General features: G+C 67.0%; 52 protein-coding genes and 1 other RNA gene (2 of these 53 running past the window's edge). 28 read left to right on the forward strand and 25 right to left on the reverse strand.

Annotated features, from left to right (window positions below; translation table 11 throughout):
* The 5 genes from rdgB to PA6_RS01140 all read left to right on the forward strand — a co-directional run.
* On the forward strand, nucleotides 1–34 hold the 3' portion of the coding sequence (gene rdgB / locus PA6_RS01120) for an RdgB/HAM1 family non-canonical purine NTP pyrophosphatase (protein WP_021699015.1). The gene continues 563 nt to the left of window position 1, outside the view; only the last 34 of its 597 coding nucleotides appear in the window; its start codon lies off the left edge, out of view; the stop codon is at nucleotides 32–34.
* A gap of 92 nt (nucleotides 35–126) precedes the next feature.
* Nucleotides 127–1,272, forward strand: coding sequence for a radical SAM family heme chaperone HemW (gene hemW, locus PA6_RS01125; protein WP_021699016.1), 1,146 nt, complete (start codon nucleotides 127–129; stop codon nucleotides 1,270–1,272).
* Nucleotides 1,273–1,354: 82 nt separating this feature from the next.
* On the forward strand, nucleotides 1,355–1,678 hold the full coding sequence (locus PA6_RS01130) for a DUF3392 domain-containing protein (protein ID WP_021699017.1): 324 nt from the start codon (nucleotides 1,355–1,357) through the stop codon (nucleotides 1,676–1,678).
* A gap of 33 nt (nucleotides 1,679–1,711) precedes the next feature.
* A complete protein-coding gene (locus PA6_RS01135) occupies nucleotides 1,712–1,966 on the forward strand; it encodes a hypothetical protein (RefSeq protein ID WP_021699018.1) in 255 nt (84 codons plus the stop codon).
* Nucleotides 1,967–2,103: 137 nt separating this feature from the next.
* Nucleotides 2,104–2,505, forward strand: coding sequence for a hypothetical protein (locus tag PA6_RS01140; protein WP_021699019.1), 402 nt, complete (start codon nucleotides 2,104–2,106; stop codon nucleotides 2,503–2,505).
* A gap of 62 nt (nucleotides 2,506–2,567) precedes the next feature.
* On the opposite strand, the gene PA6_RS01145 is transcribed toward PA6_RS01140, so the two are convergent.
* The 3 genes from PA6_RS01145 to PA6_RS01155 form a co-directional block, all read right to left on the reverse strand.
* Entirely contained in the window at nucleotides 2,568–4,109 is a 1,542-nt protein-coding gene (locus tag PA6_RS01145) for a phosphoenolpyruvate carboxykinase (RefSeq protein ID WP_021699020.1), read from the reverse strand.
* Between the two features lie 159 nt (nucleotides 4,110–4,268).
* On the reverse strand, nucleotides 4,269–5,162 hold the full coding sequence (gene hslO / locus PA6_RS01150) for an Hsp33 family molecular chaperone HslO (protein WP_021699021.1): 894 nt from the start codon (nucleotides 5,160–5,162) through the stop codon (nucleotides 4,269–4,271).
* Nucleotides 5,163–5,298: 136 nt separating this feature from the next.
* The gene (locus PA6_RS01155; protein WP_043216135.1) at nucleotides 5,299–5,682 is read right to left on the reverse strand and encodes an RNA-binding S4 domain-containing protein; all 384 of its coding nucleotides are present in this window, start codon (nucleotides 5,680–5,682) and stop codon (nucleotides 5,299–5,301) included.
* Between the two features lie 99 nt (nucleotides 5,683–5,781).
* Between PA6_RS01155 and rimB the strand changes: the two genes are divergently transcribed.
* Both rimB and rimK read left to right on the forward strand, forming a co-directional pair.
* Complete coding sequence (gene rimB, locus PA6_RS01160) at nucleotides 5,782–6,252, forward strand: retropepsin-like aspartic endopeptidase RimB (RefSeq protein WP_021699023.1); 471 nt, start codon at nucleotides 5,782–5,784, stop codon at nucleotides 6,250–6,252.
* Entirely contained in the window at nucleotides 6,249–7,154 is a 906-nt protein-coding gene (gene rimK / locus PA6_RS01165; protein ID WP_021699024.1) for a 30S ribosomal protein S6--L-glutamate ligase, read from the forward strand. The genes rimB and rimK overlap by 4 nt, the downstream gene beginning before the upstream one ends.
* A 27-nt stretch (nucleotides 7,155–7,181) precedes the next feature.
* On the opposite strand, the gene PA6_RS01170 is transcribed toward rimK, so the two are convergent.
* Genes PA6_RS01170 through ompR form a run of 3 tightly spaced genes read right to left on the reverse strand, consistent with a single transcriptional unit; the run spans nucleotide 7,182 to nucleotide 9,666 of the window.
* The gene (locus tag PA6_RS01170; RefSeq protein WP_021699025.1) at nucleotides 7,182–8,495 is read right to left on the reverse strand and encodes an ATP-binding protein; all 1,314 of its coding nucleotides are present in this window, start codon (nucleotides 8,493–8,495) and stop codon (nucleotides 7,182–7,184) included.
* On the reverse strand, nucleotides 8,496–8,891 hold the full coding sequence (locus PA6_RS01175; protein ID WP_021699026.1) for a hypothetical protein: 396 nt from the start codon (nucleotides 8,889–8,891) through the stop codon (nucleotides 8,496–8,498).
* A gap of 43 nt (nucleotides 8,892–8,934) precedes the next feature.
* A complete protein-coding gene (ompR, locus tag PA6_RS01180) occupies nucleotides 8,935–9,666 on the reverse strand; it encodes an osmolarity response regulator transcription factor OmpR (RefSeq protein ID WP_021699027.1) in 732 nt (243 codons plus the stop codon).
* Between the two features lie 172 nt (nucleotides 9,667–9,838).
* On the opposite strand from ompR, the gene PA6_RS01185 reads away from it, so the two are divergent.
* From PA6_RS01185 to rmf, 4 genes are all read left to right on the forward strand, one after another.
* Nucleotides 9,839–12,157 (forward strand): Tex family protein, encoded by a 2,319-nt coding sequence (locus PA6_RS01185; RefSeq protein WP_021699028.1) that lies wholly within the window; start codon nucleotides 9,839–9,841, stop codon nucleotides 12,155–12,157.
* Nucleotides 12,158–12,160: 3 nt separating this feature from the next.
* Nucleotides 12,161–12,547 (forward strand): PaaI family thioesterase, encoded by a 387-nt coding sequence (locus PA6_RS01190; RefSeq protein WP_021699029.1) that lies wholly within the window; start codon nucleotides 12,161–12,163, stop codon nucleotides 12,545–12,547.
* A gap of 252 nt (nucleotides 12,548–12,799) precedes the next feature.
* On the forward strand, nucleotides 12,800–14,386 hold the full coding sequence (gene gshA, locus PA6_RS01195; protein WP_021699030.1) for a glutamate--cysteine ligase: 1,587 nt from the start codon (nucleotides 12,800–12,802) through the stop codon (nucleotides 14,384–14,386).
* A 143-nt stretch (nucleotides 14,387–14,529) separates the two neighbouring features.
* Nucleotides 14,530–14,727: a ribosome modulation factor gene (gene rmf, locus PA6_RS01200; protein WP_021699031.1), complete on the forward strand. Its 198-nt coding sequence runs from the start codon at nucleotides 14,530–14,532 to the stop codon at nucleotides 14,725–14,727.
* Between the two features lie 132 nt (nucleotides 14,728–14,859).
* Here the strand turns inward: rmf and argA are convergent, their stop codons facing one another.
* A complete protein-coding gene (gene argA / locus PA6_RS01205) occupies nucleotides 14,860–16,158 on the reverse strand; it encodes an amino-acid N-acetyltransferase (protein ID WP_021699032.1) in 1,299 nt (432 codons plus the stop codon).
* A 173-nt stretch (nucleotides 16,159–16,331) separates the two neighbouring features.
* A complete protein-coding gene (argE, locus tag PA6_RS01210; RefSeq protein ID WP_021699033.1) occupies nucleotides 16,332–17,471 on the reverse strand; it encodes an acetylornithine deacetylase in 1,140 nt (379 codons plus the stop codon).
* Between the two features lie 170 nt (nucleotides 17,472–17,641).
* Here argE and PA6_RS01215 point away from each other — a divergent pair, with 170 nt between their 5' ends.
* The 6 genes from PA6_RS01215 to PA6_RS22360 all read left to right on the forward strand — a co-directional run bounded on the left by PA6_RS01215 (nucleotide 17,642) and on the right by PA6_RS22360 (nucleotide 25,446).
* Entirely contained in the window at nucleotides 17,642–19,114 is a 1,473-nt protein-coding gene (locus PA6_RS01215; protein ID WP_021699034.1) for an inorganic phosphate transporter, read from the forward strand.
* Nucleotides 19,115–19,490: 376 nt separating this feature from the next.
* Nucleotides 19,491–20,855 (forward strand): CYTH domain-containing protein, encoded by a 1,365-nt coding sequence (locus tag PA6_RS01220; RefSeq protein ID WP_021699035.1) that lies wholly within the window; start codon nucleotides 19,491–19,493, stop codon nucleotides 20,853–20,855.
* Nucleotides 20,856–20,946: 91 nt separating this feature from the next.
* Entirely contained in the window at nucleotides 20,947–22,731 is a 1,785-nt protein-coding gene (locus tag PA6_RS01225; RefSeq protein ID WP_021699036.1) for a GspE/PulE family protein, read from the forward strand.
* Between the two features lie 69 nt (nucleotides 22,732–22,800).
* Nucleotides 22,801–23,727, forward strand: a complete 927-nt coding sequence (locus tag PA6_RS01230) for an SPFH domain-containing protein (RefSeq protein ID WP_021699037.1) — start codon at nucleotides 22,801–22,803, stop codon at nucleotides 23,725–23,727.
* Entirely contained in the window at nucleotides 23,724–24,173 is a 450-nt protein-coding gene (locus PA6_RS01235) for an NfeD family protein (RefSeq protein WP_043216123.1), read from the forward strand. Before PA6_RS01230 ends, PA6_RS01235 begins: the two co-directional genes overlap by 4 nt.
* A gap of 1 nt (nucleotide 24,174) precedes the next feature.
* Nucleotides 24,175–25,446, forward strand: coding sequence for a lipase family alpha/beta hydrolase (locus PA6_RS22360; protein ID WP_021699039.1), 1,272 nt, complete (start codon nucleotides 24,175–24,177; stop codon nucleotides 25,444–25,446).
* A 56-nt stretch (nucleotides 25,447–25,502) separates the two neighbouring features.
* Here the strand turns inward: PA6_RS22360 and gcvP are convergent, their stop codons facing one another.
* The 10 genes from gcvP to PA6_RS01290 form a co-directional block, all read right to left on the reverse strand.
* Nucleotides 25,503–28,376, reverse strand: coding sequence for an aminomethyl-transferring glycine dehydrogenase (gene gcvP, locus PA6_RS01245; RefSeq protein ID WP_021699040.1), 2,874 nt, complete (start codon nucleotides 28,374–28,376; stop codon nucleotides 25,503–25,505).
* Between the two features lie 102 nt (nucleotides 28,377–28,478).
* The gene (gene gcvH / locus PA6_RS01250) at nucleotides 28,479–28,868 is read right to left on the reverse strand and encodes a glycine cleavage system protein GcvH (protein ID WP_021699041.1); all 390 of its coding nucleotides are present in this window, start codon (nucleotides 28,866–28,868) and stop codon (nucleotides 28,479–28,481) included.
* 83 nt (nucleotides 28,869–28,951) lie between these two features.
* Nucleotides 28,952–30,034: a glycine cleavage system aminomethyltransferase GcvT gene (gene gcvT, locus PA6_RS01255; RefSeq protein ID WP_021699042.1), complete on the reverse strand. Its 1,083-nt coding sequence runs from the start codon at nucleotides 30,032–30,034 to the stop codon at nucleotides 28,952–28,954.
* Between the two features lie 105 nt (nucleotides 30,035–30,139).
* Entirely contained in the window at nucleotides 30,140–31,759 is a 1,620-nt protein-coding gene (locus tag PA6_RS01260; protein ID WP_021699043.1) for an ABC transporter permease, read from the reverse strand.
* A gap of 119 nt (nucleotides 31,760–31,878) precedes the next feature.
* Entirely contained in the window at nucleotides 31,879–32,880 is a 1,002-nt protein-coding gene (locus tag PA6_RS01265) for an extracellular solute-binding protein (RefSeq protein WP_021699044.1), read from the reverse strand.
* Nucleotides 32,881–32,981: 101 nt separating this feature from the next.
* On the reverse strand, nucleotides 32,982–34,199 hold the full coding sequence (locus PA6_RS01270; protein ID WP_021699045.1) for a 2-octaprenyl-3-methyl-6-methoxy-1,4-benzoquinol hydroxylase: 1,218 nt from the start codon (nucleotides 34,197–34,199) through the stop codon (nucleotides 32,982–32,984).
* Between the two features lie 9 nt (nucleotides 34,200–34,208).
* Entirely contained in the window at nucleotides 34,209–34,691 is a 483-nt protein-coding gene (locus tag PA6_RS01275) for a DUF4442 domain-containing protein (protein WP_021699046.1), read from the reverse strand.
* Nucleotides 34,688–35,872 carry a 2-octaprenyl-6-methoxyphenyl hydroxylase gene (gene ubiH / locus PA6_RS01280; protein ID WP_021699047.1) on the reverse strand — a complete coding sequence of 395 codons (1,185 nt, stop codon included), beginning with the start codon at nucleotides 35,870–35,872 and terminating at the stop codon, nucleotides 34,688–34,690. The genes PA6_RS01275 and ubiH overlap by 4 nt, the downstream gene beginning before the upstream one ends.
* Nucleotides 35,873–35,875: 3 nt before the next feature.
* Entirely contained in the window at nucleotides 35,876–37,210 is a 1,335-nt protein-coding gene (gene pepP, locus PA6_RS01285; protein ID WP_021699048.1) for a Xaa-Pro aminopeptidase, read from the reverse strand.
* Between the two features lie 10 nt (nucleotides 37,211–37,220).
* Nucleotides 37,221–37,775, reverse strand: a complete 555-nt coding sequence (locus PA6_RS01290) for a YecA/YgfB family protein (protein WP_021699049.1) — start codon at nucleotides 37,773–37,775, stop codon at nucleotides 37,221–37,223.
* A gap of 133 nt (nucleotides 37,776–37,908) precedes the next feature.
* Between PA6_RS01290 and PA6_RS01295 the strand changes: the two genes are divergently transcribed.
* The 4 genes from PA6_RS01295 to PA6_RS01305 all read left to right on the forward strand — a co-directional run bounded on the left by PA6_RS01295 (nucleotide 37,909) and on the right by PA6_RS01305 (nucleotide 39,250).
* Complete coding sequence (locus tag PA6_RS01295) at nucleotides 37,909–38,118, forward strand: TIGR02449 family protein (RefSeq protein ID WP_021699050.1); 210 nt, start codon at nucleotides 37,909–37,911, stop codon at nucleotides 38,116–38,118.
* Nucleotides 38,115–38,429, forward strand: coding sequence for a cell division protein ZapA (locus PA6_RS01300; RefSeq protein ID WP_021699051.1), 315 nt, complete (start codon nucleotides 38,115–38,117; stop codon nucleotides 38,427–38,429). The genes PA6_RS01295 and PA6_RS01300 overlap by 4 nt, the downstream gene beginning before the upstream one ends.
* 34 nt (nucleotides 38,430–38,463) lie before the next feature.
* Nucleotides 38,464–38,642, forward strand: a non-coding RNA gene (gene ssrS / locus PA6_RS22620) — 6S RNA.
* Nucleotides 38,643–38,650: 8 nt separating this feature from the next.
* Nucleotides 38,651–39,250 carry a 5-formyltetrahydrofolate cyclo-ligase gene (locus PA6_RS01305; RefSeq protein ID WP_021699052.1) on the forward strand — a complete coding sequence of 200 codons (600 nt, stop codon included), beginning with the start codon at nucleotides 38,651–38,653 and terminating at the stop codon, nucleotides 39,248–39,250.
* A gap of 36 nt (nucleotides 39,251–39,286) precedes the next feature.
* Here PA6_RS01305 and PA6_RS24130 read toward each other — a convergent pair whose 3' ends face one another.
* On the reverse strand, nucleotides 39,287–39,415 hold the full coding sequence (locus PA6_RS24130) for a hypothetical protein (RefSeq protein ID WP_255209901.1): 129 nt from the start codon (nucleotides 39,413–39,415) through the stop codon (nucleotides 39,287–39,289).
* Between the two features lie 200 nt (nucleotides 39,416–39,615).
* Here PA6_RS24130 and PA6_RS01310 point away from each other — a divergent pair, with 200 nt between their 5' ends.
* From PA6_RS01310 to PA6_RS01330, 5 genes are all read left to right on the forward strand, one after another.
* A complete protein-coding gene (locus PA6_RS01310) occupies nucleotides 39,616–40,065 on the forward strand; it encodes an EVE domain-containing protein (protein ID WP_021699053.1) in 450 nt (149 codons plus the stop codon).
* Between the two features lie 50 nt (nucleotides 40,066–40,115).
* Entirely contained in the window at nucleotides 40,116–41,975 is a 1,860-nt protein-coding gene (locus PA6_RS01315; RefSeq protein WP_021699054.1) for a sensor domain-containing diguanylate cyclase, read from the forward strand.
* Between the two features lie 90 nt (nucleotides 41,976–42,065).
* Entirely contained in the window at nucleotides 42,066–43,130 is a 1,065-nt protein-coding gene (locus PA6_RS01320; protein WP_043216140.1) for an HlyD family secretion protein, read from the forward strand.
* Complete coding sequence (gene rbbA / locus PA6_RS01325) at nucleotides 43,127–45,832, forward strand: ribosome-associated ATPase/putative transporter RbbA (protein WP_021699056.1); 2,706 nt, start codon at nucleotides 43,127–43,129, stop codon at nucleotides 45,830–45,832. Before PA6_RS01320 ends, rbbA begins: the two co-directional genes overlap by 4 nt.
* The gene (locus PA6_RS01330; RefSeq protein ID WP_021699057.1) at nucleotides 45,832–46,956 is read left to right on the forward strand and encodes an ABC transporter permease; all 1,125 of its coding nucleotides are present in this window, start codon (nucleotides 45,832–45,834) and stop codon (nucleotides 46,954–46,956) included. Before rbbA ends, PA6_RS01330 begins: the two co-directional genes overlap by 1 nt.
* Nucleotides 46,957–46,980: 24 nt before the next feature.
* Here PA6_RS01330 and PA6_RS01335 read toward each other — a convergent pair whose 3' ends face one another.
* A complete protein-coding gene (locus PA6_RS01335) occupies nucleotides 46,981–47,388 on the reverse strand; it encodes a flagellar basal body-associated protein FliL (RefSeq protein ID WP_021699058.1) in 408 nt (135 codons plus the stop codon).
* A gap of 149 nt (nucleotides 47,389–47,537) precedes the next feature.
* On the opposite strand from PA6_RS01335, the gene PA6_RS01340 reads away from it, so the two are divergent.
* Nucleotides 47,538–48,518: an NADPH:quinone oxidoreductase family protein gene (locus tag PA6_RS01340; protein ID WP_021699059.1), complete on the forward strand. Its 981-nt coding sequence runs from the start codon at nucleotides 47,538–47,540 to the stop codon at nucleotides 48,516–48,518.
* Nucleotides 48,519–48,671: 153 nt separating this feature from the next.
* On the opposite strand, the gene PA6_RS01345 is transcribed toward PA6_RS01340, so the two are convergent.
* From PA6_RS01345 to trxA, 4 genes are all read right to left on the reverse strand, one after another.
* Nucleotides 48,672–49,640 carry a CDP-6-deoxy-delta-3,4-glucoseen reductase gene (locus tag PA6_RS01345; protein ID WP_021699060.1) on the reverse strand — a complete coding sequence of 323 codons (969 nt, stop codon included), beginning with the start codon at nucleotides 49,638–49,640 and terminating at the stop codon, nucleotides 48,672–48,674.
* The gene (ubiD, locus tag PA6_RS01350) at nucleotides 49,640–51,106 is read right to left on the reverse strand and encodes a 4-hydroxy-3-polyprenylbenzoate decarboxylase (protein ID WP_021699061.1); all 1,467 of its coding nucleotides are present in this window, start codon (nucleotides 51,104–51,106) and stop codon (nucleotides 49,640–49,642) included. The genes PA6_RS01345 and ubiD overlap by 1 nt, the downstream gene beginning before the upstream one ends.
* Nucleotides 51,107–51,215: 109 nt before the next feature.
* On the reverse strand, nucleotides 51,216–52,475 hold the full coding sequence (gene rho / locus PA6_RS01355) for a transcription termination factor Rho (protein ID WP_021699062.1): 1,260 nt from the start codon (nucleotides 52,473–52,475) through the stop codon (nucleotides 51,216–51,218).
* A gap of 228 nt (nucleotides 52,476–52,703) precedes the next feature.
* The gene (gene trxA / locus PA6_RS01360; RefSeq protein WP_021699063.1) at nucleotides 52,704–53,030 is read right to left on the reverse strand and encodes a thioredoxin TrxA; all 327 of its coding nucleotides are present in this window, start codon (nucleotides 53,028–53,030) and stop codon (nucleotides 52,704–52,706) included.
* Between the two features lie 214 nt (nucleotides 53,031–53,244).
* On the opposite strand from trxA, the gene ppx reads away from it, so the two are divergent.
* A complete protein-coding gene (gene ppx, locus PA6_RS01365; RefSeq protein WP_021699064.1) occupies nucleotides 53,245–54,744 on the forward strand; it encodes an exopolyphosphatase in 1,500 nt (499 codons plus the stop codon).
* Nucleotides 54,745–54,806: 62 nt separating this feature from the next.
* Here ppx and serA read toward each other — a convergent pair whose 3' ends face one another.
* Nucleotides 54,807–56,028, reverse strand: partial view of a phosphoglycerate dehydrogenase gene (gene serA / locus PA6_RS01370; RefSeq protein WP_021699065.1) — the 3' portion only. It continues 8 nt past the right edge of the window; the window shows 1,222 of its 1,230 coding nt (coding positions 9–1,230); its start codon lies beyond the right edge, outside the window; it ends in the stop codon at nucleotides 54,807–54,809.

Consider the following 56,028-nt stretch of genomic DNA (forward strand, 5'->3'; position numbering starts at 1 on the left):
GGCCCTGCTCAAACAGCGCCTGGGCCTGACGTGAGCCAGACGCCCTCACCCCCTACCCCTCTCCCAGAGGGAGAGGGGAGCACTTACTCCGCACCTGCGGACAGCACTAGCCCCTCTCCCCTCGGGGTGAGGGACTTCCAGCTCCCCCCGCTCGCCCTCTACCTCCACATCCCCTGGTGCGTGCGCAAATGCCCCTACTGCGACTTCAACTCGCATGCTGCCGGGCCTAGCCTGCCGGAAGAGGAATACGTCGACGCCCTGCTGGCCGACCTCGACCAGGACCTGGGCCACGTGCACGGCCGCGAGCTGACCTCGATCTTCTTCGGCGGCGGCACCCCCAGCCTGTTCTCGGCCAAGGCACTCGGCCGGCTACTGCAGGGCGTGCAGCAGCGCGTGCCGTTCGCCAGCGATATCGAGATCACCCTGGAAGCCAATCCGGGCACCTTCGAGCAGGCCAAGTTCCGCGACTACCGCAGCCTGGGCATCAACCGCCTGTCGATCGGCGTGCAGAGCTTCCAGGAAGCCAAGCTCAAGGCCCTGGGGCGTATCCACAACGGCGACGAGGCGATCCGCGCCGCCGATATGGCGCGCGCCGCCGGCTTCGACAACTTCAACCTCGACCTGATGCACGGCCTGCCCGAGCAGAGCATCGAGGACGCCCTGTACGACCTGCGCACCGCCATCGCCCAGGGGCCGACGCACCTGTCCTGGTACCAGCTGACCATGGAACCCAACACGGTGTTCTGGAGCCAGCCGCCGCAGCTGCCGGAAGATGACCTGCTGTGGGACATCCAGGAAGCCGGCCAGGCTCTGCTGGCCGCCGAAGGCTATGCGCAGTACGAGGTCTCCGCCTACGCCCAGGCCGGGCGCCAGGCGCGGCACAACCTCAACTACTGGAGCTTCGGCGACTTCCTCGGCATCGGCGCCGGCGCCCACGCCAAGCTCTCGGCGCCGGACGGGCGCATCGTCCGCAGCTGGAAGACCCGCCTGCCCAAGGACTACCTAGACCCGGCCAAAGCCTTCCAGGCCGGCGAGCGCGTGCTGGATGCCGAGGAGCTGCCTTTCGAGTTCCTCATGAACGTGCTGCGCCTCACCGAAGGCGCGCCCGCCGCCCTGTTCGAGCAACGCACCGGCCTGCCGCTGGCCAGCCTGGAGCAGGCGCGGCGCGAAGCCGAGGCGCGCCAGCTACTGCAGAGCGACCCGCAGCGCCTGGTCGCCACCCCCGAGGGCCAGCTGTTCCTCAACGATTTGCTGCAGCACTTCCTGCCCTGAGCCACGCCGTGCGCCAGCTCTCGGCAGCCCCGTCGACAGACGGTAAACTGCCAGCGCCCGATCATCACAACAAGGACCACCGATGGATCTCGTACTCGACCTGATCGCCACCCTCTCGCGCTGGTGCCGCGGCAACCTGTACGACATCTCCCTGGCGATCATGGCCACCCTGTTTGTGCTGTTCGGGCCCGGCATCAACGCCTGGGTGCAGAAGTCCATCAGCGGCCTCAACTTCGTCCTGCGCACCCTGATCTTCGTGCTGGTCTGCGCCATCGGCTACGGCCTCGCCATCGTCTTCCTAACGCCCTGGCTGGCCAAGGGCCTGGGCTACTTCAACAACTTCACCCTGTCGCCGGTCCTGCTACTAGTCTTCTTCCTGATCGGCGTGCTGGCCGATCGCAGCTAGCGGCGCCCAGCGGGGCGCCCGTCAAGGAGCCCCATGAAGCCACTCAAGCATCTCTATCTGTACTTCCAGGATGGCCAGCGCCTGGCCTTGCGCTTTCCCAAGCAGAGCGAGGACCCGGCCGCCGTCGCCCGCGCCCTGCGCAAGCAGCTGGAATCGCCCTTCCTGAGCATCGAGGTGGATGGCGACCTACTGATGATTCCGCGCGAAAGCATCAAGTACCTGCAGGTCTGCCCGATGCCGGCCGCCCTGCCGGAGCTGACCATCCAGGGCGCCGAGGTCATCGACTAGCCCCCCGCCGCCAGCCAGCCGAGCGGCCCCGGGACTGCGTCACCCTGCAGCCGCTCGACTATCGCCAATCAATCTAATGCTCGGGGCCAAACCGGGATTAAATTGAACCTAGGCAAGTGCAGGGAGAATCGTGACCTATGCAGATCAATGGCTACAGCGGTAACCTGCCTCTCTCGACTCAGGTCATCAACAAGTACGGCCCGGCCAATCCCGAACAGGTGAACAAGGCCGTGGATGCTGCTTCCGACCGAGTCGCCGAGCGCCAGGAGAGCCGCGAACTGAGCCAGGCCGCCACGCGCGGCGCGGCCACCCAGATCTACAGCGCCAACACGCAGCAAAGGCAGATCGAAACCTATCTGGCAGTCGCCAGTGAAGGCCAAGTCGACAGCCAGCCCAGCCCGTTGGAGACCGCCAGCAATCTGAGTGAGGCGCAGCAGCGCAACGACCAGGCGCAGAACATCGCAGACATCGCCAGCCGCCCCGAGCGGCCTGAGAACGATCCGGCCAGGCCGGAGCCCTACGCTGCAACCTATGCCTGAGCCGCCAGGCGGACAGGCACAAAAAAGCCGCCCTCGGGCGGCTTTTTGCTTTGACCTGCAGCTTACAGCTGCGGGCCGGCGTTGCGGATGGCGTCAGACACGTCGAACTTCTTGAAGTTGTCGATGAACAGCTTGGCCAGGCCTTTGGCAGCCTCGTCGTAGGCGTTCTTGTCAGCCCAGGTATTGCGCGGGTTGAGCAGGTTGGTCTCGACGCCCGGAACGGCCTTCGGCACGTCCAGGTTGATGATCGGCAGGTGCTCGGTCTCGGCGCCGATCAGCGCACCGCTCTGGATGGCCGCGATCACGCCACGGGTGGTCGGGATGTTGAAGCGCTTGCCGACACCGTAGCCACCGCCGGTCCAGCCGGTGTTGACCAGGTAAACCTTGGAGCCGAAGCCATTGATGCGCTTGATCAGCAGCTCGGCGTACTCGCCGGCCGGACGCGGGAAGAACGGCGCGCCGAAGCAGGTGGAGAAGGTCGACTTGATACCACTGCCGCTGCCCATCTCGGTGGAGCCGACCAGCGCGGTGTAACCGGACAGGAAGTGGTAGGCCGCCTGCTCGTTGTTGAGGATCGACACAGGCGGCAGCACGCCGGTCAGGTCGCAGGTCAGGAAGATCACGGCATTCGGCTCGCCACCGAGGTTCTTCTCGCTGCGCTTCTCGACATGCTCCAGCGGGTAGGCCGCACGGCTGTTCTGGGTCAGGCTGTCGTCGCTGTAATCCGGCACGCGGCTATCGTCGAGCACCACGTTTTCCAGCACGGTACCGAACTGGATGGCTTTCCAGATCACCGGCTCGTTCTTCTCGGACAGGTCGATGCACTTGGCATAGCAACCGCCCTCGATGTTGAACACCACGCCCTCGCCCCAGCCGTGCTCATCGTCGCCGATCAGGTAGCGGCTTTCGTCGGCGGACAGGGTGGTCTTGCCGGTGCCGGACAGGCCGAAGAACAGGGTCACGTCGCCTTCTTCACCGATGTTGGCAGCACAGTGCATCGGCAGCACGTCCTTTTCCGGCAGCAGGAAGTTCTGCACGGAGAACATGGCCTTCTTCATTTCACCGGCGTAGCGCATGCCGGCCAGCAGGACTTTCTTCTGCGCGAAATTGATGATCACGCAACCATCGGAGTTGGTGCCATCACGCTCCGGCACGCACTCGAAGTTGGACACGTTGAGCACCTTCCACTCGTCCTTGCCGGCCGGGTTGTAGGTCTCCGGCTCGATGAACAGCTGGCGACCGAACAGGTTCTGCCAGGCGGTGGCGGTGGTCATTCTGACCGGCAGGTAGTGCTCGGCGGCGGAGCCGACATGCACGTGAGACACGAAGAAGTCCTGGCCGCGGTTGAATTCCTCGACACGGTCCCACAGGGCATCGAACTTGTCCGCCGGGAACGGGCGGTTGATGTTGCCCCAGGCGATCTTGGCCTCGGTGCTCGGCTCCTGAACGATGTAGCGGTCAGCCGGGGAACGGCCGGTGCGATGTCCGGTACGCACCACCAGCGCGCCATTGGCGGCCAGCTCGCCTTCGCCACGGCGAATGGCCTCTTCGACCAGTTGGGCAACGCTGATATCGGTGTAAACGGCGGTGTTGGCTTGCGTCATTTGGGTCCCCGTCGGCCAGCGGCCGAGTCTTCCGAACGTTGTGTAGTGGACCTAGGCACCCACTACATCGATAAAAAAGTCGCGGGAGTATGCCAGAAAAGCACACTCCTTGGCAGCCTCTTGTCCACTATACCCTTCAATAGAGTGCGGCTATCGCACTCAATGGCGAGTCGCCGAGGGCTCCTGGCTGTCGCCGGTGACGAACAGCTGGGCCACGTCGCTGGCATCGAAGAAGTAGCGCTGGTTGCAGAACTGGCAGTCGATTTCCACCTGACCGCCGCTCTCTTCCAGCAGCGCCTCGGCATCCGCCTGGCCGATGCTGATCAGCGCGCGTGCCGAGCGCTCACGCGAGCAGCTGCAACGGAACTGCAGCGGGCTCGGCTCGAACAGGCGCACGGCTTCCTGGTGATAGAGGCGGTGCAGCACGGTCGGGTTGTCCAGCCCCAGCAGCTCTTCGGCGGTCAGGGTATCGGCCAGGGTCAGCAGGTGGTTCCAGCTTTCCTGGCGCTCCTCGGCCTCGGTCTGGTGGTGCGGCGGCAGCTGCTGCAGGAGCAGGCCGCGCGCGCGCTGGCCGTCGGCACGCAGCCAGAAGCGGGTCGGCAGCTGCTCGGAGGTGGCGAAGTAGGCGGTCAGGCTGTCGGCCAGGCTGTCACCCTCCAGCTCGACGATGCCCTGGTAGCGCTGGCCCTTGGCCGGGTCGATGGTCAGCGCCAGCACGCCGTCCGGCATCAGGTCGCGCAGACCGGCGCCGGCGTCCACCGCCTCGGCGTCGTAGCGGGCGATGCCGCGCACTTCGCGCTCGCTGGAGCATTCGATCATCACCAGCGGCACCGGCCCGGAGGAGCGCGCCTGCAGGATCAGCAGGCCCTCGAACTTCAGGGTTCCGACCAGCAGGGCAGCCGCGGCGAGCATTTCGCCGAGCAGCTGGGCCACCGGCTGCGGGTAGGGGTGCTTGGCCAGCACGTGCTGGTAGCTCTCGGCGAGACTGACCATCTCGCCACGAACATCGTTGTCGTCGAACAGAAAGCGCTGGGTGTGATCGAGGTCGTGCATGGGTACCGCCTGCGGAAAAAGGATGACGGGCCGCCAACGCCTCCAACGGATGCGCCGCGCTCTAAGCCCCAGGGAATGACTCGGATTTTAGGGACAAATGCCCTCACATCCAAGCCGCGCAGGATGGCCGGCGTACTCAGCCGCGCAGACCGAGAATCTGCCGGCGCTGCTTCTTGTTCGGTCGCCCGTCGGTCTGCACCCCCAGCGCACCCGCCTTGCGCAGGGCCGCAGCCTCCTCGCGACGGGCGATGCTGTCGGCGGTTTCCTCATACAGCAGCTGCGCCTCGGGCGCGCCGCGACGCACCATGGACAACGCGCGCACGACCACGGTGCGCTCGTCGAAACCGGCGCGGATCACATACTCGTCGCCGACCTTCGGCTCCTTGCCCGGCTTGCAGCGCTCGCCCCGGCAATGCACCTTGCCACCTTCTATGGCCTCCTTGGCCAGCGAGCGGGTCTTGTAGAAGCGCGCCGCCCACAGCCATTTATCCAGGCGCACCTTGTCGTCTTTGTCGCTCATGCTCATGTCCACATCACTGCATCACAGGTCCGAATCTTGCCTGATGCCGTTGTCACATGGCACAGCTAAACTGCTGCCAATTTCCGGGGAAAGCCTGCATTGAAGACTTTCGACCAACTGTCGGTGATCGGTCTGCGCGAATGGATCAACCTGCCCGAGCTGGGCATGGTCGGCCTGCGCGCCAAGATCGATACCGGCGCCAGCACCTCGACCCTGCATGCCAGCGACATCGTGCCGTTCGAGCGCGACGGCGCTCGCTGGGTGCGCTTCACCGCGCACCTCGGCACCCTGGTGCAGCGCCGCCACGCCAACTGCGAAGCGCCGCTGGTCACGGTGAAGACCATCAAGAGCTCCAACGGCCAGGCGCAGACCCGCTATGTGATCCGCACCCAACTGGCCCTCGGCGATCGCCTGTGGCCGGTGGACTTCACCCTCGCCTGCCGCAAGACCATGCGCTACCGGGTGCTGCTTGGCGCCAAGGCGCTGATCGAAGGCCAACTGGTGGTCAACCCAGCGCTGAGCTACGTACAAGACAAACCCCAGCTTCCTTCACCTACCGGTGCCCAATGAAGATCGCCATCCTGTCGCGCAACCCGCGCCTGTACTCGACCCGTCGCCTGGTGGAAGCCGGCCAGCAACGCGGACACGAGATGCAGGTGATCGATACCCTGCGTGCCTACATGAACATCGCCAGCCATAAACCGCAGATCCACTACCGCGGCCATCCGCTGGAGGGCTTCGACGCGGTGATCCCGCGCATCGGCGCCTCGGTGACCTTTTATGGCTGCGCCGTATTGCGCCAGTTCGAGATGCAGGGCGTGTTCCCGCTCAACGAATCGGTGGCCATCAGCCGCTCGCGCGACAAGCTGCGCTCGCTGCAACTGCTGTCGCGCAAGGGCATCGGCTTGCCGGTGACCGGCTTCGCCCACTCGCCGGACGACATCCCCAACCTGATCCAGATGGTCAATGGCGCGCCGCTGGTGATCAAGGTGCTGGAAGGCACCCAGGGTATCGGCGTGGTGCTGTGCGAGACGGAGAAAGCAGCGGAGTCGGTGATCGAGGCCTTCATGGGCCTGAAGCAGAACATCATGGTGCAGGAATACATCAAGGAAGCCGGCGGTGCCGATATCCGCTGCTTCGTGGTCGGTGACAAGGTGATCGCCGCGATGAAGCGCCAGGCCAAGCCCGGCGAATTCCGCTCCAACCTGCACCGCGGAGGCGTAGCCAGCCTGATCAAGATCACCCCGGAGGAACGCTCCACCGCCATCCGCGCGGCCAAGGTGATGGGCCTGTCGGTAGCCGGGGTGGACATCCTGCGCTCCAACCACGGGCCGCTGGTGATGGAGGTGAACTCCTCGCCCGGCCTGGAAGGTATCGAGACCACCACCGGCAAGGATGTCGCCAGCATCATCATCGACTACCTGGAAAAGAACGCCATTCCCGGCCAGACCCGCACCAAGGGCAGGGGCTAAAGCACCGCCGCCGGCGCGCGGTGCTAATCAGTTGGCGTCGCGCGGCAGCAGCAGCCCCAGCGGCAGGCAGATGCGCGCTTCCAGACCGCCACCGGAGCGGTTGCGCAGCTCCACGCTGCCGCCGTGCAGTGCGGCGATGCGCTTGACGATGGCCAGGCCCAGGCCGGTGCCCTTGCCGCCGCGCGCGCGGTCGCCACGGATGAAGGGGTTGAAGATCTCGCCCATCTCCGCCGGCGCGATACCCGGCCCGCGATCCAGCACGCTGAGCACCACGTAGGGCGCACTGTCGTCACCGGCCAGGCTGGTGACCACCTCGACGTTCTGTCCGCCGTAACGCAGGGCATTGTCCAGCAGGTTGACCAGCAGGCGCTTGAGCGACACCCGGCGCAGCGGGAAGGCCGGCACCCGCTCCAGGCAGAGGCACACGCGCTCCTCCTTCTGGTTGTAGGGCGCCACCGTTTCGCGCACCAGCTCGTCGAGCAGCAGCGGCTCGGGCTTCTCGTCACGCCCGTCGCGAATGAAGGCCAGGAACTGGTCGAGGATGGCGTCCATGTGCTCGATGTCGCGGATCATGTCCTCGCTCATCTCGGCATCGCCGCCCAGCATCTCCAGCGACAGGCGCAGGCGTGTCAGCGGCGTGCGCAGGTCATGCGAGACGCCGGCCAGCATCAGCTCGCGCTCGCGCGCGCCCTGTTCGATGTTCTCGGCCATCTGGTTGAAGGCGCGATACACCTCGGCCATCTCGCTGGGCGTATCACTGACCGGCAGGCGCACGCTGCGCCCCTGGCCGAATTGACGCGCGGCGAACACCAGGCGCTTGAGCGGCGCATTGAGCTGGCGCACGAAGATCCAGGCGGCGGCGGTGGACAGCAGGCCGATGCCAAGGAACCAGCCCAGCACGCTCCAGATCTTCTGCCCGCGCAACGGGTGCGGGTAGAGCGGCACCTTGAGCCAGTCCGGCCCCAGGCTCGGCGCCCTTACCCACAGGGCCGGCGGGCTCTGCACGCGCACTCGCACTTCGGTGTCCGGCCCCAGCTCGGCCTGCATCTGACGCAGGAAGATCTCCGAATAGGGCCAGTGCTGCTCGGTCGCCGGCACCTTGTCCTGCTCCACGCGGCTCAACGTCGCCGCCTCGGCAATGTGCGCACGGTCCTCCGGCTCCGCGGCCCAGTAGGCACGCAGGGTCAGCGCCGCACCGTGACTGTACTGGCGGTCGACCAGCATGTCCTCGTTCATCATCAGGTAGACCAGGGTCAGTGCCTTGGAAAACAGCACGACGATGAGCACCAGCCACAGGGTACGAGCGAAGAAGCTTTGCGGGAACCAGACGGGGGTTTTCATTTAGCTCGCCATGTACCGGTCGCCAGAGCGGCGAGTGTGCCAATGCTGCAAAAGGACCTGACCTGCATAGGACAGCGCGATGCCTGCGGCGGCGCAACACAACAGGTAGGCAGATCGATAGGGGTGACTCCAGTTGCCCCAGGGTGGAGCAAATATCAGCAACGGCAGCGCGAACAGGGCCATGCTCCCGAGTGCCAACTGCAGGCGCCGTAATGGCCATAGCAACGCGCCGGCATTCTGCAGCAGCACTAGCAGCGGGAACCAGCCCAGCTGCAAGGCACTGACCAGGAGGCCCCAGGCCACGCCGCCACGCAGATGGCGACCCTGCTGCAGTGCCAGCTCATGACCGATCCCATAAAAGACCAGCAGCGCCAGACTGCTCAAGCCGCCGAGCAAAACTACCTGCAGGCCATTTCTCAGCAGCACGCGCCGGGATGCCTCACTTGCTGCCATCCGGCACGAACACGTAACCCACGCCCCAGACGGTCTGGATATAGCGCGGCTTGGACGGGTCCGGCTCGATAAGCCGGCGCAGGCGACTGATCTGTACGTCGATGGAACGCTCCAGGGCATCCCACTCGCGGCCACGCGCCAGGTTCATCAGCTTGTCGCGGGTCAGCGGCTCGCGGGCATGCTGGACCAGGGCCTTGAGCACGGCGAACTCACCGGTGGTAAGCATGTGCACTTCGTCGCCCTTCTTCAGCTCGCGAGTGGCCAGCGACAGCTCGTATTCACCGAAGCTCACCGTCTCGTCCTCGCTGGCCGGCGCGCCCGGTACCACCGGCGCCTGGCGGCGCAGCACGGCCTTGATCCGCGCCAGCAGCTCGCGCGGGTTGAACGGCTTGGCCAGGTAGTCGTCGGCGCCGCCTTCCAGGCCCTGGATGCGGCTGGCCTCGTCACCCTTGGCGGTGAGCATGATGATCGGCATCTGGTTGTTCGCCTCGCGCAGGCGACGGCAGGCGGACAGGCCGTCCTCGCCGGGCAGCATGAGGTCGAGCACCAGCAGCTGGAACAGTTCGCGGGCCAGCAGGCGATCCATCTGCTCGACGTTCTCCACCGCGCGCACGCGGTAGCCCTGCTCGCTGAGGAAGCGCTCCAGCAGGCGGCGCAGGCCGGGATCATCATCGACTATCAGGATTTTTTCGCCTTCCGGCGCGGCAGCGGTGCTCATGCAATTTCCCCTTTGACTGTGGCCGCATTATGGCTGAAGGCCGCCCAGGCCCGGCCCCGCCCATTGTTAGCAGATTTTTCCCACGAACGGTTCCCATGCCCTTCCGGGGCGGTGTTTATAATGCGGCGCTTTCGCGTCGGCCTCGGCGTGGTAATTCTGTCAGGTAGGTTTCATGGATAGCATCAACAAGCGTATCGCCGCCGAACTCGGCGTCCTCCCGCAACAGGTCGCCGCCGCCGTGGCCCTGCTTGATGAGGGCTCCACCGTGCCCTTCATCGCCCGCTACCGCAAGGAAGTCACCGGCAGCCTGGACGATACCCAGCTGCGCCACCTGGAAGAACGCCTGCGCTACCTGCGCGAGCTGGACGAGCGCCGCGCGGCGATCCTCGCCAGCATCGAGGAACAGGGCAAGCTGACGCCCGAGCTGACCCGCGAGATCAACGAAGCCGACACCAAGACGCGTCTCGAAGACCTCTATCTGCCATACAAGCAGAAGCGCCGCACCAAGGGCCAGATCGCCCTGGAAGCCGGCCTCGGCGAGCTGGCCGACGGCCTGTTCAATGACCCGACGCTCAACCCGGAAACCGAGGCCGCGCGCTTCGTCGATGCCGAGAAGGGCTTCGCCGATGTGAAGGCCGTGCTCGAAGGCGCCAAGTACATCCTCATGGAGCGCTTCGCCGAAGATGCCAGCCTGCTCGACAAGCTGCGTTCCTTCCTGAAGCACGAAGCCACCCTGAGCGCCCGCGTGGTCGCCGGCAAGGAAACCGAAGGCGCCAAGTTCAGCGACTACTTCGAGCACGACGAGCCGCTGAAAAGCGTGCCGTCGCACCGCGCCCTGGCGATCTTCCGCGGGCGCAACGAGGGCATCCTCGGCGCCAGCCTCAAGGTCGGCGACGAAGCGCCCGGCACCCTGCACCCGTGCGAGCTGATGATCGCCGAGCGCTTCGGCATCGAGCAGCGCGGGCGCGCCGCCGACAAGTGGCTGGGCGAAGTGGTGCGCTGGACCTGGAAGGTCAAGCTCTACACCCACCTGGAAACCGACCTGCTCGGCGAGCTGCGCGAGAAGGCCGAGGACGAGGCGATCACCGTGTTCGCGCGCAACCTGCACGACCTGCTGCTGGCCGCCCCGGCCGGTCCGCGCGCCACCCTGGCGCTGGACCCGGGCCTGCGCACCGGCTGCAAGGTGGCCGTGGTCGACGCCACCGGCAAGGTGCTGGAAACCACCACCGTCTACCCGCACGCGCCGCGCAACGACTGGGACGGCACCCTCGCCATCCTCGCCAAGCTGTGCGCCAAGCACGCGGTGGACCTGATCTCGATCGGCAACGGCACCGCCAGCCGCGAGACCGACAAGCTGGCCGCCGACCTGATCAAGAAGCTGCCGGCGCTCAAGCTGACCAAGGTGATGGTCTCCGAGGCCGGCGCCTCGGTGTACTCCGCCTCCGAGCTGGCCGCCCGCGAATTCCCGGACATGGACGTGTCGCTGCGTGGCGCGGTGTCCATCGCCCGCCGCCTGCAGGACCCGCTGGCCGAGCTGGTGAAGATCGACCCGAAATCCATCGGCGTCGGCCAGTACCAGCACGACGTGTCGCAACTGAAGCTGGCGCGCTCGCTGGACGCGGTGGTCGAGGATTGCGTGAACGCCGTCGGCGTGGACGTCAACACCGCATCCGCCGCACTGCTGGCGCGTATCTCCGGCCTCAACAGCACCCTGGCGCAGAACATCGTGCAGTTCCGCGACGCCAATGGCGCGTTCAAGAGCCGTAGCGAACTGAAGAAGGTGCCGCGCCTGGGCGACAAGACCTTCGAACAGGCCGCCGGCTTCCTCCGCGTGATGAACGGCGACAACCCGCTGGACGCCTCCGCCGTGCACCCGGAAACCTACCCGCTGGTGCAGCGCATCGCCCAGGACACCGGCCGCGACATCCGCTCGCTGATCGGTGACTCCAGCTTCCTGCGCAGCCTCGATCCCAAGCGCTTCACCGACGAGAGCTTCGGCCTGCCGACCGTCACCGACATCCTCAAGGAACTGGACAAGCCGGGCCGCGACCCGCGTCCGGAGTTCAAGACCGCCGAGTTCCAGGACGGCGTCGAGAGCCTCAAGGACCTGCAGCCGGGCATGATCCTCGAAGGCGTGGTGACCAACGTCACCAACTTCGGCGCCTTCGTCGACATCGGCGTGCACCAGGATGGCCTGGTACACATCTCGGCGCTGTCGGAAAAGTTCGTCAAAGACCCCTACGAGGTGGTCAAGGCCGGCGACATCGTCAAAGTGAAAGTCATGGAAGTGGACATCCCGCGCAACCGTGTCGGCCTGTCCATGCGCATGAGCGATACCCCGGGGCAGAAGACCGAGGGCCCGCGTGGTGGCGGGCAGAACCGCGGCGGCAATCAACCGCGCAGCGAGCGCCATTCCAGCCAGGACAAGCCGGCACCGGCCAATGCGGCCATGGCCTCGCTGTTCGCCAACGCCAAGCAGCTGAGGAAATGAGCCATGAGTGACGCATCGCCCGTCGGCAAAGACAGCAACTTCAGCCGCCTGCTCGGCATCCGCATCCTGCGCGCCGAAAACGGCGAGGCCGAACTGCGCATGGCCATGCAGGAGCAGATGCTCAACCTGCACGGGCGCATGCACGGCGGCGCGCTCTATTCGCTGATCGACACCGCCCTCGGCCAGGCCAGCCACAGCCTGTTCGGCGGCGAGGCCGGCAGCATGACCCTGGAGTGCAAGGTCAACTACATCCGCGGCGTCGAGGCCGGCGAGGTGGTCTGCCACGCCCGCGTGCTCAACGCCGGACGCAAGGTGCATGTGCTGGAGGCACGAGTGGAACAGGGCGACAAACTGATCGCCACGGCCCAGGCCACCTTTATCTGCAAATGATCCGACTCCCTCTCCCTCCGGGAGAGGGTTGGGGCGGCCCGCGCAGGGTGAGGGAGGCAGCGCGCTGCTCCAGGCGCCCTCACCCCCGGCCCCTCTCCCAAAGGGAGAGGGGAGTCGCAGGCATTGCGCCTATCCCGGCTATCGGCGCATCCTCCCCTTCCGGTCAGGCGACAGCGCCGGTCCGCATCCGACTTGCAGTGTGGCGGCTCCACCCCCATATAGGGGCGACCGTCGAGTGAAGGAACAAGAATCTTGAGCGATCTCCTCAACCGCCGCCTGGCCCTGCTCGGCGAGGCCGACCACCTGTCCCTGCTGACCCGCTGCCTGCACGGCATCGAGCGCGAGACCCTGCGCGTCACCGCCAACGGCGAGCTGGCGCAGACGCCGCATCCGGTCGCGCTGGGCTCGGCGCTGACCCATGCACAGATCACCACCGACTATTCCGAGGCCCTGCTGGAGTTCATCACCCCGGCCGAGCCAGACCCGGCCGACACCCTGGCCGACCTCGAGCGCATCCACCGTTTCGCCGCCAGCCGCCTGGACGGCGAGTACCTGTGGAGCCCGTCGATGCCCGGCCGGCTGCCAGAGGAAGCGGACATCCCGATCGCCCGCTACGGCAGCTCCAATATCGGCCGCCTCAAGTACGTCTACCGCCAGGGCCTGGCCCTGCGCTACGGCAAGACCATGCAGTGCATCGCCGGCATCCACTACAACTTCAGCCTGGCCGAGGGCCTGTGGCCGTTGCTGCAGCAGCTGGACGGCGACACGCAGAGCGCGCGCGACTACCAGTCCGCCGCCTACATCGCGCTGATCCGCAACTTCCGCCGCTACAGCTGGCTGCTGATGTACCTGTTCGGCGCCTCGCCGGCGCTGGACGCCAGTTTCCTGCGCGGCCGCCCGCACCAGCTGCAGCAGCTCGACGCCGACACCCTCTACCTGCCGTACGCCACCAGCCTGCGCATGAGCGACCTGGGCTACCAGAGCAGCGCCCAGTCGGGCCTGACGCCCTGCTACAACGACCTCGCCAGCTACACCGAGAGCCTGCGCAGCGCCGTGGCCACGCCCTACCCGGCCTATGCCGAGATCGGCACCAAGGACGCCAACGGCGAGTGGCTGCAGCTCAACACCAACATCATCCAGATCGAAAACGAGTACTACTCGAGCATCCGCCCGAAGCGTGTCACCTATTCCGGCGAGCGGCCGATCCAGGCCCTGATGAGCCGTGGCGTGCAGTACGTGGAAGTGCGCTGCCTGGACATCAACCCCTACCTGCCCATGGGCATCGACCTCGACCAGGCGCGCTTCCTGGATGCCTTCATCCTGTTCTGCGCCCTGCAGGACAGCCCGCTGCTGGCCAGCGGCGTGTGCCGCGCCAGCACCGAGAACTTCCTCAAGACGGTCAAGGAGGGCCGCCGCCCGGGCCTGCACCTGCAGCGCGACGGCGTGCCAATCGAACTGCAGACCTGGGCCGGCGAGCTGCTCGACGCCTTCGCGCCCATCGCCGCCCTGCTCGACCGCGCCTACGGTGGCGATGCCTACCGCAACGCCCTGCAGCTGCAGCGGCGCAAGGTCGAGGACGCCAGCCTGACACCGTCGGCACGGGTACTGGCCGAACTGCAGGCACGCGGCGAAAGCTTCCGCGACTTCGCCCTGCGCCAGAGCAAGGCGCATGCCGCCACCTTCCGTAGCCAGCCGCTGACGGCGGGCGAAGAAGCCGCCTTCGAGCGCATGGCGCGCCAATCGCTGGCCGAGCAGGCCGAACTGGAAGCGGCACCGGCCGGCGACTTCGACACCTTCGTCGCCGCCTACCAGGCCAGCATCCTCGGCATTGGCGTTTGAAATCAGGCACCTGGGTGACGGACTGACGCAGCCAGCGGTAGTCCGTCACAAATCCGCCACTTCGACCGCTCGGTTCTGACCAGCGGCACGCCGCGGCCTCCGAGTCAGGCTAGCCTGTGGGGAAACCCGCATTGGCCACCGCCATGACGCCCGCCGAAGACAACCACGACTGGAGCCTGGAGAGCCTCAACAAGGCCTACCAGCAAGGCTACATGGCCGGACTCACCGGCCAGCCGCAACATGCCCAACCCCACCCCGTGGAAGTGCTGGCCGCCGCCTGGGAAGCCGGCTGGGACGATGGCAACGAGCAGTACGCCTTGCACCAGCGCCGCAGCGCCTGAGCCGATACCGATGAAAAAAGGGCCGCATTCGCGGCCCTTTCATTTTGTCCCCGCCCCAGATCGTTTTAGGCGTAGGGCGGGTGAAACCCGCGAGAAACCCCGCGACGCCAGCAGGAGCCCGCGCCCTCGTTCTTATAAGGCCTTCTCGAAGATCTTCGAGTTGCGCTGGTAGTTGTACAGCGAGGCGCGCGCCGCCGGCAGGCGCTCCACCGCGCTGGGCTCGAAGCCGCGCTCCTGGAACCAGTGCGCGGTGCGGGTGGTGAGTACGTAGAGGGTCTTCAGCCCGAGCGCGCGGGCACGCTCCTCGATGCGCTCCAGCAGTTCGTCGCCACGGCCACCGTGGCGGTACTCCGGGTTGACCGCCAGGCAGGCCAGTTCGCCGGCATCCGAGTCGGCGATCGGGTACAGCGCGGCGCAGGCGATGATCAGGCCATCGCGCTCGACGATGCTGAACTGGCCGATCTCGCGCTCCAGCACCTCGCGCGAACGGCGCACCAGGATGCCCTGGTCCTCCAGCGGAGTGATCAGCTCGATCAGGCCGCCGACGTCCTCGATGGTCGCCTCGCGCAGCGACTCGAACTGCTCCTGGTCGACCAGGGTGCCGCCGCCGTCACGGGTAAACAGCTCGGTGAGCAGCGAGCCGTCTTCCATGTAGCTGACGATATGGCTGCGCTTGACCCCGCCGCGGCAGGCCTGGGCGGCGGCGTCGAGCAGCTCGGCCTGGTAGCAGCTGCCCAGGCGTGCCAGGTGCGCCGGCACCTGCTGCGGGCGCAGCTCGCGCACCAGCTTGCCGACCTCGTCGAGCAGGCCGCGCTCGGCGGAAAACAGCAGCAGCTTGTCGGCCTGCAGGTCGATGGCGGCGCGGGTGGCGACGTCCTCGCAGGCCAGGTTGAAGATTTCCCCGGTGGGCGAGTAGCCGAGCGCCGAGAGCAGCACGATGCTGCGCTCGTCGAGCAGGCGGCCAATGCCCTTGCGGTCGACGCGGCGCACTTCACCGGTGTGGTGATAGTCGATGCCGTCGACCACGCCGATCGGCCGCGCGGTGACGAAGTTGCCGCCGGAGACGCGCAGGCGTGAGCCCTGCATCGGCGAGGCGGCCATATCCATCGACAACCTGGCTTCGATGGCGATGCGCAGGCGGCCGACAGCATCGATCACGCAGTCCAGAGTCGGCCCGTCGGTGATGCGCAGGTCGCGGTGATAGCGCGGCGTCAGGCCACGCTCGGCCAGGCGCGCTTCGATCTGCGGACGCGAGCCGTGCACCAGCACCAGGCGCACGCCCAGGCTGTGCAGCAGCACCAGGTCGTGGACGATGTTGCCGAAATTCGGATGTTCCACGCCCTCGCCCGGCAGCATGACCACGAAGGTGCAGTCGCGGTGAGCGTTGATATAGGGCGAGGCGTGGCGGAGCCAGTTGACGTAGTCGTGCATGTAGAGTGTTCGCAGTACGGGTCCATGACTCCCCTCTACCGCCTGGGGGAGAGGGGCCGGGGGAGAGAGGCATCGACTCGCCCTCTCCCCAACCCTCGCCCATGAATGGGAGAGGGGGTTAGTCCGTGGTTATCGTCGTAGCACGGTGAACAAGCTCCGGTCAGTCTGGCGGGTCATAGGCAGTAGTGCTGGATCAGCTGGCGCAGCAGACGCACCGTCGGCTCAATGCGCGCCAGCTCGAGAAATTCCCCCGGCTGGTGGGCACAGGCGATGTCGCCCGGACCGAGCACGATGGTCTCGCAGCCGAGCTGCTGAAGATACGGGGCTTCGGTGCCGAATGCCACCGCCTGCGCTGCATGCCCGGTCAGCTTTTCCGCGACGCGTACCAGTTCGCTGTCGGCGCTCTGCTCGAAGGGCGGCACGTTGGCGAACAAGGGCGCGTAGTCGATGCGCACCTGATGCCGCTCAGCCAGTGGCTGCAGCTTGCCACGGATGGCCGCACGCAGCTGCTCCGGGTCCATGCCCGGCAGCGGGCGCAGGTCGAACTCCAGGGCGCACTGGCCGCAGATGCGGTTGGGGTTGTCGCCGCCGTGGATGCAGCCGAAATTCAGCGTCGGCTGCGGTACGCCGAACTGCGGGTTGTTGAACTCGCACTGCCACTGCGCGCGCAGCAGGCGCAGCTCGCCCATGACATCCTGCATGGCCTCCAGGGCGCTGTGGCCGAGGCTCGGGTCGGACGAATGGCCGCTCTGCCCGAGGATATCGATGCGTTCCATCATCACCCCCTTGTGCAGGCGGATCGGCTTCAGCCCGGTCGGCTCGCCGATCACCGCCGCGCGCCCCAGCGGCCGGCCGGCCGCGGCCAGGGCGCGGGCGCCGGCCATCGAACTCTCCTCGTCGCAGGTGGCCAGCACCAGCAGCGGCTGGCGGAACGGCTGGTCGAGCAGCCCGCGCAGCGCTTCGATCACCAGCGGGAAGAAGCCCTTCATGTCACACACGCCGAGCCCCACCCAGCGGTCGCCCTGCGCGGTCAGGCGCAGCGGATCGCTGTGCCACAGGGCGGCATCGAACGGCACGGTGTCGCTGTGGCCGGCCAGCACCAGGCCGCCGGGACCACTGCCGTAGCTGGCCAGCAGGTTGGCCTTGCCCGGCGCCACCTCCTGGATCTCGCAGGCGAAGCCGAGGTCGCCCAGCCAGCCGGCCAGCAGCTCGATCACGCCTCGGTTGGACTGGTCCCAGTGCGGCTGGGTACAGCTCACCGAAGGCGCGGCGATCAGTGCGGCGAATTGCTGTTGCAGGGAGGGAAGCGACATTTGGCGGGATCTCCTGGGCCTGGAGCCATCATAGAGAGGGCGGCGCCCGCTGCCTACGCCGCGGCAGCACGACCTTTCGTCCGGCCCGACACGTTCGGAAACGAGCCACCGAGCAGAAGTTCCCGCCATCTGGCATACTTCGCGCCCCTTTTTCCGGTCACGAAAACGTCATGTTCGAGATATTCAGCGGGCTCGATGCCTGGGTTGCCATTAGTCTGGTGCTGGCCCTGGCCTTTGTCCTGACCTTCGAATTCATCAACGGTTTCCACGACACCGCCAACGCGGTGGCCACGGTGATCTACACCAAGGCGATGCCGCCGCACCTGGCGGTGATCGCCTCCGGCATCTTCAACTTCCTCGGCGTGGTCCTCGGCGGCATCGGCGTGGCCTACGCCATCGTCCACCTGCTGCCGGTGGAGCTGCTGATCAACGTCAATACCGCCCACGGCCTGGTGATGGTGTTCTCCCTGCTGACTGCAGCCATCGCCTGGAACCTGGGCACCTGGTACTTCGGCATCCCCGCCTCCAGCTCGCACACCCTGATCGGCTCGATCCTCGGTGTCGGCCTGGCCAACGCCCTGCTCACCCAGGTGTCACTGGCCGACGGGGTGAACTGGCAGAAGGCGATCGATATCGGCCTGTCTCTGCTGCTCTCGCCGCTGGCCGGCTTTGCCGTGGCCGCGTTGATCCTGATCGCCCTGCGCCGCGCCTTTGCCGACTCGAAGATGCACGAGACGCCCGAGAGCCGCATGGAGGTCAAGGGCAAGAAGAAGCCGCCGTTCTGGAACCGCCTGGTGCTGATCGTCTCGGCCATGGGCGTGAGCTTCGTGCACGGCTCCAACGACGGCCAGAAGGGCATCGGCCTGATCATGCTGGTGCTGATCGGCATCGTCCCGGCCAAGTTCGTCCTGGACCTCAACAGCACCACCTACCAGATCGAGCGTACCCGCGACGCAGCCATCCACCTGCAGCAGTTCTACGAGCGCAACCATGACTCGCTGAGCGAGTACCTGGCCCTCGGCAAGAACGGCACTACCGAGATGCCCAAGCAGTTCCGCTGCGACGCCAAGCTGACCGAGCCGACCATCGCCGCCCTGCTGCAGACCCTGGACGGCGTCACCGACTACAACCAGATGGATCAGGAAAAACGTACCCAGGTGCGCCGTTACCTGCTGTGCCTGGACGACACCGCGAAGAAGGTCGGCAAGCTCGATGGCCTGGCCAAGCGCGAGAAGGCCGACCTGGACAAGCTGCGCAAGGACCTTACCGCCACCACCGAATACGCACCCCTCTGGGTGATCTTCGCCGTGGCCCTGGCGCTGGGTATCGGCACCATGGTCGGCTGGAAGCGCGTGGTCCTGACCGTCGGCGAGAAGATCGGCAAGCAGGGCATGACCTACGCCCAGGGCATGAGCGCGCAGATCACCGCCTCGATCGCCATCGGCCTGGCCAACGTCTACAGCTTGCCGGTGTCTACCACCCACGTGCTGTCGTCCGGCGTTGCCGGCACCATGGTCGCCAACAAGAGCGGCCTGCAATTCGCTACAGTGCGCAATATCCTGATGGCCTGGGTGCTGACCCTGCCGGCCACCATCCTGCTCTCCGCAGGGCTGTTCTGGCTGGGCGTCAAGCTGTTCGTCTGACGCATCCGCACGCTGCCTGCAAGGCCGCCTTCGGGCGGCCTTGTCGTTACATCGCCGACGATGCGGGCGTCTCAGGCAGTCAGCAGAATCACCACGCCCTGAATTACGATGCCCGCACAGACAGCCCGACGGATGCAGCATATGGCAGTCGAGCAGCTCGAGCGCTACTGGCACCCCGAACGCGCGAGCGATACTCACGCGTACACTACCCAGAGCCACTCGCATCATAACCATCGTCAGTGCTCACACGACTTTTCGCTGACCTGGCCGTGCCCCGTCCAGTCGCCACTCAGCAGATCGCACTGTCACGGGATCTTTCGCCGATTAGCACACGGCATACTCGCCAGATGAAACAACCTCAAAGGGCCGCTTTCGCATGAACAAAGAAACCGAGATCAAGCTGCGCGTCAGCCGCGAAACCCTCGCCGCCCTGCGTGACCACCCGCTGCTGAAGAAGCGCAACAAGTCCGGCTGGCAGCGCTGCGAGCTGTTCAACCAGTACTTCGACACCCCGTCCCGTGACCTGGCCGGCGCCCGCGTGGCACTGCGCCTGCGGCGCGATGGCGAGCAGATCATCCAGACCCTGAAAAGCCGCGGGCAGAGCGTCGCCGGCCTGTCCGAGCGCAACGAGTGGGACTGGTACCTGAAGAAAGCCAAGCTGGACACCAAGCTGCTCAACGACGATTGCTGGCCGGCCAGCCTGGCCGAGCTGGACAAGAAGTGCCTGCAGCCGATCTTCACCACCGACTTCGTCCGCGAGAAAGCCGAAATCGCCTGGGGTCGCGGCAAGGCCAAGACCGTGATCGAGGCGGCGCTCGACCTGGGCAAGGTGATCGCCGGCGAGGGCGAGGAAGAAATCTGCGAGCTGGAGCTGGAGCTGCGTGAAGGCGAGCCGGCGGCCCTGCTGGAGCTGGCCTGCGAACTGGCCGCCGATCTGCCGCTGATGCCCTGCGACATCAGCAAGGCCGAACGCGGTTACCGTCTGTTCGACTCCGGCAGCTACGGCCTGGCCCTGCCGCTACCGGCACTGACCGCAGAGATGGCACTGGACGACGCTATCGCCGCCATCGCCTGGCATCTGCTCGGCAGCAGCCAGCGCCTGGCCGAGCAGTACCGCTGGAACGGCCACTGGAAACTGCTGGAGCAATGGCTGCAGCAGCTGATCGACCTGCGCGCCCTGCTCGGCAGCCTCGGCCAGGCCGCTCCGCGTGCCTCCAGCCGCGAGCTGCGCGAAGCGCTCGACGCCCTGCTGGCCGACTGGCGCCCGCGCCTGGCCGCCGGCCGCGACGACGAGGCGCTGCGCCATAACGCACCAGCCATGTTCGCCGGCGAATTGCAGGGCAATCGCTGGGGCCTGCTGTCCCTGCAGCTGTCGCGCTGGCTGCTGCAACGCGGCTGGACTGTGGGCCGCAATGCGCGCGGCGAGCGCCAGGGCAAAGCGACGCTGGGCAACTGGCTGCCGACCCTGCTGGCCGAAGAGGCCGAAGGGCTGCGCCTCAAGCACTATCAGCAGTTCCCCGAAGCCCTGGCCGAACAGCTGCCGCGCATCGAGCGCCTACTGGCCTGGCTGCGCATGGCACGCCAGGTGCCGGAGCTGCCGGAGCTGGATCGCCTGTATGGCGAACTGGCCAAGCTGGAGGCACTGGCCACCTGCGCCAACGACGCCGAAGTGCTGGTCGCTCGCCAGGCACAGGCCCATACTGTGGCGACGCTCAAACCCTGGAAGCTGCTGCTGAAATAAGCTATGCAGCACCGGTCGGAGTCCCGCCTGCAGCAGGCGTGGCGGGCTCCGGACCGGTTCTCAGCCTCGTCGTCACATGAAAGGGAGCTCCATGTCCGCCCTCGCCTCGCCCACCCAGGATCGCTGGCTCGACCTCAACGACATCCTCCGCGAACTGGTGGCCCAGGGTCGCGTGGCCCAGGAGCAGGCCGAGCAGTGCATGGTACTGCGCCGCGCCTCGGCCAATGCCCAGCTGCACCCCCTGGAGTTCCTCGCGGCGCAGCAGGTCGACGACCTGCAACGCCCCGGACGCAAGCACGACCTGGAAGGCCTCACCGTATGGCTGGCCAACTTCGCCAGCCAGCCTTACCTGCGCATCGACCCACTGAAGATCGACGTTGCCGCCGTCACGCCGCTGATGTCCTACGCCTTCGCCCAGCGCCACAAGATTCTCGCCGTGGCCGTGGACAGCGAGGCGGTGACCATCGCCAGCGCGCAACCCTTCGTGCATGGCTGGGAAAGCAACCTGACCCATGTGCTCAAGCGCCCGATCAAGCGCGTAGTGGCCAACCCGGCGGATATCCAGCGCTTCACCACCGAGTTCTACCGCCTGGCCCGCTCGGTCAGCGGCGCCAACGCCCAGGACATGAAACTCAGTGGCGTCGGCAACTTCGAACAACTGCTCAGCCTCGGCGCCAGCGACCAGGAGCCGGACGCCAACGACGCGCATATCGTCAATATCGTCGACTGGCTGTTCCAGTACGCCTACCAGCAGCGCGCCAGCGACATCCACATCGAGCCACGCCGCGAGGCCGGTACCGTGCGCTTTCGCATCGACGGCGTGCTACACAACGTCTACCAGTTCCCGCCGCAGGTGACCATGGCCGTGGTCAGCCGCCTGAAAAACCTGGGGCGGATGAACATCGCCGAGAAACGCAAACCGCAGGACGGCCGGATCAAGACCAAGACCCCGGATGGCGGCGAAGTGGAACTGCGCTTGTCGACCCTGCCCACCGCCTTCGGCGAGAAGATGGTGATGCGTATCTTCGACCCCGAGGTGCTGCTGAAGAGCCCGGACCAGCTCGGTTTCTCACCGGACGACCTGCGCCGCTGGGAAAGCATGACCTGCCAGCCCAACGGCATCATCCTGGTCACGGGCCCCACCGGCTCGGGCAAGACCACCACGCTCTACACCACGCTCAAGCAGCTGGCGACCGAGGAGGTCAACGTCTGCACCATCGAGGACCCGATCGAGATGATCGAGACCTCCTTCAACCAGATGCAGGTGCAGCACAACATCGACCTGAACTTCGCCAGCGGCGTGCGCGCGCTGATGCGCCAGGACCCGGACATCATCATGGTCGGCGAAATCCGCGACCTGGAGACCGCCGAGATGGCCATCCAGGCGGCACTCACCGGCCACCTGGTGCTGTCCACCCTGCACACCAACGACGCGCCTTCGGCCATCAGCCGCCTGCTCGAACTGGGCGTGCCGCACTACCTGCTCAAGGCCACCCTGCTGGGGGTCATGGCCCAGCGCCTGGTACGGACCCTGTGCCCGCACTGCAAGGCACCTGTGGAGCTCTCCGAAGACGACTGGCAGAGCCTGACCAAACCCTGGAGCGCGCCGCTGCCAACCCAAGCACACCGTGCCGTGGGTTGCCTGGAGTGCCGCGAAACCGGCTACCGCGGGCGTGCCGGGGTATACGAGATCATGCTGCTCAACGATGGCATCAAGCCGCTGCTCACCGCCGACACCGACCTCATCGCCCTGCGCCGCGCGGCCTTCAAGGACGGTATGCGCAGCCTGCGCCTGTCCGGCGCGCAGAAGGTCGCCGCCGGCCTGACCACCATCGAGGAAGTGCTGCGCGTCACCCCGCAGAGCGAGCAGAAGTAGCGCCACCCCGGGTCCGCCAGGCCGTGCAATACTTGCTCATCCGCACAGGCATCAGCAGGAGGCAGCAGCATGGGTATCGGTGGCGTCGTCTTTCTTTTCGTCGGTCTGGCCGTGGCCATCGTGTTCATGGGCTTCAAGGTGGTGCCCCAGGGCTACGAGTGGACGGTGGAGCGCTTCGGCCGCTACACCAATACGCTCAAGCCCGGCCTCAACATCATCGTCCCGGTGATGGACCGCGTCGGCCGCAAGCTCAACGTCATGGAAAGCGTGCTGGATATTCCGCCGCAGGAGGCGATCAGCGCCGATAACGCCATCGTCACCATCGATGCCGTGTGTTTCTTCCAGGTGATCAACGCCGCCCAGGCGGCCTATGAGGTGAACAACCTGGAGCACGCCATCCGCAACCTGGTGATGACCAATATCCGCACCGTGCTCGGCTCCATGGAACTGGATGCCATGCTCAGCCAGCGCGACGCGATCAACGAACGCCTGCTGCGCACCGTCGATGAGGCCACCGCGCCCTGGGGCATCAAGGTCACCCGCATCGAGATCAAGGACATCAGCCCGCCCGCCGACCTGGTCGAGGCCATGGCCAGCCAGATGAAGGCCGAGCGTCTCAAGCGTGCGCAGATTCTTGAAGCCGAGGGCAAGCGCCAGGCCGAGATCCTCACCGCCGAGGGCGAGAAGCAGGCGCAGATCCTCAAGGCCGAGGGCGAACGCCAGGCCGCCTTCCTCGAAGCCGAGGCCCGCGAGCGCGCCGCCCAGGCCGAGGCCGAGGCGACCCGCGTGGTGTCCGAGGCGATTGCCGGCGGCAATGTACAGGCGGTGAACTACTTCGTCGCGCAGAAGTATGTCGAGGCCCTGGGCAAGCTCGCATCAGCCAACAACAGCAAGGTGGTGCTGATGCCGCTGGAGGCCAGCCAAGTGATCGGTGCGGTCGGCGGTATCGGCGAAATCGTGCGCGCCACCTTCGATAGCAGGGACGGCAAGAAGTGATGGAGTACCTGCAGCACCTGTCGTTCTGGGACTGGCTGGCCTTCGGCACCATCCTGCTGATCCTCGAAGTATTCGGCGCTGGCGGCTACCTGCTGTGGATCGGCCTGGCCGCCGCCGCGGTCGGTCTACTCACCTACCTGCTGCCGGACCTGCCCTGGGCCTGGCAGTTCTTCGCCTTCGCCCTGCTCTCGCTGCTCACTGCGGTGTTCTGGTGGCGCCGCCAGCGCAGCGCCGCCAAGCCTTCCGACGTGCCGGGCCTGAATCGCCGGGGCAGCGAATTTCTCGGCCGCACCTTCGTGCTGCACGAAGCCATCGTCGGTGGACGCGGCAAGATCAAGGCCGGCGATACCCTGTGGCTGGTCACCGGCCCCGAGCTGCCGGCGGGCCGTGAGGTCCGGGTCACCGGCCAGGACGGTGTGCTGCTGAAAGTGGAAGCCGCCGGCTAGCATGGCCAGGCCGCTGCTGACGCTGCTGCTGGCCTTGCTGCTGGGCGGCTGCCAGCTCTGGACACTGGACCGTCAGGTGAAAATGGCGCAGCGGAGCATGGTGCTGATCCCCGGCCAGCTGCAGACGACCGCCGCACAGCCGGCACTGGTCGCCCTGTATGCCGAGGGTAACCTGCTGGCCTACCGCAGCGTGCGCCCCGGCGGTTTTTTCTACTTCAGCATGGCAGCCGGCGACTACTCGCTGCTGGCCTTCGAGGACCGCAACGGCAACCTGCGTCTGGACCCCGACGAGCCTCGCCACTGGCAAGCCCAGGCGCGCACGGCGCCGCTGCAGCTCCAACCCAGCGACGAACAACGCAGTGCCCTCGGGCAACTGAACGTGCTGCAGCCACAAGAGGCCGACGATACGCCGCTGCCCGAGCTCGACCTCGGCCTGGAGCGCCTGTACCGCGACCTGCCCAAGGTGCGCCACAACTACCTGCGCGTGGTCGATTTCGACGACCCGCGCTTCTCCGCCCAGCGCACCGCGCAAGGCGCCTGGCAGCCGTTGGATTTCCTCAGCGAGGTGGGCTACGGCCTCTATGTGCTGGAACCCTGGAGCCCAGACAAGGAGCCCATCGTCCTGCTCCACGGCATCAATGATTCGCCCAGGGTGTGGCGCGAGCTGGCTGCCGGCATCGACCGCACACGCTACCAGCTGCTGCTGTTCCATTACCCGAGCGGCATGCCACTGAACAACAGCGCCTACCTGCTCAGCGAGGCACTGCGCGATCTGCAACTGCGCTACGCTCCCAAACGCCTGCACCTGTTCGCCCACAGCATGGGCGGCTTGCTCGCGCGCCGCGCCACGCAGCTGCTGCACCCCGGCAACGCTGACGAGCAACTGTGCCTGCTGGTGACCCTGGCGACGCCCTGGGGCGGCCATCCCTCGGCCGCCACCGGCGCGGCACGCGTACCGCTGGACGTGCCGGTATGGCGCGATATGGCGCCCGGCAGCGCGTTCCTGCAACAGCTGTTCGCCACGCCCTTGCCCGCGCATGTTCGCCAGTGGCAGCTGGTCGCCTATGCCGGCAACAGCCGGATGATTGCCGAGCCCAACGACGGCAGCGTGCCGCTGGCCAGCCAGTTGCTGCCGGCGGCGCAGGACGAGACGGAACGCCTGTATCTGATCGAGGAAAACCACACCGGCATCATGCGCAGCGCACGCAGCCAGGCGTTGCTGCGCCGGGCCCTGGCCGGCCTGCCCGAGGAAGGCTGCGCCAGCGGGCAATAGCCGCCGGAAAGCAAGAGGCCGCCCAGTGGGCGGCCTCTTGGGTCACGACGTTCGACTCACTCGCGGTAGTCGTCCATCGGCACACAGGCGCAGAACAGGTTGCGGTCGCCGTAGACGTTGTCCACGCGGTTCACCGCCGGCCAGTACTTGTGCGCCAGGGTGTGGGCAGACGGGGTCACCGCCTCGGCGATGCTGTACGGACGATCCCAGGCGCCGGTAACGTCGGCCAGGGTGTGCGGTGCATGCTTGAGCGGGTTGTTGTCCGCCGGCCACTCGCCGCTGGCGACCTTGGCGATCTCGGCGCGAATGCTCAGCATCGCCTCGATGAAGCGATCCAGCTCTTCCTTCGACTCGCTCTCGGTCGGCTCGATCATCAGCGTGCCCGGCACCGGGAAGCTCATGGTCGGCGCATGGAAGCCGTAGTCCATCAGGCGCTTGGCCACGTCTTCCTCGCTGATGCCGGTCTCCGCCTTGAGCGGACGCAAATCCAAGATGCACTCGTGCGCGACGCGGTCGTTGCGGCCGCTGTAGAGCACCGGGAAAGCGCCCTTGAGCTGGCTGGCCAGGTAGTTGGCGTTGAGGATCGCGGTCTCGGTGGCGGTGGCCAGCTGCGGGCCCATCATGGCGATGTACATCCAGCTGATCGGCAGGATGCTGGCGCTGCCCCAGGGCGCGGCGCTGACCGCGGTGTTCTGCGGGTTCGGTCCCTGCAGCTCGACCACCGGGTGGTTGGCGACGAAGGACGCCAGGTGCGCACGTACGCCGATCGGGCCCATGCCCGGGCCGCCGCCGCCATGCGGGATGCAGAAGGTCTTGTGCAGGTTCATGTGCGACACGTCGGCGCCGATGTCGGCCGGACGCGCCAAGCCGACCTGGGCGTTGAGGTTGGCGCCGTCCATGTACACCTGACCGCCGAAGCTGTGGACGATCTCGCAGATCTCGCGGATGCCTTCCTCGTACACGCCGTGGGTCGAGGGATAGGTGATCATCAGGCAGGACAGCTTGTCGCCGGCCTCGGCCGCCTTGGCCTTGAGGTCGTCCATGTCGACGTTGCCGGCGGCATCGCACTCAACCACCACCACGCGCATGTTGAGCATCTGCGCCGAGGCCGGGTTGGTGCCGTGGGCCGAGGCCGGGATCAGGCAGATGTCGCGGTGACCTTCGTTGCGGCTCTCGTGGTACTTGCGGATCGCCAGCAGGCCGGCGTACTCGCCCTGGGCGCCGGAGTTGGGCTGCATGCAGATGGCGTCGAAGCCGGTGATGGCGCGCAGCCAGGCTTCCAGCTCGTCGATCATCAGCTTGTAGCCGACGGCCTGGTCGGCCGGCACGAAGGGGTGCAGGGCACCAAACTCGGGCCAGGTGACCGGGATCATCTCGCTGGTGGCGTTCAGCTTCATGGTGCAGGAACCGAGCGGGATCATCGCCTGGTTCAGGGCCAGGTCCTTGTTCTCCAGGCGCTTGAGGTAGCGCAGCATGTCGGTTTCGCTGTGGTGGCTGTTGAACACCGGGTGGGTCAGGTAGCTGGAGGTACGCTGCAGGGCGGCCGGAATGCCATCGTTGACCAGGCTCGCATCCAGCTCGGCGACGGACAGGCCGTGGTCGGCGCCGAGGAAGATGCACAGCAGCTGCTCGACGGTCTGCGCCGTGCAGGTCTCGTCCAGGCTCACGCCCAGCTTGCCGCGGCCGAGGATGCGCAGGTTGATGCGCGCGGCCTTGGCCGACTCGATGATGGCGGTCTGCATGCCGCCGACATCCAGGGTCAGGGTGTCGAAGAAGAACTGGTTGTCACGCTTGACGCCCTTCTGCTCCAGGCCGGCGGCCAGAACTGCAGTGAGGCGATGCACACGCTGGGCAATGCGCTTGAGGCCCTGCGGGCCGTGGTAGACGGCGTAGCAGCTGGCCATGTTGGCCAGCAGCACCTGCGAGGTGCAGATGTTGGAGTTGGCCTTCTCGCGGCGGATGTGCTGCTCGCGGGTCTGCAGGGCCATGCGCAGCGCGGTGTTGCCACGGGCGTCCTTGGACACACCGATGATGCGGCCGGGCATGGCGCGCTTGAACGCGTCGCGGGTGGCGAAGAAGGCCGCGTGCGGACCGCCGTAGCCCATGGGCACGCCGAAACGCTGCGCCGAGCCGAACACCACGTCGGCGCCCAGCTCACCCGGCGGGGTCAGCAGCAGCAGGCTGAGCATGTCGGTGGCCACGCAGGCCAGGGCGTTCTGCGCATGCAGCTGCTCGATCAGCGGCTTGATGTCACGAATCTCGCCGTGGGTATCCGGGTACTGCAGCAGGGCGCCGAACACTTCCAGGCCGGCCAGCTCGTCCAGCGCGCCGACCTTGACCTCGATGCCGAAGCCTTCGGCGCGGGTCTGCACCACCGAAATGGTCTGCGGGTGGCTGTTCTCGTCGACGAAGAACAAATTGCTCTTGCTCTTCGCCACGCGCTTGGCCAGGGCCATGGCTTCGCCGGCGGCAGTGGCTTCGTCGAGCAGCGAGGCGCTGGCCAGGTCCAGGCCGGTCAGGTCGATGGTCAGCTGCTGGAAGTTCAGCAGCGACTCCAGGCGCCCCTGGGCGATTTCCGGCTGATAGGGGGTGTAGGCGGTGTACCAGCCCGGGTTCTCCAGCAGGTTGCGCAGGATAACCGTGGGAGTGATGGTGCCGTGGTAGCCCATGCCGATCAGGCTGGTCCACAGCTGGTTCTGCTCGGCGTAGCCCTTGAGCTTGGCCAGCGCGCCCTGCTCGTCCAGCGCCGCCGGCAGGTCCAGTTCGCGGTTGAGGCGGATGGCCGGTGGCACGGTCTGCACGATCAGCTCTTCGCGGCTGCTCAGCCCGAGGGCGTCAAGCATGGCCTGTTCTTCACGGGCATCCGGGCCGAGGTGGCGACGGAGGAAGGCATCGGGCTGTTGCAGTTGGTCGAGACGGGGCGTGGACATAGCGGGGCTCTCGGAAAATGACAGAGCCCCGACGGATCGAGGCTCGACAGCGGGAATCGTGATTCTTGGCGACAGGCCGCGCGTTAGACGCGGCCAGGCACCTTAGGCATCAGCGGAGCAGACGGCCTGATAGCCGGCGGCATCGAGCAGCGCTTCCAGCTCGGCCGGGTTGCTCGGCTGCAGCTTGAAGAACCAGGCAGCGTAGGGCTCGCCATTGACCTGCTCGGGAGCGTCGGCCAGGGCCTCGTTGACCGACAGCACTTCACCGGAGATCGGTGCGTAGATGTCCGAGGCGGCCTTCACCGACTCGACCACACCGGCTTCCTGGCCGCTGGCCAGCTGCTTGCCGACTTCCGGCAGCTCGACGTAGACCACGTCACCCAGTGCTTCCTGGGCATGGTCGGTGATGCCCACGGTGACCGAACCATCGGCCTCCAGGCGGATCCACTCGTGGCTGGCGACGTAACGCAGATCGGCGGGAATGTTGCTCATGTCGTACTCCTCGAAATCGCTGGGCGGATCGGCCGCCCGGAAAATTTAGCAGCTGGCGCGGGCTCTGCCTCGCGCCATGCGAATCAGATGACGGCCTTGCCGTTGCGCACGAAGTTCGCTTGCACGACGCGTACCGGATACCACTTGCCACGGATCTCCACCTCGGCGCGGTCGCCGGTGGCGGCCGGCACGCGAGCCAGGGCGATCGACTTGTTCAGGGTCGGCGAGAAGCTGCCGCTGGTGATCTCGCCCTCGCCCACGCCTTCCACCCGTACCACCTGGTGGGCACGCAGCACGCCGCGCTCTTCCAGCACCAGGCCGACCAGCTTGGGCTGGTTGCCGGCGGCACGCTGGCTTTCCAGGGCGCTGCGGCCGACGAACTGGCGCTCGGCCGGCTCCCAGGCGATGGTCCAGGCCATGTTGGCGGCCAGCGGCGAGGTGTCTTCATCCATGTCCTGGCCGTACAGGTTCATGCCGGCTTCCAGGCGCAGGGTGTCGCGCGCGCCCAGGCCGATCGGGGCGATACCGGCGCCGACCAGCTCGGTGAGGAAGTCGGCGGCCTGCTCGGCCGGCAGCATGATTTCCAGACCGTCCTCGCCGGTGTAGCCGGTACGGGCGATGAACCAGTCGCCTTCCGGCAGGCCCTGGAACACCTTGAGCTCATGGATCAGCGCCGCGCGCGCCGGGGTCACCAGCTCGGCGGTCTTGGCGCGGGCGTTGGGGCCCTGGATGGCGAGCATGGCCAGTTCGGCGCGCTCGTTCAGCGCAACTTCGAAGCCGGCGGTCTGCGCCTGCATCCAGGCCAGGTCCTTGTCACGGGTGGCGGCGTTGACCACCACGCGGTAGCCCCAGTCGGTGAGGTAGACGATAAGGTCGTCGATCACCCCGCCACGCTCGTTGAGCATGCCGCTGTAGAGGGCCTTGCCGGGGGTCTTCAGACGCTCGACGTCGTTGGCCAGCAGGTGCTGCAGCCAGGCCTTGGCCTGGGCGCCGGTGACGTCAACCACGGTCATGTGGGAGACGTCGAACACGCCGCAGTCACGGCGCACCTGATGGTGCTCCTCGACTTGCGAGCCGTAGTGCAGCGGCATGTCCCAGCCACCGAAATCGACCATCTTGGCGCCGAGCGCCAGATGCTGTTCATACAGGGGTGTACGCTGTCCCATGGATAACTCCTTAAACGGGCCCGGCCTGATGGACGGGCTCATGGACGGCTGCGTCAGCAGGCGCGCATTGTAGCCCCGCGCAAAGAAACTGGACACTCCGTGTGGTCAATGCCCCGGCTGGCGGGCCGAGCGGCGGATCAGACCGATCACCGGCAGCAGGCCGACCAGCACCAGGGTCAGCGCCGGCAATGCGGCGCGCGCCCATTCGCCTTCGCTGGTCATCTCGAAGATACGCACCGACAGGGTGTCCCAGCCGAAGGGGCGCATCAGCAGGGTGGCCGGCATTTCCTTGAGCACATCGACGAATACCAGCAAGGCCGCCGACAGCGCACCCGGTACCAGCAGCGGCAGGTACACGCGGAAGAACAGCGCCGGCCCGCCCACGCCGAGGCTGCGCGCGGCCTGCGGCAACGACGGGCGGATGCGCGCCAGGCTGTTCTCCAGCGGCCCGTAGGCCACCGCCATGAAGCGCACCAGATAGGCCAGCAGCAGGGCGAACAGACTGCCCAGCAGCAGCGGCTTGCCGGCGCCGCCGAGCCAGGCGGACAGCGGGATGACCAGCTCGCGATCTAGCCAGCTGAAGGCCAGCATGATCGCCACCGCCAGCACCGAGCCGGGCAGCGCATAACCCAGGTTGCCGGTGCTGACCAGTGCGCGCATCGGCCGGGTCGGCGCCTGGCGCCGGGCGAAGGCCAGCAGCAGGGCCACGCTCACCGTGAGCAGCGCCGCGATGCCGCCCAGCCAGAGGGTGTGCAGGATCAGGCCGATGTAGCGCTCGTCGAGGTCGAAGCGGCCGCGCTGCCAGAACCACACCAGCAGCTGCAGTATGGGCACGACGAAGGCGCAGGCGAACACCAGGCCGCACCAGCTGCTGGCGGCGAACGCCTGCCAGCCGCGCAGGCGGTACAGCGGCTTGCCACGCGGGCGCTCGCTGGCCGGGCGGCTGGCGCCACGGGCACGGCGCTCGCCATAGAGCACCAGCAGCACGGCGAGCAGCAGCAGGCTGGCCAGCTGGGTGGCGCTGGACAGGCTGTAGAAGCTGTACCAGGTCTTGTAGATGGCGGTGGTGAAGGTGTCGAAGTTGAACACCGAGACAGCGCCAAAGTCGGCCAGGGTCTCCATGATCGCCAAGGCCAGGCCGGCGCCGATGGCCGGTCGCGCCATCGGCAGGGCGACCCGCCAGAACGCCTGCCAGGGCGACAGGCCGAGCACCCGCGCCGCCTCCATCAGGCCCTTGCCCTGGGCCAGAAAGGCGCCGCGCGCGAGCAAGTAGACGTAGGGGTAGAACACCAGCACCAGGACCAGAATCACCCCGCCGCTGGAGCGCACCCGCGGGAAGCGGATGCCGCTGCCGAACCACTCGCGGGCCAGGGTCTGCAGCGGCCCGGCGAAATCCAGCAGGCCGACGAAGACGAAGGCCAGCACATAGGCCGGGATGGCGAAGGGCAGCATCAGCGCCCAGTCCAGCCACCGCCGCCCGGGAAACTCGCAGAGGCTGGTCAGCCAGGCCAGGCTGACGCCAAGCAGCACCACGCCGAAGCTCACCCCGCTGACCAGCAGCAGGGTGTTGCCCAACAGGCGCGGCATCTGGGTGTCCCACAGGTGCGCCCAGATCTCGCCGTCAACCTCGTGCCAGGACAGCAGCAACACCGACAGCGGCAGCAGCACCAGGGCGGCGATGGCGAACGCGATGGGATACCAGCGGCGCTGTACGGAATGGCTCACGCGGACTCCTGGCAGGCGGAAACGAAACGCCCCGGGCAAGCCGGGGCGTCGAGTATAACGGCAGCGGATGCACGGAGTGGATGCTCCCTCTCCCGTTCACGGGAGAGGGAGCCCAGGCATCAGTTCCAGCCGGCGCGGTCCATCAGCTTGGTCGCCTCGGCCTGGCGCTTGCCAGCCACTTCCACCGGCACGCTGTCGGCCTTGAACGCGCCCCAGGCGGCTACTTCGGCAGACGGCTTGACCGCCGGATTGGCCGGGTATTCCTGGTTGACGTCGGCGAACAGGCTCTGCGCTTCCGCTGATGTCATCCATTCCAGCAGCTGCTGGGCGGCCTCGGCGTGCGGGGCATGCTGGGTCACGCCGGCGCCGGAGAGGTTGACGTGCACGCCACGGTCGGCCTGGTTCGGCCAGAACGGCTTGACCTTCAGGCCGGGCTGCTGCTTGGCCAGACGACCGTAGTAATAGGTGTTGGTGATGCCCACGTCGCACTGGCCGGCGTCGATGGCCTGCAGCAGGGCGGTATCGTCGGCGAACACGTCGGTGGCCAGGTTGTTCACCCAGCCCTTGACGATCTCCTCGGTCTTGGCCGCGCCATGGGCCTCGATCAGGGTGGCGGTCAGCGACTGGTTGTAGACCTTCTTGCTGGTGCGCAGGCACAGGCGGCCTTCCCAGTTCTTGTCGGCCAGTGCCTCGTAGGTCGACAGCTCTTCCGGCTTCACTCGCTCGGTGGAGTAGAAGATGGTCCGCGCGCGCAGCGACAGGCCGGTCCAGGCGCCAGTGCTGGAGCGGTATTGGGCCGGGATGTTGGCTTCGATGGTGGAGGACTTGAGCGGCTTGAGCACGCCCTCCTGCTCGGCCTGCCAGAGGTTGCCGGCGTCGACGGTGATCAGCAGGTCGGCCGGGGTGTTCTCGCCTTCGGCCTTGAGGCGCGCCAGCAGCGGGGCTTCCTTGTCGGTGATGAACTTGATCGGGGTTCCGGTCTTGGCGGTGTAGGCGTCGAATACCGGCTTGATCAGCTCGTCGATTCGCGCGGAGTAGACGACGATTTCATCGGCGGCCTGGGCGGTGCCGGCCAGGGCAGAAAGGGCCAGGGTGGCCAGGAAACCGGAACGGAGCTGCATGGGTGCTGCCTCTTATTTGGGTCGAGAGAGCGAATAGTAGTGAATGCTATTTAGCTTCTCAACGTGACCCTAGGCCGCAGCGTTACCGGATATTGCAGCCCTCAGAGCTGCGCCAGGGCCGGCAGGTCGCCGGCCAGGCCGAGGGCGCGGCGCACGAACAGCGCCTTGGCGTCCGGCAGCTCATCGACCCAGTTGAGGCCGCTGTTGCGCAGCAGGCGCAGCGGCAGCGGGTCGGCCTGGAACAGACGTTCGAAGCCCTCCATGGCCGCCATCATCGCCAGGTTGTGCGGCATGCGCCGGCGCTCGTAGCGGCTGAGCACGCGCACATCATTGGCCTGCTCGCCGCGCTGCAGCGCATGCAGCAGCACTTCGGCCAGCACCGCGGCGTCGAGGAAGCCGAGGTTGACGCCCTGCCCGGCCAGCGGATGGATGCTGTGCGCGGCGTCGCCGATCAGCGCCAGGCCGCTTTCCACGTAGCGCTTGGCATGACGCTGGCGCAGCGGGATGCAGAGGCGCGGATCGACCGCCGTGACCTGGCCCAGGCGCCACTCGAAGGCCTTGCCCAGCTCATGGCGGAAGGCTTCGTCGTCCAGCGCCATCAGGCGCTCGGCCTCGGCCGGCACGGTCGACCAGACGATCGAGCACCAGTGCTCATCGCCCTGGCGCGCCAGCGGCAGGAAGGCCAGCGGGCCGTCGTCGGTGAAGCGCTGCCAGGCGGTGGCCTGGTGCGCGCGTTCGCAGCGCACGCTGGTGACGATGGCGTGGTGCAGGTAATCCCACTCGCGGGTGGCGCAGCCGGCCAGGCGGCGCACCGCCGAGTTGGCGCCGTCGGCGGCCACCAGCAGCGGCGCGCGCAGCTCGCGGCCGTCGGCCAGGGTCAGCAACCAGCCGTCGCCGGAGCGGCGCAGCTGCTCCAGGCGGGCGCTGCCGAGCAGGCCGATCTGGCTGTCGTGCAGGCGATCGAGCAGAGCGTCCTGCACCACGCGGTTCTCGACGATATGACCGAGCACCTCGGCATGCACGCTGGCGGCGGAGAAATGCACGCTGCCGGTGCCGGAGCCGTCCCACACGCGCATGTCGCGGTAGGGCGAGACACGCCGCGCGGCGATGCCGTCCCACACGCCGAGGCGTTCGAGGATGCGCTGGCTGGCGGCGGACAGCGCACTGACCCGCGGCTCGAAGGCGCCCTCGGCAGCGAACGGCCGGACGCTGAGCGGGCCGCCGTCGACCACGAGGATCTCCAGGCCGCTGTGCTCCAGTGCCAGGGCCAGCGCGCTGCCGACCATGCCGGCGCCAACGATGATCAGGTCCGCTTGCATGCTGTTTCCTTAGGCTGTCTGCCGCGCACGCGGCTTGAGGCGGATGTACAGGGTCTTGTGCACGATGGCGACCAGGGTGCCCTCGTCGTCACGCACCTCCACACGCAGCTCGGGCAGGTACTTGTCGCCGTCGGCGGTGTGCTGGCGAATCTGCGCCAGCAGCTCGTCGTCGACGCGGAACTCGGCATGCACCGGGCCCTTGCCGGGGCTGATGAAGTCGATGCTGGCGGCCTTGTCCCAGACGATGTAGTCGCGCCCCAGCAGCTGCATCAGCATGAGCATGAAGAAGGGGTCGGTCATGCTGTACAGCGAGCCGCCGAACTGGGTGCGCACATAGTTGCGGTTGTACCAGCCGAGGCCCATGCGCACTCGCACGCGGCGGAAGTCCGGGCTGATCTCGCGTACGCGGATACCGGCGCCCAGGTAGGGCGGATAGAGGTTCAGTCCCAGGCGCAGCAGGCGGGACATGCGGGCCAGCTTGCGTTCACTCATAGGCTGCGGGTGCCCAGGCCCATCGCCTGGCGGGCGAACCAGCGCTTGGCCGGCGGCAGCAGGTCGAGGCCGAGCAGGCCGAGGGTGCGCCCGGCTACCAGCAGCGACTCGTCGCGGCCGAACAGGCGGGTAACCCGGTCGGAGAAGCCGACGGTCATCGCCTGGTCCTGGCTCTGGCGCTGCAGGTAGTGCTGCAGGGTGGCGAAGTCGCCAGGCACCTGCGGCCCGGCCAACAGGCACTCGGCCAGGGTCTGCGCATCGCGCAGCGACAGGTTGAAGCCCTGCCCGGCCACCGGGTGCAGGCTGTGCGCGGCATTGCCCAGCAGCACCAGATGCGGGCGCACCTGTTCGCGGGCCTCGACCAGCGCCAGCGGATACAAATGCCGCGCGCCGACCTGGCGCAGGCTGCCGAGGCGATAGCCGAAGGCCTGCTGCAGCTCGCCGAGGAAGGCGCGCTCGGGTAGCTGGTGCAGACGCTCGGCATCCACCGGCGGGCGGGTCCAGACCAGCGCGCAACGGTTGTCCGACAGCGGCAGCAGGGCCAGCGGTCCCTGCTCGGTGAAGCGCTCGAAGGCCTGGCCGCCATGGGGCTCGGCGGGGGTGACGTTGGCGATCAGCGCGCACTGGTCGTAGGGCGTGTGGCGCACGGCGATGCCCAGCTGCTCGCGCAGGCCGGAACGGCCGCCATCGGCCAGCACCGCGAGGTCGCAATCGAGACTGGTGTCGTCGTTCAGGTGCAGGCGATAACCGTCGCCCAGCGCCTCCAGACGGGTGACTTCCGCCGGGCAGCGCCATTCGACCACCGCCGGGTCCAGCGCCTTCCACAGGCAGTGGCCCATCCAGGCGTTCTCCAGCACGTAGCCGAGCGCCGGCACGCCTTCGTCCGTCGCGCTCAGGCGGGTGGCGCCGAAGCGGCCCTGGTCGGAGACCTGGATCTGCGTGATGGCCTCGGCGCGCTCGGCCAGCTGCGGCCACACACCGAGGCGCTCGAAGATCAGCCGACTGCCCTGCGACAACGCACTGGAGCGGGCATCGTAGCTCGGCTGGTAGTCATTGCCGGGAGCGAAGGGCTCGACCAGCAGGATGCGCCAGCCGCGCGCCCGCGCGCCGGCCTGCAGGGCCAGGGCCAGGCTCGCACCGACCAGGCCGCCACCGATGATCGCCAGCTGCACACGGCTCATGATTCAGGCCGCCTGCTCACGCGCGGCGGCCATCAGCGCCTCGATCTCGGCCACGGTCTTGGGCACGCCGCCGGTGATGATCTCGCAACCGGTCTTGGTCACCAGCACGTCATCCTCGATGCGCACGCCGATACCGCGCCATTTCTTGGCGACCTTCTCGTTGTCCACGGCGATGTAGATGCCCGGCTCGACCGTCATCGCCATGCCCGGCTCGAGCACGCGCCACTCGCCGCCGACCTTGTAGTCGCCAACATCGTGCACATCCATGCCCAGCCAGTGACCGGCGCGATGCATGTAGAAAGGCTTGTAGGCCTCGGCGGCGATCAGTTCGTCGACCGCGCCTTCGAGCAAACCCAGCTCGACCAGGCCGGCGGTGATCACCCGCACGGTGGCCTCATGGGCCTCGTTCCAGTGCTTGCCCGGAGCGATCTCGAGGAAAGCGGCTTCCTGGGCGGCCAGCACCAGCTCGTAGATGGCCTTCTGCTCGGGCGAGAACTTGCCGCTGACCGGAAAGGTGCGGGTGATGTCGCTGGCGTAGCAGTCGATCTCGCAACCGGCGTCGATCAGCACCAGGTCACCGTCGCGCAGCAGCGCGTCGTTCTCGCGATAGTGCAGGATGCAGGCGTTGCGTCCGGCGGCGACGATCGAGCCGTAGGCCGGCATCTTCGCCCCGCCCTTGCGGAACTCGTAGTCCAGCTCGGCTTCCAGGTGGTACTCGTAGAGGCCGGCGCGGCTCACCTGCATGGCGCGCACGTGGGCGCGCGCGCTGATCTCGGCGGCCTCGCGCATGACCTTGGCCTCGGCCGCGCTCTTGTACAGGCGCATGTCGTGCAGCAGGTGGTCGAGGGCGACGAATTCGTTGGGCGGCGTCGCGCCCTGGCGCGCCTTGGAGCGGATCACGTTGATCCACTCCATCAGCCGGTGGTCGAACTTCTCGTTGGTGCCGATTGCGTAGTAGACGCGCTCGCGGCCCTCGATCAGGCCAGGCAGGATGTCGTCGATATCGCCGATGGGGAAGGCATCGTCGGCGCCGTACTGCGCCACCGCGCCGTCCTGGCCGGCGCGCAGGCCGTCCCACAGCTCGCGCTCGGGATCGCGCTCGCGGCAGAACAGCACGTACTCGCCATGCTCGCGGCCGGGGATCAGCACCATCACCGCCTCCGGCTCGGGGAAGCCGGTGAGGTACTGGAAGTCGCTATCCTGGCGGTAGACGTGCTCGACGTCGCGGTTGCGGATGTAGACCGGCGCCGCCGGCAGGATGGCGATGCTGTTGGGCTCCATCTGCTCCATCAGCGACTTGCGCCGGCGGGCGTACTCTGCGCGGGGGATGCTGACCATGGGCTCGACCTTAATGCAGGGAAGGTTTCGGGGCCGGCGCGGCGGGCTTGCCACACTCGGCGAACAGCAGCAGCGGGGCGACGCGCAGGTACTCCATCACTTCCATGTAATCGCTCTCGCCGTCCTCGGACTCTTCCAGGCCGCTCTGCACCTGGGCAATGGCGGAGAGGTCCTGCAGCACCTCCATGGCCTCGGCGCTCAGCGGTGCGTTGCCGACCACCATGCCGAAGCCGTCGAGGAAGCCCTGGCACCACTGGCCCAGGGCCTTGGCCCGCTCGGCCAGCGGCGCATCATCGGCGGGCAGCAGCAGAACCAGGGTGATGTCGCTGCCGGACAGCTCGCCCTTGACCATCTCCTGCAGGCCGACCAGCGCCTGGCGCACGTTGTCGGCCGGCTCGCCACCGAGCAGCTCGCAGGCATCGGCGATCCAGGACTCGGCCTCGAAGCCGGCACCGGCGCAGCTGCGACCGAGCAGCAAGCCATGCAGTTCGGCAGGGGAAACGGGTTTGCCAGTGCTCGCCAGCAAGGCGGCGAAGGCGGCGTAGGGGGAATTCGAAGTGGACATGGCAACTAGGCGCTGAACCGCGCGATCTCTAGAATGGAGGCTCCGTATCCTAGCACCGGCAGGCGCACGCGGGCCATCGCACCGCCGCCGCGCATCCTTTATAGTGCAGCCACTCACAGCCCTGGTAGAGCCGATGGAAGACGCCGAACTGCAAGCCCTCTCGCGTAAGCTGGAACTCTTGATTCAGCGCGTCGAGCAGCTCAAGTCGCAGAACCGCGCCCTGCTGGCCAGTGAGAAGGCCTGGCGCGAGGAACGCGCCCATCTGATCGAAAAGAACGAAATGGCCCGGCTCAAGGTCGAAGCGATGATTTCGCGCCTGAAGGCCCTGGAGCAGGACTCATGACCCAGCCGAACACCGTTACCGTACATATCCTCGACAAGGAATACTGCATCGCCTGCCCGGCGGACGAGCGCGCCAACCTGGAGAGCGCGGCCCGCTACCTGGACGGCAAGATGCGCGAGATCCGCTCCGGCGGCAAAGTCATCGGTGCCGACCGCATCGCCGTGATGGCCGCGCTGAACATCACCCACGACCTGCTGCACAAGCAGCAGCGCCTGGACCAGGAAGCCGACTCCACCCGCGCCAAGGTGCGTGACCTGCTGGAGCGCGTCGACGGTGCCCTGGCCGCCGATCCGGATGGTCAATTGCTCTGATGCCAGAGCGGCGCGATGGGGTATACTGCCGACCAGCTCCCTGGAGTGTTGGCCAGTCGGTGATGTCCCTGAGCCGATACGCACAACCACGGGGGTTGCCAGTGGGGCCGGTGTGCATGTCCGCCTGACGGAAAGCCTTAACGCCTCCTGCAATCTCCACCTTGAACTTTCGGGTTCAAGGGCTAACCCGACAGCGGCACGCCCAGGGAGTCCTGATTCTCATGCTTGAAGCCGGCAATCTGTCCCGCCCGGCCCTGCGCCGCCAGCTGCGCCAGGCGCGCCGCAACCTTTCCCCGCAACAGCAGAAACGCGCAGCCCGCGACCTCTATCGCCAACTGGCGCAGCACCCGCTGTTCCGCCGCAGCCGCTATATCGCCCTGTACCTGCCCAACGACGGCGAGATCGACCCGCGCCCACTGCTGCGCGAGGCCCAGCGCCGCGGCAAGGCCACCTACCTGCCGGTACTCAAGCGCTGGCCGCGCACCAAAATGAGCTTCCAGCGCGTGCATCCGCACGAAAGCATGACCCGCAACCGCTTCCGCATTGCCGAGCCGCAGGACCTGCCCGCCCGCCAGCGCAAAGTCTGGACGCTGGACCTGATCCTGCTGCCGCTGGTGGGTTTCGACGAACAGGGCGGGCGCCTGGGCATGGGCGGCGGCTTCTACGACCGCAGCCTGGCCTACCGGCAATTGCGCAAAAATTGGCACAAGCCGACGCTGCTGGGCCTGGCCCATGAATGTCAGAAGGTGGATCACCTGGCGCTGGCCAGCTGGGATGTGCGTCTCGGTGCGGTGGTGACCGACCGGCGCTGGTATTGCTGAGGTCGCCGCGCTCCCTGCGGCAACGTCAACGGTGGGTCATTGCCCCTGGGTAACCGCCGGCGGATTGCCCTGACGATCCCAGAGACCCTGGGTGTAACCTGTGGTAACCATCCCCAGGCTGAACAGAATGACCAGGACCCACAACAGATCTGGCTTGCGTTTCATCGAGTTGCCTCCCCCTTTCGGCACACTGCTTGGCTTTACCGGTGGCGGTGTTGTTATTGGCCGTAAACGGCGGCGCCTAGCCTGAGCCATCGACCCGCAAGAAGCGGTGAAGACCCACACATTTTTTGACGCCATCCGGCAGTCATTGACGGGAACGATTTTCACTCCCGCGCAAAGACCGGCAAACAGGAGCAAAGTTCATGCCTTATTGGCTGATGAAATCGGAACCCGACGAACTGTCCATCCTGCACCTGCAGAAGCTCGGTCGTGCACGCTGGGACGGCGTACGCAACTACCAGGCGCGCAACTTCCTGCGCAGCATGCAGCCAGGCGATCTTTTCTTCTTCTATCACTCCAGCTGCCCGGAGCCGGGCATCGCCGGTATCGCGCGGATCGCCGGGCCGGTCTACCCCGACCCCACCGCCCTCGACCCGCAGAGCCACTACTTCGATGCCAAGGCCAGCACCGAGAAGAATCCCTGGAGCGCACTGGACGTGGAGTTCGTCGAAGCCTTCCCGCGCGTGCTGCCGCTGGCGCGCCTGCGCGACAACCCGGCACTGGCGGAACTGGCCCTGGTGCAGCGCGGCAGCCGGCTGTCGGTGATGCCGGTCAACGAGGCCGAGTGGCAAGCCGTGCTGGCCATGCGTTGAGCCGTTCGCGGCACTGTGCTATCACCAAGGCATAGCCCGCGGAGCCGACGATGCGCGCACAACCCGCCTGGCCGGCGCGTCTGGCCCTGGTTCTCCTTCTGCTGCTGCTGAGTGCGGCCAGCCTGATGATCTGGCGCCAGCTGGAGCAGGACCAGCACGAGCGCCTGGACGAGCGCCTCGACTACCAGGCGCGCAGCCTCGCCCGCCAGCTCGAAGGCACCCTGCATACCGAAGTGGAAGGCCTCGGCCGCATCGCCCGCCTGTGGAACAACCTCGGTCGCCTGAACCGGGAGGACTGGGAAACCGAGGCGGGAGCGGCGCTGACCGACTTTCCCGCCTACCAGTCGGTGCAGTGGGTCGGCGCCGACCTGCAGATGCGCTGGCTTCTGCCTCTGCAGGGCAACGAAGCCGCACGCAACTTCCGCCTCACCGCGGATCACCCCAACTACCCGCTGGCCATGCAGGCCCGGCAGACCGGCGAGCAGCGCTTCTCCAACAGTTTTCCGCTGGTCCAGGGCGGCCGCGGCTTCGTCCTCTACACCCCGCTGTACCTCAGGGATGCGCGGGGCGAGCGGCAATTCGACGGTTTCCTGCAGGGCGTATTTCGCGTCGAGCCGCTGATGGACCAGCTGCTCACCCAGCTCGACAACGACAGCTTCAGCCTGCGCCTGCTGGAAAACGGCCAGAGCCTGTACAGCCGGGAACGCCCCGGAACCCTGAGCAAAAGAGCCATCACGGTACCGCTGCGCCTGCTCAACAACGCCAGCTTCAGCCTGCAGCTGAGCCCCACCGAACACTTGCTGCAGCAGCTGTCCACGCCGCTGCCACAGGTGGTGCTGGGCGGCGGCCTGGCCATCAGCCTGCTGCTGGTGGCGGCTCTCGGCCTGGCCCTGGAGAACGCCCGCCGCGCCGGCGCCATGCAGCAGGCCAATCGCGACCTGCAGGCCGAGGCGGCGCGCCGCGAGGAGACCGAGCGACACCTGCGCGATAGCCGCGAGCGCCTGCAGCTGGTGCTCGACCTGACCGACTCCAGCCGCGACAGCCTGTTCATCTTCGATACCCGCAGCCGCGAGCTGCTGCACATGAACCAGGCCACCTATGCCGACCTCGGCTACCGCCCGGAGCAGTTCGCCCAGCTGCTGCGCGACGAACCGGAAAAGCTGCTGCCCGGCTTTCACAGCTGGCTGGAGCTGGTCCGTCATGCCCAGCAGGACAACCAGTCGCGGATCTTCCAGCGCGAGCTGATCCGCCGCGACGGCAGTCGCCAGCCGGCGGAGATCAACACCCAGCTGGTGCAGCAGGGCGAGCGCGAATACCTGATCGCCGTGTCGCGCGACAACCGCGAGCGCCTGGAACTGGAGGCGCGCCTGCAGCGCCTGTCACAGCTGGACGGGCTGACCGGCCTGTACAACCGGCGTTTCTTCGACCAGCAGCTGCACAGCGAATGGCGGCGCCTGCGCCGCATCGGCGGGCCGCTGGCACTGCTGATGGTGGATATCGACCACTTCAAGGCCTACAACGACAATCTCGGCCACCTGGCCGGCGACGATGCCCTGCGCCAGGTCGCCAGCGTGCTGCAGGACAGCCTGCAGCGCGAGGGCGACGTGGTATGCCGCTATGGCGGCGAGGAGTTCGCCATCATCCTCGCCAACACCGGCCTGGAGGGCGGCGAGCACGTCGCCGCGCGGGTTCACGAGCTGATCGCCGGCCTCGGCATCGCTCACCCGGTCAGCCCCGAAGGCCGCCTGACCCTGAGCATCGGCCTGGCGGTGGCCGACCCGGTGGCCGAGGAGCAACCCGGCGGCCTGGTGGCACGCAGCGACCAGGCGCTATACCGGGCCAAGCATGCCGGACGCAACCGCACTTGCATCTGGAACGCCAACGGCGTGAAGCTTGATCCCCCCGTTTGACCTGCATCAAACCGCGCAGGCGACGAACGGCAGAAAATGGAAGCCTGCTAACCATTGCCCCGAGCGGGGCGCAGAAGGGAAGCCCTGATGATGAACGCGCAACGCCCCCTGCCCTATCTGATCGCCGCCGGCCTCGCCCTGCTGGCGGCGGCCGCCTGGTGGCAGCTGCGCCCGGACGAGCTGGGTGAAGGCTTCGCCAGCGGCAACGGGCGTATCGAAGCCACCGAGGTGGATGTCGCCACCAAGCTGGCCGGGCGCATCGCCAGCATCGCCGTGGACGAGGGCGACTTCGTCCAGCCCGGCCAGTTGCTCGCGCAGATGGACACCCAGGTGCTCGACGCCCAGCTGGCCCAGGCCCGCGCCCAGCTCAAGCAGGCCGAGAATGGCGAAGTCACCGCGGCCAGCCAGATCACCCTGCGCGAGAGCGAGAAACTCGCCGCCGAGGCCGTGGTGCGCCAGCGCCAGGCCGAACTGGAGGCCGCCCGCAAGCGCCACAGCCGCAGTGCCAAGCTGGTCGAGCGCAACGCCATGGCCCAGCAGCAGCTGGACGACGACCTGGCCCGCCTGCAGAGCGCCGAGGCCGCGCTGGCGGCAGCGCGCGCCCAGGTCAGCTCGGCCGCGGCCGGCATCGCCGCCGCGCAGTCGCAGGCGATCGAGGCACAGTCCGCCAGCGAAGCGGCACGCGCCATGGTCGCGCGCCTGCAGGCGGACATCGACGACAGCCAGCTCAAGGCGCCGCGCGCCGGGCGCGTGCAGTACCGCGTGACCCAGCCGGGTGAAGTGCTCGGCGCCGGCGGCAAGGTGCTCAACCTGGTCGACCTCACCGACGTCTACATGACCTTCTTCCTGCCCGAGCGCCAGGCCGGCCGAGTGGCCCTCGGCAGCGAAGTGCGCCTGGTGATCGATGCCGCGCCGCAGTACGTGATTCCGGCCAAGGTCAGCTATGTGGCCAGCGTCGCCCAGTTCACCCCGAAAACCGTGGAAACCGCCAGCGAGCGCGAGAAGCTGATGTTCCGGGTCAAGGCGCGCATCGATCCCGAGCTGCTGAGCAAGCACCTGCAGCAGGTGAAGACCGGCGTGCCCGGCATGGCCTACCTGCGCCTTGATCCCGAGGCCGAGTGGCCGGCACACCTGGCGATCAAGGTTCCGCAATGAACCCGGCGGTCGCCCGCCTCAGCGGCGTCGGCCTGCGCTATGGCGCGACCCGCGCCCTCGAGGCCATCGACCTGGAGCTGCCGGCGCAGCGCATGGTCGGCCTGATCGGCCCGGACGGCGTCGGCAAGTCCAGCCTGCTGGCGCTGATCGCCGGGGCGCGGCAGATTCAGGCCGGCAGCGTCGAGGTACTCGACGGCGATATGGCCGACGCGCGCCACCGCCGCCGCGTCTGCCCGCATATCGCCTACATGCCCCAGGGCCTGGGCAAGAACCTCTACCCCACGCTGTCGGTGTTCGAGAACCTCGACTTCTTCGGCCGCCTGTTCGGCCAGGACGCCGCCGAGCGCGAGCGCCGCATCGACGACCTGCTGCGCAGCACCGGCCTGTCGGCGTTCCGCGAACGCCCGGCGGGCAAGCTGTCCGGCGGCATGAAGCAGAAGCTCGGACTGTGCTGCGCGCTGATCCATGACCCTGACCTGCTGATCCTCGACGAGCCGACCACCGGCGTCGACCCGCTGTCGCGCAACCAGTTCTGGGAGCTGATCGCCCGTATCCGCGCGCAGCGCCCGCAGATGAGCGTGCTGGTGGCCACCGCCTACATGGAGGAGGCCGAGCGCTTCGACCATCTGGTGGCGATGGACGCCGGCCGGGTACTGGCCGAAGGCAGCCCGGCCGAGCTGCGCACGCGTACCGGCTGCGCCAGCCTGGAGCAGGCCTTCATTGCCCTGCTGCCGGATGAGAAACGTCGCGACCACCGCGAGGTAGTGATCCAGCCCCTGCAGGACAACAGCGAGATCGCCATCGAGGCCAAGGGCCTGACCATGCGCTTCGGTGACTTTGTCGCGGTCGACGCGGTGTCGTTCCGCATCCGCCGTGGCGAGATCTTCGGCTTCCTCGGCTCCAACGGCTGCGGCAAGAGCACCACCATGAAGATGCTCACCGGCCTGCTACCCGCTTCCGAAGGCGAAGCCCTGCTGTTCGGCCAGACGGTGGACCCGCGCGACATGGCCACGCGCCGGCGGGTCGGCTACATGTCGCAGGCCTTCTCCCTCTATAGCGAGCTGACGGTAAGGCAGAACCTGGAACTGCACGCCCGCCTGTTCCATGTGCCGGCCGCGCAGATCGACAATCGGGTCGCCGCGATGGCGCGCCGCTTCGATCTCGGCGCGGTCATGGACATGCTCCCCGAGCGCCTTCCGCTGGGCATTCGCCAGCGCCTGTCGCTGGCCGTGGCGGTGATCCACCAGCCGGAGATCCTGATCCTCGACGAGCCCACCTCGGGCGTCGACCCGGTGGCGCGCGACGGCTTCTGGCAGCTGATGCTCGACCTGTCGCGCCAGGACGGCGTGACCATCTTCATCTCCACCCACTTCATGAACGAGGCGCAGCGCTGCGACCGCATCTCGCTGATGCACGCCGGCAAGGTGCTGGACAGCGACACGCCGCAGGGGCTGATGGCCAAGCGCGGGCTGGACAGCCTGGAAGCGACCTTCATCGCCTACCTGCAGGAGGCGGTCGGCGAGCAACCGATGAACACTGCGCCGCCGCTGGAACAGGCGCCGCCCCCGCAGCGCCAGCGCTTCAGCCTGCGCCGCCTGTTCAGCTACGCCCGCCGCGAGGCGCTGGAGCTGCGGCGCGACCCGATCCGCGGCGGCATGGCCCTGCTCGGCACGGTACTGCTGCTGTTTATCATCGGCTACGGCATCAGCCTGGACGTCGAGGACCTGACCTTCGCCGTGCTCGACCGCGACCAGACCACCACCAGCCAGGAGTACCACCGCAACCTCTCCGGCTCGCGCTACTTCCTGGAGAAGCCGGCGCTGCGCGACTACGCCGAGCTGGAACGGCGCCTGCGCAATGGCGACATCAGCCTGGCCGTGGAGATCCCGCCGCACTTCGGCCGCGACCTCAAGCGCGGCGCCAGCCCGCAGATCGGCATGTGGATCGACGGCGCCATGCCGACCCGTGCCGAGACCATCAAGGGCTACGTCGCCGGCCTGCACCAGCACTACCTGGCCGAGCTGGCGCGGCGCTCGCCGCAGCCACTGGCCGCCAGCGCCGCCGGCCTGGAGGTGCGCTACCGCTACAACCCGGACGTGGAGAGCCTCAAGGCCATGGTGCCGGCGGTGATCCCGCTGCTGCTGATGCTGATCCCGGCCATGCTCACGGCCCTCGGCGTGGTGCGCGAGAAGGAGCTGGGTTCGATCATCAACCTCTACGTCACCCCGGTCACGCGCCTGGAATTCCTCATCGGCAAGCAGCTGCCCTACATCGCCCTGGGCCTGTTCAACTGCGCCCTGCTGGTGCTGCTGGCGGTGACGGTGTTCGACGTGCCGCTGAAGGGCAGCGCGTTCACCCTCGGCCTCGGCGCGCTGCTCTACGTCGCCTGCGCCACCGGCCTGGGCCTGCTGATGTCGACCTTCACCAATAGCCAGATCGCCGCCGTGTTCGGCACTGCGATCGCCACGCTGCTACCGGCCATCCAGTTCTCCGGGCTGATCTACCCGGTCGCCTCGCTGGAAGGCTTCGGCGCCCTGGTCGGCCAGTTGTACCCGACCTCGCAATTCCTGGTGATCAGCCGCGGCGTGTTCTCCAAGGCGCTGGAGCTGCGCGACCTGCTCGGCTACTTCGTCGCCCTGGCGCTGACCGTGCCGCTGCTCACCCTGCTCAGCGCCAGCCTGCTGCGCAAACAGGAGGTGTGATGGAACGCCTGGCCAACATCTTCCACCTCGGCATCAAGGAACTGCGCAGCCTGCAGCATGACCTGGCGCTGGTGCTGCTGATCCTCTGGGCCTTCAGCCTGGGCGTGTACTCCTCGGCCACCAGCATGCCGGAGAGCCTGCACAACGCCGCCATCGCCGTGGTCGACGAAGACCAGTCGCAGCTGTCCGAGCGCCTGGTCCAGGCCTTCCAGGCACCCTACTTCCGCACCCCGGAACGCATCGACCTGGGCCAGATGGACCAGGGCATGGACTCCGGGCGCTACACCTTCACCCTCAACATCCCGCCGGACTTCCAGCGCGACGTGCTGGCCGGGCGCAGCCCGGCAATCCAGCTCAACGTCGATGCCACCCAGGTGAGCATGGCCTTCACCGGCGCCGGCTACATCCAGAGCATTGGCGCAAGCGAAGTGGCCGAGTTCGTCCGCCGCTACCGTGGCGACCTGCCGCAGGCGGCGGAGCTGGCGGTGCGCGTGCAGTTCAACCCGAACCTGACGCGCAGCTGGTTCGGTTCGGTGATGGAGGTGATCAACCAGATCACCATGCTGTCGATCATCCTCACCGGCGCCGCGCTGATCCGCGAGCGCGAGCACGGCACCGTGGAGCACCTGCTGGTGATGCCGGTGACGCCGCTGGAGATCATGCTGGCCAAGGTCTGGTCGATGGGCCTGGTGGTGCTGACGGCGGCAGCGCTGTCGCTGCTGCTGGTGGTGCAGGGCTGGTTGCAGGTGCCGATCGAAGGCTCGCTGGCGCTGTTCCTCGGCGGCGCGGCGCTGCACCTGTTCGCCACCACCTCGATGGGCATCTTCTTCGGCACCGTGGCGCGCTCGATGCCGCAGCTGGGCCTGCTGATCATCCTGGTGCTACTGCCGCTACAGATCCTTTCCGGCGGCACCACACCGCGCGAAAGCATGCCGGAGCTGGTGCAGCAGATCATGCTGGCGGCACCGACCACCCACTTTGTCGATCTGGCCCAGGCCATTCTCTACCGCGGCGCCGGGCTCTCCATCGTCTGGCCGCAGCTGCTGGCCATCGCCGGCATCGGCACGCTGTTCTTCATCGCGGCGCTGACGCGCTTTCGCAAGACCCTGGCGCAGATGGCCTAGCCCCGCTGGCGAAGCGTGCCCGCGTTACTGGATGATCAGATTGTTGAATAACAGGTCCTCGACGATGGGCTTGCCCTCTTCCTGGGTGAGCACATCCTGCACCTGCTTCAGCGCTTCCTGGCGCAGCTTCTCCTTCGCCGCCTCGTCGGCCATGCTGGCGTCGCTCTGCTGGGAGAACAGCATCACCAGCTGGTTGCGGATCAGCGGCTCGTGATGCTCGACCTTCTCCTCCGCTTCGGTGCCGGTCACCCGCAGGGCGATATCGGCCTTGTAGAACTTCAGCTTGGGCCCGGCGCCGAAGTTGCCGACCAGGGCCGGTACCAGGCTGTAGTAGGCCACTTTGGGCTCGGCCTTTTCTTCCTCGCCACCGCCGCTGGCCAGGGCGACGCAGGGCAGGAGCAGGGCAAACAGCAGGGCAATGCTTTTCTTCACGGGACATTCCTCGGTGCGAATTGCGCCTAGCATAGCCATAGCCGCCCGCGCGCCCAAGCTTATGGTGTGCCATCAGGTGCGACCATGCTCGTTGACCCACCGGGTGCGCCTCCTACACTGCCGGCAATCACGAACGCGAGGAAAGCGCGATGAAAGCCCTGCTCTGCAAAGCCTTCGGCCCGGCCTCCAGCCTGGTCCTGGAAGACCTGCCCAGCCCGGAACCGAAGAAGAACGAGGTGCTGATCGAGGTACATGCCGCCGGCGTCAACTTCCCCGACACCCTGATCATCGAGGGCAAGTACCAGTTCAAGCCGCCCTTCCCCTTCGCCCCGGGTGGCGAGGCGGCCGGCGTGGTCAAGTCTGTCGGCGAGAAGATCACGCACCTGCGCGCCGGCGACCGGGTCATGGCCCTGACCGGCTGGGGCGGCTTCGCCGAGGAAGTGGCGGTGCCCGGCTACAACGTGCTGCCGGTACCCAAGAGCATGGACCTGACCACCGCCGCCGCCTTCGGCATGACCTACGGCACCTCGATGCATGCGCTGAAGCAGCGCGCCAACCTGCAGCAGGGCGAGACCCTGCTGGTGCTCGGCGCTTCCGGCGGTGTCGGCCTGGCGGCGGTGGAGATCGGCAAGGCCATGGGCGCCAAGGTGATCGCCGCGGCGAGCACTGCCGAGAAGCTGGAAGTGGCGCGCAACGCCGGCGCCGACCACCTGATCAACTACAGCGAGCAGAGCCTGAAGGACGAGGTGAAGAAGCTCACCGGCGGCCAGGGCGTGGATGTGATCTACGATCCGGTGGGTGGCGAACTGTTCGAAGAGGCGTTCCGCTCCATCGCCTGGAACGGCCGCTTCCTGGTGGTCGGCTTCGCCGCCGGCGGCGGCATACCGGCCCTGCCGGCCAACCTGCCACTGCTCAAGGGCGCAGCCCTGGTCGGCGTGTTCTGGGGCGCCTTCGCCCAGCGCCAGCCGCAGGACAACGCCGCCAACTTCCAGCAGCTGTTCGCCTGGCATGCCGAGGGCAAGCTCAAGCCGCTGGTATCGCAGACCTTCCCGCTCGCGCGTGGCGGCGAAGCCATCGACGCGCTGGGCCAGCGCAAGGCGGTGGGCAAGGTGGTGGTGCAGGTGCGCTGATACTCCCTCTCCCTATGGGAGAGGGTGCCCGACAGGGCGGGTGAGGGTGTTCCAGGCGACTCGGAGCGCTCACCCCCGCCCCCTCTCCCGCTGACTCAGCCTATCGGATGAACGAAAAAGCCGCCCTCGGGCGGCTTTCTCGTTGCCGGGCGATCACTCGCGCGGTGCGTAGGCAAACACGTCGGCGCGCATCTGGTGCGGGTCCATGCCCGCCTCCACCAGCGCATCCAGGGTGCCGTAGACCATCGCCGGCGAGCCGCTGGCGTAGACGTGCAGCGCCTTGAGGTCAGGGAAGTCCTCGCACACCGCCTCGTGCAGCAGGCCGCAGCGACCGCCCCAGGCTTCGGCCTCGCTGACCACCCGGTGCAGCTGCAGTCCCGCCTGCCGCTCCCAGTCCTGCCAATGCGGCAGCTGGTAGAAGTCATCGGGATGACGCACACCCCAGTAAAGGTGAACCGGGTGACTGAAGCCCGCGGCGCGGCAGTGCTCGATCAGGCTGTGCATCTGCGCCATGCCGGTGCCGGCGGCGATCAGCACCAGCGGCCCGGCCGGCAGTTCGGCCAGGTGGGTGTCACCGAACGGCATCTGCACCCGCGCCAGGCGGGTGCGGCGCAACTGCGCGATGATCTGCCGGCTGCTGTCCTCGCGGGTCAGGATATGCAGCTCCAGGTCGCGGCCGACGTGCGGCGCGGAGGCCAGGGAGAAGGCCGACCACTCGCCGTCGTCGCGCTGCAGCAGCAGATACTGCCCGGCGTGGTAGCGCGGCGTCTTGCCGGCCGGCGCGCGCAGTACCACCCGGCAGACATCGCCGCCAACCTCGCTCAGCTCCAGCACCTGGCAGCCGAAGGTACGCACCGGCAGTTCGCCGGGGGAGAGCACGCCGTCCCAGTGCAGCACGCAATCTTCCAGCGGCTCGGCCAGGCAGGTGAACAGCTCGCCGTGATCCAGCTCGGCGCCGGCCTGGCGCACCCGGCCCTCGACCAGCAGCGCGGCGCAGATGTGGCAGTTGCCGTTGCGGCAGCTCTGCGGGCAGTCGTAACCGAGGCGCCGGGCACCGTCGAGAATGCGCTCGCCAGCCTGGATCTCGAGCACCGCGCCGGAGGGTTGCAGGGTGACTTTCATCAGTCGATACCGAGGCTCGCCCACAGCTCATCCACGCGCTTGACCACAGCCTCGTCGCGCTCGATCACCCGTCCCCATTCGCGGCTGGTCTCGCCCGGCCACTTGTGGGTGGCGTCCAGGCCCATCTTGCTGCCCAGGCCGGACACCGGCGAGGCGAAGTCGAGGTAGTCGATCGGCGTGTTGTCGATCAGCACCGTGTCGCGCTTGGGGTCCATGCGCGTGGTAATCGCCCAGATCACGTCGTTCCAGTCGCGGGCGTTGATGTCGTCGTCGGTGACGATGACGAACTTGGTGTACATGAACTGGCGCAGGAACGACCACACGCCGAGCATCACCCGCTTGGCATGGCCGGGGTACTGCTTCTTCATGGTCACCACCGCCATGCGGTAGGAGCAGCCTTCCGGCGGCAGGTAGAAGTCGGTGATCTCCGGGAACTGCTTCTGCAGGATCGGCACGAACACCTCGTTCAGCGCCACGCCGAGGATCGCCGGCTCATCCGGTGGTCGTCCGGTATAGGTGCTGTGGTAGATCGGATCGCGCCGACGGGTAATGCGCTCGACGGTGAACACCGGGAAGGTGTCGACCTCGTTGTAGTAGCCGGTGTGGTCGCCGTAGGGCCCTTCCGGCGCGGTCTCGCCCAGATGGATCACGCCTTCGAGGACGATCTCGGCACTGGCCGGCACCTGCAGGTCGGAGCCGATGGCCTTGACCAGCTCGGTGCGATGGCCACGCAGCAAGCCGGCAAAGGCGTACTCGGAGAGGGTGTCCGGCACCGGCGTCACCGCGCCGAGGATGGTCGCCGGATCGGCACCCAGGGCCACGCACACCGGGTAAGGCTTGTCCGGGTGCTTCAGGCACCACTCGCGGAAGTCCAGGGCGCCACCGCGGTGGCTGAGCCAGCGCATGATCACCTTGTTGCGGCCGATCACCTGCTGGCGGTAGATGCCGAGGTTCTGCCGTTCCTTGTTCGGCCCCTTGGTGATGGTCAGGCCCCAGGTGATCAGCGGCGCGGCGTCGCCCGGCCAGCAGTGCTGGATCGGCAACCTGGTCAGATCGACCGCCTCGCCCTCTTCGATCACCTCGTGGCAGGGCGCATCCTTGAGCACCTTGGGCGCCATGCTGATGACCTTCTTGAAGATCGGCAGCTTGCTCCAGGCATCCTTGAGGCCCTTGGGCGGCTCGGGTTCCTTGAGGAAGGCCAGCAGCTTGCCGATCTCGCGCAGCTCGCCGACATCCTCGGCGCCCATGCCCAGCGCCACGCGCTTCGGGGTGCCGAACAGGTTGCCGAGCACCGGCACGGCGAAGCCGGTCGGTTGCTCGAACAGCAGCGCAGGGCCGCCCTTGCGCAGGGTGCGGTCGCAGATTTCGGTCATCTCCAGCACGGGAGAAACCGGGGTCTGGATGCGCTTGAGCTCGCCGCGCTTTTCCAGCTCGCGGATGAAGTCGCGCAGATCGCGGTACTGCATGCTTGGGCCTCACAGGTCGGGGCGCAAAGTTTAGCGCCGAACTCGGTCATTCAGAAGGCCGCAGAAACGCAAAGGCCGGGTTTCCCCGGCCTTTGTGGCAACGTCTGGATTACTTCCGCTTCATCGACAGGAAGAATTCATCGTTGGTCTTGGTCGCCTTCAGCTTGTCGATGAGGAACTCGATGGCGGCGATTTCGTCCATCGGGTGCAGCAGCTTGCGCAGAATCCACATGCGCTGCAGCTCTTCCTCGCCGGTCAGCAGCTCTTCGCGACGGGTGCCCGACTTGTTGATGTTGATGGCCGGGAACACGCGCTTCTCGGCGATGCGGCGGTCCAGCGGCAGCTCCATGTTGCCGGTACCCTTGAACTCCTCGTAGATCACCTCGTCCATCTTCGAGCCGGTCTCAACCAGCGCGGTGGCGATGATGGTCAGCGAGCCGCCTTCCTCGATGTTACGGGCGGCGCCGAAGAAGCGCTTGGGCTTCTCCAGGGCGTGGGCGTCGACACCACCGGTGAGTACCTTTCCGGAGCTCGGGATCACGGTGTTGTAGGCACGCGCCAGGCGGGTGATGGAGTCGAGCAGGATGACCACGTCCTTCTTGTGCTCGACCAGGCGCTTGGCCTTCTCGATCACCATCTCGGCAACCTGCACGTGGCGGGTCGGCGGCTCGTCGAAGGTCGAGGCGACCACTTCGCCGCGCACGGTGCGCTGCATCTCGGTCACTTCTTCCGGGCGCTCGTCGATCAGCAGGACGATCAGGTAGCACTCGGGGTTGTTGCGGGTGATGTTGGCCGCGATGTTCTGCAGCATGATGGTCTTGCCCGCTTTCGGCGGGGCGACGATCAGGCCGCGCTGGCCCTTGCCGATCGGCGCGCAGAGGTCGATCACGCGGCCGGTGATGTCCTCGGTGGAGCCGTTACCGGCTTCCATGACCAGGCGCTTGGTCGGGAACAGCGGCGTCAGGTTCTCGAACAGAATCTTGTTCTTGGCATTTTCCGGGCGGTCGAAGTTGATCGTGTCGACCTTGAGCAGGGCGAAGTAACGCTCGCCTTCTTTCGGCGGGCGGATCTTGCCGACGATGGTGTCACCGGTACGCAGGTTGAAGCGGCGGATCTGGCTGGGCGAGACGTAGATGTCGTCCGGGCCGGCCAGGTAGGAGGAGTCCGCGCTGCGCAGGAAGCCGAAGCCGTCCTGGAGAATCTCCAGCACGCCGTCGCCGGAGATCTCTTCGCCGCTTTTCGCGTGCTTCTTGAGCAGGGCGAAGATGATGTCCTGCTTGCGCGAACGGGCCATGTTTTCCAGACCAGCCTGGTCGGCCATGTCCAGCAGTTCGGCAATCGGCTTTTGCTTGAGTTCGGTCAGATTCATAGGAATGACATGATTATGAGGAAGGGAAGGAAAGCACTGGGCTTTACAGGCCGCGCCGCGGAGAAGGCGACTGGATCGCTCGATATTATCGGGGAGGGTGCGTCGGCGACGGCTTGAGGGGCAACGGGGAACCCGCTGCAGGCCCGAATGTAACACCGGGTTTGGCGCGACGTCCAGCCTGCGCCCAGAAAAAAGCCCCGCACTGTGCGGGGCTTTTCGCATGACGCCTTAGATGTTGGCGTCGAGGAAGGCCGCCAGCTGCGACTTGGACAGGGCGCCGACCTTGGTGGCCTCGACATTGCCGTTCTTGAACAGCATCAGGGTCGGGATGCCACGCACGCCGTACTTCGGCGGGGTTTCCTGGTTCTCGTCGATGTTCAGCTTGCAGACCTTCAGCTTGCCGGCATAGGTCTGGGCAATCTCGTCCAGTACCGGGGCGATCATCTTGCACGGGCCGCACCACTCGGCCCAGTAGTCGACCAGAACCGGGCCATCGGCCTTGATCACGTCGGCTTCGAAGCTGGCATCGCTGACGTTGGTGATGAAGTCGCTCATGTACAGTCTCCGTGACTCGGAAGCAAAAAGTGGCGCCATCATAGCCCGCATCCGCCCATGCTGAAAGCCGCTGGCCATTGAGCTTGACTATCAATGCTTTTGATAGTGCCGATGAAAGACTACGGCAACCCGGCCATCGCCGGTTAACATGCAACCATTGAGGTGGCCGCTCGAGCAGCGAGAGGGCCGATGTTTTGCCAAGGGACCCGATTGCATGCCCACTACCGCCAAACAGTTCCCCCTGATCGCCGCCATCGACCTGGGCTCCAACAGCTTCCACATGGTGCTCGCCAAGGCCGACCACGGCGAGATCCGCATCCTCGAGCGGCTCGGTGAGAAGGTCCAGCTGGCCGCCGGCCTGGATGAAGAACGCCAGCTCAGCGAGGAGGCCATGCAGCGCGGCCTGGACTGCCTGCGTCGTTTTGGCCAGCTGATCCAGGGCCTGCCGCAGGGTGCCGTGCGCATCGTCGGCACCAACGCCCTGCGCGAGGCGCGCAACCGCGCCGAGTTCATCCGTCGCGCCAACGAGCTGCTGGGCCACCAGGTGGAAGTCATCTCCGGCCGCGAAGAGGCGCGCCTGATCTACCTGGGCGTGTCGCACAGCATCGCCGACACCCCCGGCAAGCGCCTGGTCGTCGACATCGGCGGCGGCAGCACCGAGTTCATCGTCGGCCAGCGCTTCGAGCCACTGCTGCGCGAGAGCCTGCAGATGGGCTGCGTCAGCTACACCCAGCGCTACTTCCGTGACGGCAAGATCACCCCGGCGCGCTATGCCCAGGCCTACACCGCCGCACGCCTGGAGCTGATGAGCATCGAACAGGGCCTGCAGCGCCTGGGCTGGCAGGAATCGGTCGGCGCCTCCGGGACCATTCGCGCCGTGGGCCTGGCGATCAAGGCCGGCGGCCTGGGCAATGGCGAGATCAACCCCGAGGGCCTGGCCTGGCTGAAGCGCAAGGTGTTCAAGCTGGGCGAGGTGGACAAGCTGGAGATCGACGGCATCAAGCCCGACCGTCGGCAGATCTTCCCGGCCGGCCTGGCCATCGCCGAGGCCATCTTCGACGCCCTCGACCTGCAGCGCATGGATCATTCCGAAGGCGCGCTGCGCGAGGGTGTGCTCTACGACCTGCTCGGCCGCCACCACCACGAGGACGTGCGCGAGCGCACCCTGGGCGCACTGATGGAGCGCTACCACGTCGACCTGCAGCAGGCCGCGCGAGTCGAGGCCAAGGCCTTGCAGGCCCTGGAAAAGGTCGCCGAGGCCTGGCAGCTGGACCAGGACTGGCACAGCGACCTGCTGCAGTGGGGCGCGCGGGTCCACGAGATCGGTCTGGACATCGCCCACTACCAGTACCACAAGCATGGAGCCTACCTGATCGAGCACTCGGACCTGTCCGGCTTCTCCCGCCGCGACCAGCTGATGCTGGCCCTGCTGGTGCGCGGCCACCGCCGCAATATCCCCAAGGACCGCTTCGCCGAGTTCGGCGACGACGGTGTGCAGCTGCTGCGCCTGTGCGTGCTGCTGCGCTTCGCCATCCTCTTCCACCACATCCGCGGCACCCAGGAAATGCCCAAGGTGCAGCTCAAGGCCGGTCCGCAGAGCCTCGACCTGACCTTCCCGGAAGGCTGGCTGGCCGCCAACCCGCTGACCCAGGCCGACTTCGAGCAGGAAGCCGAGTGGCTGACCCGCATCAATTTCGTGCTGACCGTGCGCTGAACAGAACGCGGGCATGAAAAAGGGAGGCCGAGGCCTCCCTTTTTCGTTGCAGCGAAACGCCCTTAGAACAGGACGCGGCTGCGGATGGTGCCGGTGACGTGCTGCAGCTTCTCCAGCGCCAGGTCAGAGTATTCCTTGTCCACGTCGATCACCACGTAGCCGACCTTGTCGTTGGTCTGCAGGAACTGGCCGGAGATGTTGATGCCGTTGTCGGCGAACACCTTGTTGATCTCGCTCATCACGCCCGGCACGTTCTGGTGGATGTGCAGCAGGCGATGCTTGCCCGGGTGCGCCGGCAGGGCGACTTCCGGGAAGTTCACGGAAGACACCGAAGTACCGTTGTCGCTGTACTTGACCAGTTTCTCGGCCACTTCCAGGCCGATGTTGGCCTGGGCTTCGGCGGTGGAGCCGCCGATGTGCGGGGTCAGGATCACGCGATCCAGGCCGCGCAGCGGGCTTTCGAACTCTTCATCGTTGGACTTCGGCTCGACCGGGAACACGTCGATGGCGGCGCCGATCAGGTGCTCGTCCTTGATCGCGGCGGCCAGGTGGTCCAGCTCGACCACGGTGCCACGGGCGGCGTTGATCAGGATGCCGCCCTTCTTCATGGCGCGGATTTCCTTCTCGCCGATCATCCACTGGGTGGACGGCAGCTCCGGCACGTGCAGCGACACGATGTCGCACAGGCCCAGCAGCTCGTGCAGGTTGCCGATCTGCGTGGCGTTACCCAGCGGCAGCTTGGTCACGGTGTCGTAGAAGAACACCTGCATGCCCAGCGCTTCGGCCAGTACCGACAGCTGGGTGCCGATCGAGCCGTAGCCGACGATGCCGAGCTTCTTGCCGCGGATCTCGAAGGAGTTGGCCGCCGACTTGATCCAGCCACCGCGGTGGCAGGAGGCGTTCTTTTCCGGAATGCCGCGCAGCAGCAGGATGGCCTCGGCCAGCACCAGTTCGGCCACCGAGCGGGTATTGGAATAGGGCGCGTTGAACACGGCAATACCGCGCTCGCGGGCAGCGTTCAGGTCGACCTGGTTGGTGCCGATGCAGAAGCAGCCGACGGCGACCAGCTTCTTGGCGCAGTCGAACACCTCGGCGGTCAGCTGGGTACGCGAACGGATGCCAACGAAGTGGGCATCGGCGATCTTGGCCTTCAGCTCTTCGTCGGACAGGGCGCCCTTGAGGTACTCGATGTTGGTGTAGCCAGCGGCCTTCAGGGTGTCGACGGCGTTCTGGTGCACGCCTTCCAGCAGAAGGAACTTGATCTTGCTCTTGTCGAGAGAGGTC

It is taken from the genome of Aquipseudomonas alcaligenes NBRC 14159 (assembly GCF_000467105.1).
Classification (GTDB): Bacteria; Pseudomonadota; Gammaproteobacteria; order Pseudomonadales; family Pseudomonadaceae; genus Aquipseudomonas; species Aquipseudomonas alcaligenes.

What these genes read in the sequence shown, in the direction of transcription:
- PA6_RS01170 (WP_021699025.1), bottom strand. Translation starts at nt 8,495, where the DNA reads ATGAAAACCCCCGTCTGGTTCCCGCAAAGCTTCTTCGCTCGTACCCTG.
- ppx (WP_021699064.1), top strand. Translation starts at nt 53,245, where the DNA reads ATGCCCACTACCGCCAAACAGTTCCCCCTGATCGCCGCCATCGACCTG.
- rho (WP_021699062.1), bottom strand. Translation starts at nt 52,475, where the DNA reads ATGAATCTGACCGAACTCAAGCAAAAGCCGATTGCCGAACTGCTGGAC.
- PA6_RS01220 (WP_021699035.1), top strand. Translation starts at nt 19,491, where the DNA reads ATGAACAAAGAAACCGAGATCAAGCTGCGCGTCAGCCGCGAAACCCTC.
- ompR (WP_021699027.1), bottom strand. Translation starts at nt 9,666, where the DNA reads ATGAGCACCGCTGCCGCGCCGGAAGGCGAAAAAATCCTGATAGTCGAT.
- PA6_RS24130 (WP_255209901.1), bottom strand. Translation starts at nt 39,415, where the DNA reads ATGAAACGCAAGCCAGATCTGTTGTGGGTCCTGGTCATTCTGTTCAGC.
- PA6_RS22360 (WP_021699039.1), top strand. Translation starts at nt 24,175, where the DNA reads ATGGCCAGGCCGCTGCTGACGCTGCTGCTGGCCTTGCTGCTGGGCGGC.
- PA6_RS01315 (WP_021699054.1), top strand. Translation starts at nt 40,116, where the DNA reads ATGCGCGCACAACCCGCCTGGCCGGCGCGTCTGGCCCTGGTTCTCCTT.
- trxA (WP_021699063.1), bottom strand. Translation starts at nt 53,030, where the DNA reads ATGAGCGACTTCATCACCAACGTCAGCGATGCCAGCTTCGAAGCCGAC.
- PA6_RS01310 (WP_021699053.1), top strand. Translation starts at nt 39,616, where the DNA reads ATGCCTTATTGGCTGATGAAATCGGAACCCGACGAACTGTCCATCCTG.
- PA6_RS01265 (WP_021699044.1), bottom strand. Translation starts at nt 32,880, where the DNA reads ATGCAGCTCCGTTCCGGTTTCCTGGCCACCCTGGCCCTTTCTGCCCTG.
- PA6_RS01320 (WP_043216140.1), top strand. Translation starts at nt 42,066, where the DNA reads ATGAACGCGCAACGCCCCCTGCCCTATCTGATCGCCGCCGGCCTCGCC.
- PA6_RS01300 (WP_021699051.1), top strand. Translation starts at nt 38,115, where the DNA reads ATGACCCAGCCGAACACCGTTACCGTACATATCCTCGACAAGGAATAC.
- PA6_RS01230 (WP_021699037.1), top strand. Translation starts at nt 22,801, where the DNA reads ATGGGTATCGGTGGCGTCGTCTTTCTTTTCGTCGGTCTGGCCGTGGCC.
- PA6_RS01130 (WP_021699017.1), top strand. Translation starts at nt 1,355, where the DNA reads ATGGATCTCGTACTCGACCTGATCGCCACCCTCTCGCGCTGGTGCCGC.
- PA6_RS01185 (WP_021699028.1), top strand. Translation starts at nt 9,839, where the DNA reads ATGGATAGCATCAACAAGCGTATCGCCGCCGAACTCGGCGTCCTCCCG.
- ubiD (WP_021699061.1), bottom strand. Translation starts at nt 51,106, where the DNA reads ATGCAGTACCGCGATCTGCGCGACTTCATCCGCGAGCTGGAAAAGCGC.
- PA6_RS01290 (WP_021699049.1), bottom strand. Translation starts at nt 37,775, where the DNA reads ATGTCCACTTCGAATTCCCCCTACGCCGCCTTCGCCGCCTTGCTGGCG.
- rimK (WP_021699024.1), top strand. Translation starts at nt 6,249, where the DNA reads ATGAAGATCGCCATCCTGTCGCGCAACCCGCGCCTGTACTCGACCCGT.
- rbbA (WP_021699056.1), top strand. Translation starts at nt 43,127, where the DNA reads ATGAACCCGGCGGTCGCCCGCCTCAGCGGCGTCGGCCTGCGCTATGGC.
- PA6_RS01135 (WP_021699018.1), top strand. Translation starts at nt 1,712, where the DNA reads ATGAAGCCACTCAAGCATCTCTATCTGTACTTCCAGGATGGCCAGCGC.
- gcvT (WP_021699042.1), bottom strand. Translation starts at nt 30,034, where the DNA reads ATGGGACAGCGTACACCCCTGTATGAACAGCATCTGGCGCTCGGCGCC.
- argE (WP_021699033.1), bottom strand. Translation starts at nt 17,471, where the DNA reads ATGTCGCTTCCCTCCCTGCAACAGCAATTCGCCGCACTGATCGCCGCG.
- rmf (WP_021699031.1), top strand. Translation starts at nt 14,530, where the DNA reads ATGACGCCCGCCGAAGACAACCACGACTGGAGCCTGGAGAGCCTCAAC.
- PA6_RS01295 (WP_021699050.1), top strand. Translation starts at nt 37,909, where the DNA reads ATGGAAGACGCCGAACTGCAAGCCCTCTCGCGTAAGCTGGAACTCTTG.
- PA6_RS01275 (WP_021699046.1), bottom strand. Translation starts at nt 34,691, where the DNA reads ATGAGTGAACGCAAGCTGGCCCGCATGTCCCGCCTGCTGCGCCTGGGA.
- PA6_RS01145 (WP_021699020.1), bottom strand. Translation starts at nt 4,109, where the DNA reads ATGACGCAAGCCAACACCGCCGTTTACACCGATATCAGCGTTGCCCAA.
- argA (WP_021699032.1), bottom strand. Translation starts at nt 16,158, where the DNA reads ATGCACGACTACGTCAACTGGCTCCGCCACGCCTCGCCCTATATCAAC.
- PA6_RS01345 (WP_021699060.1), bottom strand. Translation starts at nt 49,640, where the DNA reads ATGAAAGTCACCCTGCAACCCTCCGGCGCGGTGCTCGAGATCCAGGCT.
- PA6_RS01155 (WP_043216135.1), bottom strand. Translation starts at nt 5,682, where the DNA reads ATGAGCGACAAAGACGACAAGGTGCGCCTGGATAAATGGCTGTGGGCG.
- PA6_RS01305 (WP_021699052.1), top strand. Translation starts at nt 38,651, where the DNA reads ATGCTTGAAGCCGGCAATCTGTCCCGCCCGGCCCTGCGCCGCCAGCTG.
- PA6_RS01225 (WP_021699036.1), top strand. Translation starts at nt 20,947, where the DNA reads ATGTCCGCCCTCGCCTCGCCCACCCAGGATCGCTGGCTCGACCTCAAC.
- PA6_RS01330 (WP_021699057.1), top strand. Translation starts at nt 45,832, where the DNA reads ATGGAACGCCTGGCCAACATCTTCCACCTCGGCATCAAGGAACTGCGC.
- PA6_RS01190 (WP_021699029.1), top strand. Translation starts at nt 12,161, where the DNA reads ATGAGTGACGCATCGCCCGTCGGCAAAGACAGCAACTTCAGCCGCCTG.
- PA6_RS01340 (WP_021699059.1), top strand. Translation starts at nt 47,538, where the DNA reads ATGAAAGCCCTGCTCTGCAAAGCCTTCGGCCCGGCCTCCAGCCTGGTC.
- gcvP (WP_021699040.1), bottom strand. Translation starts at nt 28,376, where the DNA reads ATGTCCACGCCCCGTCTCGACCAACTGCAACAGCCCGATGCCTTCCTC.
- PA6_RS01270 (WP_021699045.1), bottom strand. Translation starts at nt 34,199, where the DNA reads ATGCAAGCGGACCTGATCATCGTTGGCGCCGGCATGGTCGGCAGCGCG.
- PA6_RS01215 (WP_021699034.1), top strand. Translation starts at nt 17,642, where the DNA reads ATGTTCGAGATATTCAGCGGGCTCGATGCCTGGGTTGCCATTAGTCTG.
- hslO (WP_021699021.1), bottom strand. Translation starts at nt 5,162, where the DNA reads ATGCACGACCTCGATCACACCCAGCGCTTTCTGTTCGACGACAACGAT.
- gcvH (WP_021699041.1), bottom strand. Translation starts at nt 28,868, where the DNA reads ATGAGCAACATTCCCGCCGATCTGCGTTACGTCGCCAGCCACGAGTGG.
- PA6_RS01140 (WP_021699019.1), top strand. Translation starts at nt 2,104, where the DNA reads ATGCAGATCAATGGCTACAGCGGTAACCTGCCTCTCTCGACTCAGGTC.
- pepP (WP_021699048.1), bottom strand. Translation starts at nt 37,210, where the DNA reads ATGGTCAGCATCCCCCGCGCAGAGTACGCCCGCCGGCGCAAGTCGCTG.
- ubiH (WP_021699047.1), bottom strand. Translation starts at nt 35,872, where the DNA reads ATGAGCCGTGTGCAGCTGGCGATCATCGGTGGCGGCCTGGTCGGTGCG.